Genomic DNA, 42535 nt, shown 5'->3' on the forward strand with positions numbered 1-42535 from the left:
CGGACCTCGCGATGTCGGCGGGCAACGGTGCGCCGCCTGTGTCGACGAGCACGGGACCGGGCTCTGAGCCGGCGTCGGCGTGCCGCCGGGGCGACGGCGACGACCGCGGGGACCGGCGCGGCGGCGGCCACGACCGTCGGGACCGGCGCGCCGTCACCGCGTCCGGCCTCGTCGGCCGGCAGCGCCGTGGAGGCGAGCCGGGGAGGGCGTCGTGTCCGGGGACCTCGGATCACGTCGGATCCGCCGGGGCGGACCGTCGATCGGCCAGGACGTCGCGGTAGCCCTCCTCCCCGGCGGCGGCGACGGCGTGGTGGACGGTCTCGAGCAGGGCGACGGTGGCATCGGCGTGGGTCGCCGCGGCGCGGTTTCGCGTGCCGGACCGGCCGGGCCGGGAGCGGCCGGGCGCCCTCGGTAGGCTCGCGGTCATGTCCGGAGCGACCGTGAACGACCCCGTCGCCGAGCTCATCGCGTGCCGGGACTGCGGCCAGGACTGCCTGCTGCAGGTCGCGGACCTCTGCGCCGACTGCATCGCCCGGATCGGTACCGCCGCCGACGACGCCGACTACCGCGCCTGGCGGACCGAGAACGAGCGTCGCGTGGTCACCGGGGAGCTGACCGGCGCGATCTGACCGGCGACCCGGCGTCCCAGATCCCGTGGGGCAGGTCGTGAGACTGCCGGAACCCGGTGGCGCGCCGCGCCGAGCGGACCTCGTCGCGCGGTCCGCGCGGCGCCGGGAACCAGCGGGCCCAGCCCGGGCCGGGTCGGCGGTCGCGCGGGCCGGGGTGGCCGCTCCGCGGGATCCTCGCCGGTGCCGCCGGTGCCGCCGGTGCCGCCGGGCCGGACGGGGCCGGGTCAGCCCCGGCTGAGGACGTCGAACCCGGTCGTGACGACGCCGTCTCCGACGCAGCGCTGGATGTGCGGCCGGGCGACGCCGATCGCGGCGACCCCGGGCACCGAGCCGCCCGCGCCGAGCAGTGCCCGCCCGGCGGCGCGCAGGACCGCCGCGCCGCGGTGCCGGTGCCCGTCGCGGGACGGGACCACCGACAGACACACGCGCTGGCACACCGTGCCGTCGGCCGCGGCGCGCGGCGGCGACCAGGTCAGGGCCAGCACGTCCTCGGTCGGGCGGGCGGGCACGGCGTGCGACCCGGCGATCCCCGGCAGCGCGACGACGGTCGCGAAGGTGACACCGAGCCGGGTGAGGGCCGGGTCGCCGGCGAGCAGCAGCAGGGTCTGGTCGCGGGCGAACTCGGCGGGTCCGACGAGCTGCAGATCCGGCTGGATCATCGGGCCTCCGGGGACGGTCGTCACTGTGTCCCCGACGCTAGTTCGTCCCACCTCAGCCCGCGGACAGCCCTGGGAAAGCCGACGGTAAAAACCGGGCCGGGCTCAGCCGAGCAGGTGCTCTCCGAACCGGTCCCGACGCCGTGCACCGTCACCTCGTCGCGCCGGTTCGGGGCGTGCGGCTCGTGGGTGCGGGTGAACCAGGTCCACGAGGGGTGAGGTGCGCGTCCCGGACAGGCGGCGTCGGGGCGGGTGGAGCAGCCCTCGTGGCCGCCCGGACAGGGTGACCGGACCACATGGACCGGGACCGCCCGGATCTGGATGCGCCATCATCGTTCTCCTGATGTAGAAAAACGGGGAGCGACCACGAGGAGCGGCCGTGCCGAAGCGGGTGGACCACGAGCAGCGCCGGGGCGAGATCGCCGACACCGCCTGGCGGCTGGTCGCCGAGCACGGTCCGGACGCGGTCACGCTGCGGGACGTCAGCGCGGCACTGGGGGTCGCGCACGGGGTGCCGGGGCACTACTTCGCCGGCCGCGCCGCGATCGTGGAGTGCGCCTTCCGGCGGGCCCTCGACGCCCTCGACGCCCGGGTGGCGCGGCGCGCGGCCGGGCTGTCCGGGCTGGCGGCGCTGACCGTGTTCTGCGACGAGGTCACCGCGCACACCGGGACGCCGTTCGCCCGGGTCGCGGAGTCCGGGCCCGGGCCGGCCGCGGTCCTCGCCGGCGTGACCGCGCGGTGGCGGGCCCGGCTGGCGGCCCGGTTCGACGAGGGCCGGCGGGCGGGCGAGATCGTCGCCCCGGCTCCGGACGGGGTCCTCGTGGAACAGCTGCTGGCCCTGCTCCACGGGGTGCAGGCGCTGGTCGCGCCGGGGTCCGGCGGACCGGGGGCGGCGCCGGGGTCGGGCGGAGCGGGGGTGGCGCCGGGGTCGGGCGGAGCGGGGGTGGCGCCGGGGTCGGGCGGAGCGGGGGTGGCGCCGGGCGAGGTGGTCGCCGCGTTCCTCGCGGGGCTCGGCGGCGCGGCCCGGGGCGGGACCGCGGGACAGGGCGGGAACCCGCCGGGAGCCGGGGCGCGGTCGTCGGGCCGGTCGCCGGACCGGCCGTCGGCCACGGAGGACGGAGCCGACGGCCGCGGGGAGAGCACCGGGGACGGCGCGAGGGACGGCGCGAGGGACGGCGCGAGGGACGGCGCGGACGGGTTCCTCGCCTTCACCGACGTCGCGCTCGTCCGCACCGGTGAGCGCCTCCCCGGCACCGACCGCGCGGCCATGGCGCTCGTGCTGAACCTGCACCGGATCGCGAGCTCCCTGGTCTACGACCTCGAGTCGACCGTGCACCGCCCCGCCGGGTGGAGCTGGTCGGCGTTCCGGCTGCTGTTCACGCTGTGGGTCGCGGGCGGGCAGGAGGCGGGCCGGGCGGCGGAGCTGTGCGGGATGAGCCGGGCCGCGGTGTCCAGCCTGGCCAACACCCTCGCCGCCGGGGAGCTGGTCCGGCGCACGCCCGCCGCCGGGGACCGGCGGACCGTGCACCTGTCGCTGACCGACGCCGGGGCCGACCGGCTGGTCGACGCGTTCGGCACCCACAACCGTCGCGAGTCGGAGTGGGCGGCGCTGCTCGGCGCCGACGACCTCGCCGCCCTGAACACCCTGCTCGTCCGCCTCGCCGGGGCGGCGCACCGGGCGGACTGGATCAACCGGCGGACCTGAACCGCTCGGCGCGCGCCGCCGGATCGGCTCTGGCGCCGGGCCGCGCGGCCCTCTACGGTCCTCCACAAGTGCTTCAACCTTTGATCATCGGGTGTGCCCGGCCGGTCGGAGGTCCCGACGACGGGTCGCCACGGTCGCCGCCCCGCCGCCCGGCTCGCGAGAGGACACCCGCCGTGGCCAAGCCCTTCGCCTCCTCCGCGGACACCGCCGCCAAGGAGCAGACCCTCGAGGTGCTCGCGGACGGCGTCTACGCCCTCACCGCCGAGGGCGACCCCAACATCGGCGCGATCGAGGGGGAGGACTTCGTCGTCTGCTTCGAGGCCCTCGCCACCCCGGTCGCCGCCCGGACGTGGCTCGCGATGCTGCGCGAACACACCGACAAGCCGGTCAGGTACCTCGTGCTGTCGCACTACCACGCGGTCCGGGTACTGGGCGCGAGCGCGTTCGACGCGCAGACCGTCGTCGCGCACGAGACGACCGCGGCCCTGATCGCCGAGCGCGGCATGGAGGACTGGGCCTCGGAGTTCGCGCGGATGCCGCGGCTGGCCGAGGCCGCCGACTCCGTGCCCGTACTCACCTGGCCGACGCTCACCTTCGCCGACCGGCTCACCCTCGATCTGGGCGGTGACCGCGGCGAGCTGGTGCTGCAGTACCACGGCCGCGGCCACACCGAGGGCGACATCACCGCCTGGCTGCCGCGGCACCGGATCCTGTTCGCCGGTGACCTCGTCGAGGCCCGGGCCGCGCTCTACACCGGCGACGCGTTCCACCGCGACTGGGCGGGCGACACCCTCGACCGGCTCGCCGCGCTCGGCGCCGAGCAGCTCGTCGGCGGGCGCGGCGCGGTCAGCCGCGGCCGCGCCGAGGTCGACGCCGCGATCGCCCAGACCCGCGGGTTCCTGCAGGTCATGATCCGGGAGGTCGGCGCGGTGCAGGGGCGCGGCGGCACGCTGAAGGAGGCGTTCGAGGCGACCCACGCCGCACTCGTCGACGACTACGGGCACTGGCCGATCTTCGAGCACTGCCTGCCGTTCGACGTCTCCCGGCTGTGGGACGAGCTGTCCGGTGTGGAGCGTCCGGTGATCTGGACCGCGGAACGCGACCAGGAGGTCTGGGCCCGGCTGCAGGGCTGAGGCGCCGGCGACGGGGGAGGGGAACCCATGACGACGTCCGCCGCGCCGACCTGGCCGTCGCCGCCCGTCCTGGTGCTCGGTGCCGGGCCGGTCGGCCAGACCACCGCGCTGCTGCTGGCCCGCCACGGCGTCCCGACGGTCGTGCTGGACCGCCGCCCGGAACGGGACCGGGTCGGGTCGAAGGCGATCTGCCAGCAGCGCGACGTCCTCGACGTGTGGGAGTCCGTCGGTGCCGGGCGCCGGATCGCCGACGAGGGGGTCACCTGGACCACCGCGCGCACCTTCCATCGCGACGCCGAGCTGTTCGCCCACACCTTCGCCGAGCCGGGGCGGCCCGCGTTCCCGCCGTTCGTGAACCTCTCCCAGGCCCGGACGGAGGAGATCCTCGACGAGCGGATCGCCGACGAGGCACTGGTGGACCTGCGCTGGGGGCACGACGTCGTCGGCGTCGAGCAGGCCGCGGACGGCGCCACGGTGACCGTCGACGGCGGTGGGCGGATCGCGGGGAGCTTCCTGGTCGTCTGCGCCGGTGCCCGCGGCGACGCGCTGCGCTCCCTGCTCGGGGTGACGTTCGAGGGCACCAGCTTCGACGACCGCTTCCTGATCTGCGACGTCCGCGCCGACCTCCCGGGGTGGGCGACCGAGCGCCGCTTCCACTTCGACCCGGCCGCGAACCCGGGCCGCCAGGTGCTCGTCCACCCCTGCCCGGACTCGACGTTCCGGATCGACTGGCAGGTCCCGGCCGGGTACGACCTCGACGCCGAGACCGCGTCCGGCGCGCTGGACGCCCGGATCCGCGCGGTCATCGGCGACGTCGACCACGAGGTGGTCTGGTCCTCGGTCTACCGGTTCCACTCGCGCGTGGTGGACCGGATGCGGTGCGGCCGGGTCCTGCTGGCGGGCGACGCGGCGCATCTGGTGTCGCCGTTCGGTGCCCGCGGGCTGAACTCCGGCGTCGCCGACGCCGAGAACGCCGCCTGGAAGATCGCCTGGGTCGGCCGCGGCTGGGCGCCGGAGGAGCTCCTGGAGAGCTACCACGCCGAGCGGCACGCGGCCGCCCGGGAGAACGTCGCCGTCACCACCGCGACGATGGACTTCCTGGTCCCGCGCGACGCGGAGCAGGTGCGGGCCCGCGCCGAGGTCCTCGCCGCGGCGGCCACCGACCCCGGGGCCCGGGCGCGGGTCGACTCGGGCCGGCCGGCCGAGCCGTTCTGGTACGTCGACTCCGCCCTGACCACCGCCGACGCACGTCGGCCGTTCGCCGGGCGTCCCGCCCGCGGCGCGGTCCCGCCCGCGGGACCGGGGGTGCTCGTCCCGGACGCGCCGGTGCGCACCCCGGCCGGTGCGGGACGGCTGCGTGCGCTCGCCCGTGACGGGTTCCTGCTGCTCACCGGGCCGCTGGCCGACGCGGACGCGGTCGCCGCGGCGGCGGCCGGTGCGCCCGGCCCGGTCCGGGTGCTCGCCCTCGCCGAGTTGGACGGCCGTTCGGGCACCGTCACCGCAGCCCTCGCCGGAGCCGGAGACGGGGCCGGAGCCGGAGACGGGGCCGGAGCCGGAGACGGGGCCGGAGCCGGAGACGGGGCCGGGGTCGGAGCCGGAGCGGGGGACCGAGCCGGTCCGACGGTGACGGCCGCCCTGGCCGCCCGGCCCGACGAGGTGTGGCTGCTCCGCCCGGACGCCCACGTCGCCGCCGTGCTCGCCGCCCCGTCCCGCGACGACGTCGCGGCCGCCCTGGCCCGCGCGACCGCCCGCGGCACGACCGTGCCACCGACACCGACACCGACACCGACCGGACCGCAGGAGGGCCATGATGGCGTACTACAGGCGAGCCGGTGACGTCCCGCCGAAGCGGCACACCCAGCACCGACGCCCCGACGGGACGCTCTACCACGAGGAGCTGATGGGTGAGGAGGGCTTCTCCTCGGACTCCTCGCTGCTCTACCACGCGGGTGTCCCGTCGGCGATCGTCGACGCCACCCCCTGGGACCCGGGCGACCAGTCGCTGACCGACAACCGGCCGCTCCTCCCGCGCCACCTGCGGCTGCACGAGCTCGGCACTCCGGACTGGAAGTCGGTCGACGTCGTCACCGGGCGCCGGCTGGTGCTCGGCAACGCCGACGTGCGGATCTCCTACGTCGTCGCAGGGGAGACCAGCCCGCTCTACCGCAACGCCGTCGGCGACGAGGTCGTCTACCTGGAGTCCGGGTCGGCGGTCGTCGAGACCGTGTTCGGCGCGCTCGACGTGGTCCGGGGCGACTACGTCGTCCTCCCGCGGGCGACGACCCACCGCTGGGTCCCCACCGGGTCCGAGCCGCTGCGCGCCTACGCGATCGAGGCGTCGTCGCACATCGCCCCGCCCGAGCGGTACCTGTCGCGCTACGGCCAGCTGCTCGAGCACGCCCCGTACTGCGAGCGCGACCTGCACGGACCCGGGGCGCCGCTGCTCGTCGAGCAGACCGACGTCGAGGTGCTGGTGAAGCACCGCGGCGGGCCCGACGGGATCACCGGCACCCGCTACGTGGTGCCCACCCACCCGTTCGACGTCGTCGGCTGGGACGGCTGCCTGTACCCTTACACGTTCAACGTCGCCGACTTCGAGCCGATCACCGGCCGCGTGCACCAGCCACCGCCGGTGCATCAGGTCTTCGCGGGCTCCGGCTTCGTGATCTGCAACTTCGTGCCCCGCAAGGTCGACTACCACCCGCTCGCCGTGCCGGTGCCCTATTACCACGCCAACGTGGACTCCGACGAGGTCATGTTCTACTGCGGCGGCGACTACGAGGCCCGCAGGGGCTCCGGGATCGGGCAGGGGTCGATCTCGCTGCACCCGGGCGGGCACAGCCACGGCCCGCAGCCCGGCGCGGTCGAGCGGGCGCTCGGCGCGGAGTCCTTCGACGAGCTCGCGGTCATGGTCGACACGTTCCGGCCGCTGGCCCTCGGTGAGGGCGGGCGGGCCTGTGAGGACCCGTCGTACGCGTGGAGCTGGGCGGGGCGCGGCCCGGCCCGGTGACCGGGTCGCCCGCTCACCGGGCGGGGACGAGCACCGGCACCAGCCGTACCAGCACGACCAGGGCGACGAGCTCGACCAGGGTCTGGGTGACGACGGCGAGCGGGGCGAGGGCGAGCGCGCCCGGCAGCGCCAGCGCGAGCGGCAGCACGACCAGCGAGTTGCGGGTCGTCACCGAGAACACCACCGCCGCGACGACGAACGCCACGTAGAGCGGCACCAGCCGCACCAGGGTGAGCGCCTGCGCCCCGACGGCGGCGATCTGCGAGCCCACGACCGCGGCCAGGGTCGCCACCATCAGCGGCACCATCGCCCCGGCGACGGCGCCCTCGACACGGGCCGCGCGGCCGCCCGGGCGCCGTCGTCGCAGGCCCTGGACCAGGGCCGCCGCGGCCAGCGGGGCCAGGACCAGCACCAGGAACGCGTGCAGGAACGGCCCGGCCTCGACCACGGCGAGGACCTCCGGTCCGGCCGCGAGCCACAGGTAGCCGGGCAGCAGCAGCATCTGCGCGACCATCAGCACCGGTGTCGCGGCGAGCATCTGCGCGCGGGCGCCGCCGGCGAGCCCGGTGAACACGACGACGTAGTCGATGCACGGTGTCAGCAGCACCAGCAGGACGCCCACGAGCAGGCCGCGGTCGTCGGCGACCCACCGCGACAGTCCGATCGCGACCGGCGGGACCACCACGGCGTTCGCCACCAGCACGACGACCGGGAAACGGGTGCCGGTCAGGGCCCGCGCGACGTCGACGAGCGGGACCGCGAGGAACGTCGCGAACAGCAGCAGCGCGAGCAGCGGGGTGACCGACGCGGCGAGCGCGGGCGCGACCCGCGGGGCGAGGAGACCGAGGAGCGCCCCGGCGAGGATCGCGGCCAGGTACAGCGGGACCTGGTGGCGGTCCCACCAGGCGACGAGCCGGCTCAACCGGTGCCCCCGGCCGAGCGGTACGCCGACTGCGCGGCCGGGCCGAGGTCGGCGCCGTGGGAGACGTCGGGGGAGTCCCCGCCCTGCTGGTAGCCACCGGTGACGCCCAGCATCTCCGAGTCGTCCGGGCCGGTCAGCCGCGGGCCGCCGCTGGAACCCTGGTCGAGGCCGGGCCGGTCGAGCTGCCACTGGTCCGCATCGGGCGTCCCGGCGGCGGCGGACGCCGCGAGCGCGGCGCCCAGGAGCCCGGGGACGTGCCACCGCGGACGGGAGGGGCTGTCGCCGGGCCGGGTGTCGGTCCGCACGTCCACCTCCCACGCTCACCTCGCTGACCGGATCAACGGTAGAGGGCACCCCGGTGGTCCCACGATCGGTCCTCCCGCGTCCGCTGGCGTGTCGTCGTTGCGCCGACGGTGGGAGCCGACCGTGCCCCGACCGGCTCACCTGGTGATACTCCGAGTGGTTCATCAGCTCTGATGAGGCCGTGTAGCGACCGTGACCGTCGCCACGACACACGGGCCGTCGGGACCACAGAGGTCCCGGCGACGGCGGCCCGGGGACGGGCGGAGCGGTGGAGGCAGTCATGGCACGTCGGGTCGGGGAGCGCGGAGCACGGGTGGGCGGACGACGCCTGCTGGCGGCCGCGCTGGTGGCGGCGGTCGGGTTCGTCCCGCTCGTCGCCGGGACCGCCGCCGCCGCCGACGGCGTCCGGGTCGGCAACGACCAGATCCCGGCGTGCGGCGCGACGGTGAGCCCGACCGGGTACTGCGCGGCCGTCCGCAACGCCGGCACGGCCGCCGTCGTCGACGACGCCCGGGCCCGTACCGGACGCGGCTACCTGCGCCTGGACACCCCCGGCGGCGGCGACAAGGTCACCGTGTACGCCCAGGGCTTCAACGGGCGCAAGCTCTCGGAGATCACCGACCTCGAGTACTCGACCCTCGTCGAGCAGGGCAACGACACCCGGCAGGTCCCCGCCCTGAACATCCCGCTCAACCCGAACAAGGCCGGGTCCACGTTCACGACGCTGGTGTTCGAGCCCGTCTACACCGCCACCACGCCGCTGCAGGACGGGACCTGGCAGACGTGGCCGGTGTCGAGCGCCGGCGGCGGGTGGTGGGCCAGCGGGACGGACCCCGTCACCACCGGCGTGCCCAACAAGTACGGCTTCGCCAGCTACACCGCCGACTTCGCCGCGGTGAAGGCCGCGCTGCCCGACGCCGTCGTCGTCGGCGGGATCGCGGTCAACCAGGGCAGCGGCAACCCGGGGCTGCGCTCGGGCGTCGACGACCTGCGGATCAACGGCACCACGGTCGACTTCGACGACCCGGTCGTCCCGAGCGCGCTCGCCGCGACCGGCGGCAACGGGCAGAGCGCCCGGGTCCGCACCGCCTTCGCCCAGCCGCTGTCGGCCACCCTCACCGGAGCGGGCAACGCCCCGGTGGCGGGCCAGGACGTCACCTTCACCGTGACCGGCGGCAGCGCCGCCTTCCCCGGCGGGGCCACCGCCACCGCCACCACCGGCGCCGACGGCGTCGCCACCGGCCCGGCGCTGTCCGCCGGCGACACCGCAGGCCCGGTGACGGTCACCGCCACCGCCGGCACGCTGAGCACCACGTTCGCCCTCACCGTGACCCCGGCGCCGGTGATCCCGCGCGAGGCCGACCTGTCGGTCGCGCTCGGTGTGCCCGCCACGCTGAAGGCGGGCACCACCACCCCCGTCACCGTGACCGTCCGCAACGCCGGCCCGGCCGCGGCGACCCGGGTCACCGGTGCCGTCACCCTGCCGCAGGGCCTCAAGGTCACCGCCGCCCCGGGCGGGATCGTCGGCGGCGACGGCCGCTCGGTCGCCTACCTGGTCCCGAACGTCGCCGCGGGTACCGCGTCGACCTTCACGATCACCGTGACCGCCGACCGCACGGTGGCCGGGCCGCGGACCCTCGCGGGAGCCGTCGCCCCCTCCCAGGTCCGTGACCCGAAGCTCACGAACAACGCGACCCGGGTGACCACGACGGTCGTGCGCTGACCCCAGGGGTCCCCGGCGGGCGGGTCGCGGCGCAGGAGCGCCGCGGCCCGCCCGTCACCCGTTCCCGGGCCCGGATCTGATACGTCTGTGCGTACCGGCCGCCCCTGCCGGGGTGCGGTGGGCCGGCGACGAACGGGAGTGGCATGGACGCGGACGTGATCGTCGTCGGGGCCGGACTGGCCGGTCTGGTCGCCACCCACGAGCTGACCCGGCGGGGCCGCCGGGTCGCCGTCGTCGACCAGGAGGGGCCGGTCGACCTCGGCGGGCAGGCGTGGTGGTCCTTCGGCGGCATCTTCCTCGTCGACAGCCCCGAGCAGCGCCGCATGCGGGTGCACGACTCGGTCGAGCTGGCCTGGAGCGACTGGCAGGGCAGCGCCGGGTTCGACCGCCTCGACGACGAGGACACCCACGCCGCGCGCTGGGCCCGCGCCTACGTCGAGTTCGCCGCGGGGGAGAAGCGCCCCTACCTCACGGAGCTGGGCATCTCCTTCCTCCCCACGGTCGGCTGGGCCGAGCGCGGCGACCTCACCGCGACCGGCCACGGGAACTCCGTGCCCCGCTTCCACGTGAGCTGGGGGACCGGCACCGGCGTCGTCGGACCGTTCGTCGACTCCGCGCTGCGCGCCGCCGAGGCCGGGCTCGTGACCTTCCACCACCGGCACCGTGTCGACGGGCTGGTCCGCACCGACGGCGCCGTCACCGGTGTCCGCGGCGCCGTCCTCGCCCCGGACGACTCGCCGCGCGGCGCCCCCAGCAACCGCGACGTGACCGGGGAGTTCACCCTCTCCGCGCCCGCGGTCGTCCTGGCCACCGGCGGGATCGGCGCGAACCACGAGATGGTCCGCCGGTACTGGCCCGAGCGGATGGGCACCCCGCCGTCGTCGATGATCACCGGGGTGCCGGCCTACGTGGACGGGCGGATGCTCGACATCGCCGCCGACGCGGGTGTGCGGCTGGTCAACCGCGACCGCATGTGGCACTACACCGAGGGTGTCGTGAACTGGGACCCGGTCTGGCCCGGCCACGCCATCCGCATCCTGCCCGGGCCGTCCTCGATGTGGTTCGACGCGCTGGGGCGGCGGCTGCCCGCGCCGTACCTTCCCGGCTACGACACCCTCGGCACCCTGCGCCACCTGCGCACCACCCCGGACATCGCGCCCTACGACCACTCCTGGTTCGTGCTCACCCAGAAGATCGTCGAGAAGGAGTTCGCGCTGTCGGGTTCCGAGCAGAACCCCGACATCACCTCCGGGCGCCGCAGCGCCTTCCTCCGCGAGCGGCTGCTCAGCCGGGGTGCGCCCGGCCCGGTCGAGGCGTTCACGACCCACGGGGAGGACTTCGTCGTCGCCGACACCCTCGACGAGCTGGTGGGTCGGATGAACGCCCTCACCGACGCCCCGCCGCTCGACCCGGCCCTGATCCGCGGCCAGATCGAGGCCCGCGACCGGCAGCTGGCCAATCCCTACAGCAAGGACGCGCAGGTCCAGGGCATCCACAACGCCCGCCGCTCGCTCGGGGACCGGATCGGGCGGGTCGCGGCGCCGCACCGGATCCTCGACCCCGCCGCCGGTCCGCTGATCGCGGTGAAGCTGCACGTGCTGACCCGCAAGACCCTCGGCGGGATCCAGACCGACCTCGGCTCCCGCGCCCTCGACGCCCACGGCGAACCGATCCCCGGGCTCTACGCGGCGGGGGAGGCCGCCGGGTTCGGCGGGGGCGGGGTGCACGGGTACAACGCGCTGGAGGGCACGTTCCTCGGTGGCTGTGTCTTCTCCGGCCGGGCCGCCGGTCGGAGCCTCGCCGGAACCGTCTGAACCCGGTCTCCCACCGAGCGGGAGTCGCCTGCCCGCGACGGCCACGTCCTCGCCGACGGCCGCGTGCACCCCGGCGCGATCGGCGGCCACGGCATCGCCCGGGCACACGGCGCAGAGGACCCCGCGCCGGGCTGGGCGCCGCCCTCAGGTCCCGGTGCCCGCCCCGACCGGCACCGGGCGCAGGGTCAGCGGCAGCAGGTCGCGGACCTCGGCGCGCAGGGTGTCCAGCGCGTGCGGGTCGTCGCAGTAGACGATCAGCTCCAGCTCGTCGGCGAAGTGGTAGTGCACGACGCCGTGGCTGTACGGGGAGTGCTGGGCGATCTCGCGCAGCGACGCCCGGGCGTAGCCGAGCTCGCCGAGGGTCTGCAGGGCCGAGTCCGCCAGCGCGCGACGGCGCGCGTCGTGCTTGTCGACCGGGTTCGCCCGTGCCACGCAGCCCCTGCGAGCAGCACGGGTTCGTGCGTCTGGACGTCACCGAGGACGCCTCGTGGACCGCCGCCGTCGCCGAGACCGTGGAGCGGTTCGGCGGCCGCGGTCGGCGCGGTGGTCGAGCTGACCCCGTCGGGCCGGCTCGGCGAGGTCACCGACATCGCCGACGCGGTCGCCTTCCTGGCCTCCGACGCCGCCCGGTTCGTCAACGGCGCCGGTCTGCCGGTCGACGGCGGCATGGGCATGTGACCCGACGGGCCCGCCGCCCCGGGATCACCGGTCCCGGGCGGCGAGGACCTCGTCGAGCACCACGGTGGCGCGGAACCCGCACAGCACCAGGATGTGCAGCAGGTAGAGCCACAGCGCCAGCGCCGAGACCGAGCCGATCACCGGCATCCCGGCGAACGGCGCCGACCACTCGATCGGGATGGCCAGGAACAGCAGGAAGCCCTGCAGGAACCCGGCGAGCACCGACCCGGTGCCGAACGCGCCGAGCACCAGCGCGCGCCGCCGCAGGTGCCCGGGCCCGACCAGCCCGAACACCGCCAGCAGCGCCGTCGACAGGGTCACCCACACCACGTGGAACGCGACCACGACACCCCACACCAGCGACCAGCCGCCCTCGTCGTAGAGGGGGCCGACGTAGGGCGCCGCCCCCAGCACGACCAGCACCAGGAACGGCGCGACCGCCGCGACCCCGAGCAGCCCGGCGCGGCCGCGCCACCCGGTGAGCCGGTCCCGCGCCGCGGTCATCTGCACGAACGCGCGGCGCAGCCCCTCGCCGTAGAGGCTGGCCGGGAACAGCACGACCAGCGCCTGCCACCACGCCATCGACAGCGACACCGCGGCCAGCGTGCGCAACGCCTCGGGCGTGCCGTGCCCGCCGGGCAGCCCGACGATCGCGGCCTCCATCGCCGCGGTCACCGCCTCCGGCCCGGCCAGCGCGCCGACCCCCCACAGCGCGACCATCGCCAGCGGCACCAGCCCGATCACCCCGAAGTAGGTGGCGCCGGCGGCCCACAGCGCGATGTCGCTGCCGGGGAAGGTGTTGCCGAGCCGCTGCGCGATCGCGCGCGCCCGGTTCACGGCGCGCCGCCGGTGCGGCGCTGGCACGCTGGTCCGATGACGACCGGGGACGACGACGGCTGGTCGGCCCTGCACGGCGGTATCCGGCCCTCCCCCGTGGTACGCGGCTGGCTCCGGATGGTGCGGGTCCTCTCCGCGGGCCCGGTGGCCCGGGTCCCGCCGGACGTGCTGTCGCTGTCCGGGGTGGCCGTGCTGGCCGGGGCGTGGGGGCTGGCGCTCGCCGGGGCGCCGTGGACCGCGGTGACCGCGGTGCTCGTCGTCGCGGCGGGGGTGCTCGACGGCCTCGACGGCGCCGTCGCGCTGCGCACCGGGCGGGCCCGGCCGCTGGGCGCGGTCGTCGACGCCGTCGCCGACCGCCTCGGTGACCTGCTGCTCGGCGCGGTGCTGGTCGCGCTCGGCGCCCCGGCCGGCTGGGTCGTCGCGGCGCTCGCGCTGGTGTTCGTGCACGAGTTCCTGCGCGCCCGCGCGCAGTCGGTCGGCATGCCGGGGGTGGGCGCGGTGACGGTCGCCGAGCGGCCCACCCGGCTGGTCGTGGTCGCCCTGCCCGCGCTCGGCGCCGCGGTGCTCCCGGCCGGCCCGCCGCTGGTCGGCATGTCGTGGGGGACCGTCTTCGCCCTCACCTGGACGGTCCTGGGTGCGGTCGGGCTGGTGCAGCTGGCGGCCGGGGTGGCGCGGACGATCCCGGCCCGGTTCCCCGAGCCGCCGCCGGGCCCGCCGCCGGGCCGATGAGACCGGCGACGATCTCGGCCGACATCAGCACCAGCGGGATGCCGCCGCCCGGGTGCGCGGACCCGCCGACCAGGTAGAGGCCCGGCACCGGGCCGCGGTTGGCGGGCCGGCGCAGCGCGGCCCGGGGACCGTGCGAGGCGGTGCCGTAGATCGCGCCGCCCGGCGAACCGGTGCGCCGCTCCAGCTCGGCCGGGGTCAGGACCTCGGCGAACCGCAGGCGGTCGCGCACGTCGGCGCCGCGGGCGGCGAGCACGCCGAGCACCCGGTCGCGGTAGCGCTCCGCGAGCCCCGGCGCGTCCCAGTCGACACCGCGGCCCGGGTCGTGCAGGGGCGCGTTGACCAGCACGAACCAGCCCTCGGAGGCGTCGTCGGGGCGCAGCGCCGGGTCGTCGGGGGCGTGCACGTACACGGTCGGGTCGGGCACCGGACGCGGCTCGCGACCGAAGATCGCGTCGAACTCGGCGTGCTGGTCGCGCGGGAACCACACCCGGTGCGCGGGTCCGGGCTCCCGGCCGGACAGCCCGAGCAGCAGCACGAACCCGGCGGTCGACCGGGGGATGCGGCGCAGCCGCCTGCGGGCCCGGCGCGCGACCTCGCGGGGGAGCAGCCGCTCGTGCAGCACCTGCGCGTCGACCCCGGAGACGACGACGTCGGCGCGCACCTCGCGACCCCCGGCCCGGACCCCGGCGGCCCGGCCGCGTTCCACGAGGACCTCGTCGACGGCCGTGCCCGGGTGCAGCGTGACGCCGAGGGCGACGCAGCGGTCCACGAGGGCGTCGACGATGCGGCGCAGCCCGCCCGGCACCCACCACGCGCCGAACTCCTGCTCGACGAACGCGGTCACCGCCAGCACCGCCGGTGTGCGGCGCGGGTCGGAACCGGAGTAGGTGGCGTAGCGGTTCAGCCACGTCCGCAGCCGCGGGTCGGGCAGCAGCCGCCCGCCCAGCCCGTCGAGGGTCCGCCACGGTGCGACCGCGCGCAGGTCGGCCGGCCGAGCGCTCATCCGGGCGAGCGCGGCCGGGGTGAGCGGGCGGCGCAGGACCGGCTCCCCGACGAGGTCCCACAGCCGTCGCGAGCGCTCGTGCAGCGCAGACCAGGACGCGCCGGCGCCGGTGCCCAGGGCGGCGTCGAGGGCGGCCGGGACCGCGGCCGCGGCGTGCGGGAGGTTCAGTCGGGTGCCGTCGGCGAAGACGTAGCCGCAGGCCGGGTCGACCGGCGTGACCGGCAGGTCCGCGGGGCCGCCGGTCGCGGCGAACAGGTCGTCGAGCAGGTCCGGCATCGTGAGCAGCGACGGGCCGGTGTCGAAGGTGAACCCGTCCCGGGTGACGACGCCGAGCTTCCCGCCCGGGGTGGCGGCCCGCTCGAACACGGTGACCGCGTGCCCGGCGGCGGCCAGCCGCGCCGCCGCCGCGAGCCCGCCCAGCCCGGCGCCGACCACCACGACCCGGCTCACAGCGCACGCCCCTTCCAGCTCAGCGTGCCGCGCAGCCTGCCCGCCCACGAGGACACGAGCAGCCCGAGCAGGGCCAGCACCGACACCGGGTGGGCGAGCGCGTCGACCGCGCCGCCGCCGCCCGACGGCCCCACGACCCACCGCGCGGCGGGCACCCGCCCGGCGACGGCGGCGGCGTACCCGAGCAGCCCGGCACGCGACCCGGTCAGCGCGGCGAGCGCGGGCAGCACGTAGACCAGCACCAGCCCGGCGCCGACCGCGAGCGCCCCGGCGGGCGAGCCGAACGCCGCCCACAGCGACTTGCGGTAGCCCGCCCGCAGCTCCGCGCCGGTCGCGTACATCCGGCAGGACGCGACCTGCGACCCGTCGGCGACGCCGGTCCGGCCCCCGGTGGCGCGGACCGCCCGGGCCAGCCCGATGTCGTCGAGCACGGCGCCCGACACCGCGGCCCAGCCGCCCGCCCGGGCCAGTGCGGCCGCCTCGACCAGCAGGAACTGCCCGTTCGCGACGGCCATCGACCCCCGTCCGGACCGTTCGGCGACGGCCAGCGGCAGCGTCGTCAGCCAGGACCAGGCCAGCAGCGGCTGCACCAGCCGGCCGAGCGGGCCGGAGGCGACCTGCCGCGGCCACGGGCACAGCAGGTCCAGCGGCCGGTCCCGGTCGCGCAGCAGCGCCACCGCGGCGGCGACGGCGTGCGGGACGAGGACGACGTCGGCGTCGACGAAGACGAGGATCTCGCCGCGGGCGGCGGCGGACAGCGCGGCGCAGGCGTGCGGCTTGCCGAGCACCCCGGGCGGGGGCGGGGTGCCGGTGAGCACCCGCAGCCGGGGGTCGCCGCCGGCCGCGGCACGGACGACGTCGGCGGTCCCGTCGGTGGAGCCGTCGTCGAGGACGAGGATCTCGACGTCGGCCAGCCCGCGCTGCCCGGTCAGCGCCCGCACCGTCGGCGCGATCCGGTGTGCCTCGTCGCGGGCGGGGACCAGCACCGACACCGGCACGGTCACCGTCGGCGGCGCGGCGGGCGGGCGACGCAGCCCGGCCCGGTTCACCCAGGCCTGCACCGTCCCGGCGGCGGCGAGGACGGACCCGGCGGCCACGAGCGGACGGACGGCGCGCAGCGGCCGGCGGAGGAGCACGCAGGCGACCCTACGGAGGGGGCGGCCCGGCCGCGCGACGTCGTCCGCGGCCGCGGACGACGCGCGGGCGCGCCCGGGTGGTGGCACCGTGGGACCACCCCCCGACCGGACCGTACGGAGGTTCCCGCGTGGCGTTGGCCGCTGCCCCCCGGGCACTGCGTACGACCCTGCCCGCCTGGGTGCTGGTCGCCGGAGCGGTGACCGTGCAGATCCTCTACCCGCTCACCCCCACCGCGCTGCGGACGCCGGTGACGGTGCTCAGCGTGGCGGTGTTCTTCCTGGCCGCGGTGGCCGACGTCGTCCGGGTGCACGGCACCCGCGGCGGGCTGGTGCTGCTCGGCGTCGCCGGCGGCGGGGGACTGGTCGCGGAGTCCGTCGGGCTGGCCACGGGGTGGCCGTTCGGCGCCTACTCCTACACCGGGACCCTCGGCGCCGAGGTGGCCGGCGTCCCGCTGGTCGTGCTGATGGCCTGGGCGATGATGGCGTGGCCCGCGCTCGTCGTGGGCAGGGCGCTGGCCCGGAGCGGGCCGGGGACCGTCGCCGTCGGTGCGTTCGCCCTGGCCGCCTGGGACGTGTTCCTCGACCCGCAGATGGTCGACGCGGGCCACTGGGTCTGGACGCACCCCGACCCGGGGCTCCCGCTGGTGCCCGGCATCCCGCTGACCAACTACGCCGGCTGGCTGGTCGTCTCGCTGCTGATCGTCGGGACGCTGCACCGGGCGCTGCCCGGCGGCCCGCGGCGCTCGGGGCCGGCGGCCGCGCTGTACCTGTGGGTCTACGCCTCCTCGGTGCTCGCCCACCTGGTGTTCTTCGGCCTGCCCGGCTCCGCCCTGGTCGGCGGGGTGCTGATGGGGCTGGTCGCGGTCCCGTACGCGCTCGTCCTGCGCCGCGACCGCGCCGCCCCCCGTCCCGCCGTCCCCCGGCCCGGCGCCCGGCGCCCCGGCCGGCACGGTCCGCACGTCCGCCCCGGAGGGACCCCGTGACCGATCCGCTGCGCCACCGCGCCGCGCCGCTGCGCATGCGCCGGCGGCGACTCGTGACCCCCGACCCGCTGCTGCCCCGCGAGGTGCCCGCGGGGTCGGAGGCGGTCGTCGTCGGGGGCGGGATCGCCGGGGTGTCCGCGGCGGTGGTGCTGGCCGAACGCGGGGTGCGGGTCACCCTGCTCGAGGCGGCCGACCACCTGGGCGGACGGCTCGGGGCATGGCCGCACACCCTGCCCGACGGCACCGTCCATCAGGTCGAGCACGGCTTCCACGCCTTCTTCCGGCAGTACTACACCTGGCGGTCGATCCTGCGCCGCGCCGACCCGCGGCTGTCGTTCCTGCGCCCGGTCGGGCACTACCCGGTGATCTCCGCGCGGTGGCCCGACGAGGACCTGTCGGGGCTGCCCGCCGCCCCGCCGTTCAACCTGCTCGCGCTGGCGCTGCGCAGCAGGAGCCTGTCGCGCCGCGAGCTGACCTCCGCCGATCCCGACGCCGGACGCGCCCTGCTCGCCTACGACCGGGCCACCACCACCGCCGAGCTCGACGGCGTCGACGCCGCGTCGTTCCTCGACCGGCTCGGGATGACCGAGCGCACCCGCAGCATGCTGTTCGAGGCGTTCGCGCGGTCGTTCTTCTGCAACCAGGGCGACCTGTCCGCCGCCGAGCTCGTCGCGATGTTCCACTACTACTTCCTCGGCAACCCCGAGGGCATCGCGTTCGACGCCCCGCGCACCGACCACGCCACCGCCGTGTGGCAGCCGCTGTGGCGGTACCTGACCTCCCTCGGGGCGCAGGTCCGCACCGGGGCGCGGGTCACCGCGGTGCACCCCGACGGCACCGGCTGGCGGGTCGAGGGCCCCGGGGCGACCACCACCCGGCACCTCGTGCTCGCCCTCGACCCGGGTGCGCTGCGCGCGGTGGTCACCGGCTCACCCGGGCTGGCGACGACGGCGCCGCGGCTGCACGCGCAGTGCGCGGCGCTGCGCGTCGCGCCCCCGTTCGCGGTCAGCAGGCTGTGGCTGGACCGCGACGTCGACCCGGGACGGGCGGTGTTCAGCGCCGTCAGCGGGCAGCCGACCCTGGACTCGGTCACCGTCTACTCCCGGCTGGAGGAGCCCTCGGCCCGGTGGGCCGCCGCGTCCGGCGGGTCGGTGGTGGAGCTGCACTCCTACTCCTGCGCCGAGCCCGACGCGGCGTCCGCCGCGGCCGCGCTGCGCGCCGAGCTGGCCGTGCTGTGGCCCGAGACCGCCGGCGCGACCGTCCTCGACCGGTACGACCGGCTGGAGGCCACCGCGCCCGCCTTCCCGCCCGGGACCGCGGGCACCCGGCCGGGGGTGCGGACCGACGCGCGCGGCCTGCGGGTGGCCGGTGACTTCGTGGAGACGCCCTACCTCGCCGGGCTGATGGAGCGCTCGTCGATGTCGGGGGTGCTCGCCGCGAACGACGTGCTCGCCGAGCTGGGGGCGGCCGCCGAACCGGTCGACGGGATCCCGCAGCGCGGGCTGCTCGCCGGCGTCCCGGCGCTGCGCGGGGCCCGCGGTCGCCACGCCGCGGCCCGCTGACCGTCGCCGTGCGGGTCGCGTCGCTGAACCTCGCCTCCGGCCGCGGGGCGGGCGGGCGGTACCTGACCGGCCCCGCTCTCGGGGCGGCCGTCGCCGGGGTGGGTGCCGACGTCGTCGCGGTGCAGGAGGTCGACACCGGCCAGTCCCGCTCGGCGGGTGACGACCAGCCGTCGCTGCTCGCGGCCGGGCTCGGTGCCGTGGACTGGCGCACCGCCGCGACCATGCACGGCGAGCCGCGCCCGGACCCGCTGCCGTCGTGGACCCCGCTCGACCCCCCGGTCCTGCGCGGTCCCGGCGACCCCGCGCCCGGGCCGCGCTACGGCGTCGCGCTGTTCTCCCGGCTGCCGGTGCGCCGCTGGCACGTGGTGGGGTTCGGGGCCGGACGGGCGCGGCTGCCGGTGCCGGTGCCCGCCCCGGGCGGGGGGACCCGGGTCTCCTGGTTCCCCGACGAGCCACGCGCCGCCGTCGCCGCCGAGCTGGGGACGCTGACGGTGGTGGCGACCCACCTGTCCTTCGCCCCGGCGACGGCGGTCCGCCAGCTCCGGGCGCTGCGGCGCTGGGCGGCGGGGCTGCCCGGGCCGGTGGTCGTCGCCGGGGACCTGAACCTGCCCGGCTCGCTCCCCGGGATGGTGACCGGCGGCCGGCGGCTCGTCGACGGGCAGACGTTCCCGGCGACGACGCCGCGCGCCCAGCTCGACCACCTGATCGCGTTCGGCCGCCTGACCGGGCGGGACCCGGCCGTGCTGCAGCTCGACGTCGGTGACCACCGCGCGGTCGCCGCGACGGTGGTGCCCGGCTGAGCCCTCAGTCGTCCGCGGGCGGGTCGGCGCGCGAACGGGCCAGTCGGCGCCGGGCCAGGACGGCCCCGGTCAGGCCGACGACCGCGAGCCCGACGACCGACACCAGGGACGGCAGCGACCCGGGGTCGGTGCCGAACGCGCCGACCGCGACCAGCGCCGTCGTGCCCGGGGTGACACCCAGGACGGTGCCGAGGAGGTAGTGCCGGAACCGGACCGCGGTCAGCCCCCACAGCAGGTTCAGCACCGAGTACGGCAGGACCGGCGCGAGGCGGACCCCCACCACGGCCAGGAGACCGCGCCGGCGCACCAGGTCGTCGACCACCGCCATCCGCTCCGCGCCCCGGCCCGAGCGGTCCACCAGCCGCAGCACCGTGTCCCGGCCCAGCCGTCGCGCCAGGGCGAACCCGACCGCCGCACCGACGAACTTCCCGGCCAGCGTGGCCGGGAGCCCCTCGCCGAACCCGAACAGCACCCCGCCGAGCACGGCGAGCAGGCTGACCGGCACCGGGGTGAGCGACAGCCCGGCGTACAGCGCCGCCCACAGCAGCGGGCCCGCCCACCCGGTCCCGGCCAGGCCGTCGCGGAGCCGCCCCACCGAGGGCACCCCGACGGCGACCGCGACGACGACCGCGACACCCACCAGCGCCACGAGCAGGACGGGACGCCAGAGGCGGGCGACGACGGGCCCGGTCACCGGGCTCCGGCGGGCGGTCGGGGCCCGGCGGCCACGGGGATCTCCGGTGCGGTCGGCATCGTCGCGAGTATCCCCGCCGCGGCGCCGGCCCGCCGGGGGAGCGACCCGCACCCTGGACACCCGGTGCCGGCGACGGCTACGGTGGCGGACCGGGTTTCTCGACCGCGACGATCCCGGACCAGCTCGGCGCATCTTCCGGGCGACGCCCTCCTCGGAGCCGTCGCCGTTCGGCCGTCCGGTACAGCTCCGTGCCCCGACGGCGCCACGGGCCGACCGTCCCCGCAGCCGGGACCGGTCCCACCTCCCTCCTGGCGGACCCATGACCGCACCCACGCCATCCCGTCGACTCCTCTCCGTCCCGGCGGCCGACACCGGCACCGGCGACACCGACCCGCAGGTCCACGTCGGACGCGGCAGCGCCGCGACCGTCGTCGTCGGCGTGTCCGGTGAGCTCGACCTCGCGACCGGCCCCTCGGTCGAGGCACGGGTCCTCGCCGCGGTCGACACCGCCCCCGGTGGCCGGGTCGTCCTGGACCTGAACGCGGTGGGCTTCCTCGGCCTGCGTGGGGTGGCGATGCTGCGCGCGGCCGCGGACCGGGCCCGGGCCACGGGCGCCTCCCTCGTGGTCGTGCTGGACCCGGCCGCGCCGGCGGCACGCGCGCTGCGGCTGGTCCGGGGGCCCGGCCTCACGGTGGTCGCCGTCGACGAACCGGTCGCCGACGCGTCCTGACCCGCCCCGGCCGGGCGCTCAGCGGGGCAGCGGCACCACGGCGACGAGCGTCGTCACCGACGGGGACCGAGGCGGCACGGCGTCCCTCCCGGTCGCCCGCGGTCGGCGGGTGCGACGCGGTCACCGGCCGGTGACCCGCGCCGAACCCGGGGACGGGACCGCGGCGACCGGGAGCGGAAGCGATCGAGCGGGTGAACGGGGCGACCCGGTCGGTACCGCCGCGGTCGGCGCACGGCTCCGGTGACGAGAGTCCTCATGGTCGACGACCTCCCGCGGGGGCACCGGAACCGTGGCCGGTCACGGCCCGGGGACCGGGCGGGTCAGCCGCCCAGGCCCGGGATACCCGGCATCTGCGGGAGCACCGGCGTCGAGGCGAACAGGTCGAGGTACATGCCGCCGGAGACCAGCAGCCCCAGGACGCCGAGCACCAGGCCGCCGAGGGCGACCGGCCGGACCCAGGCGCCCACGGCGGGCCGGGCGGCCGGGCCGAGGACCAGAACGAGCCCGACGAGCACCGCGACCAGGGCGACGACGCCGTTGACCACGGCGACGACGTCCCAGGGAGCGCTGTAGAAGGACTCGATGGTGTCGCCCGGGCTGCCGGTCGCGGCCTGGATCTGGCCGACGAGCGACTCGCGCTCGCGCAGCATGTCGCCGACCGAGGTGCCGGTGAGCGAGGCGAGACCGAGCCCCGCGGCGACGACGGCGCCCGCTCCGGCGAGGCCGCCGCCGGACGTCGTGGCGGTGGTCGGGGTGGAGGTCGTGCCGGCCTCGGTGCCGGACCCGGTCCGTACGGGGGCGGCCGCGGCGGCGCCCGAGGTCGTGTCGGTGCCGTTCGTGGCGGCGCTGTTCGTGTCGGTGCCGTTCGTGCCGTTCGTGCCGGTCGTCGCAGGACCCTCGGCGGCGGTCGTCCCGCTGTCGGCCGGGGTCCCGGGGGTGTCGGTGGCGGGGGTGTCGGTGGCGGCGGAGTCGGTTCCGGCGGAGCCGGTCGTGGTCGCCCGGTCCGTCGCGACGGAGCCGGACGCGCCGTCGGTCTCCGGGGTACCGGTCGCCGTGCTGCCGTCCGTGGGCCTGCTCGTGTCGGAAGCCATGGGCCGCACCGTACGCGAGGTCAAGATCGCCGTGACGGCCCCCCACCTGGGCGGATGTGCAGTCGTGTCCGTTCCGCCGGGCCCGTCACCGAATGGGGGCGGTGACCGGTCGCTACCCGACGGTCGCGCTGCGTGCGGTCCGGCCGGCCGGCTCGCCGGTCCCGGCGAGCACGGTGACCCCGTCCGCGGGGGACCCGGCCCCGACCCGTCGCACGGGGCCGCCGCGCAGCCCGGACAGCACGACCTCGACCCGGGCCAGCACCGCCGCCCGGGTGCGTCCGTCGACGCCGACGACGTCGACGACCACCGTGCCGAGCGCGGCCGAACCCGACGCCGCCCACTCCCCGGACCAGCCGAGCACGATGCCCGGCCCCGCGGGCGGGGGCGCGGACCCGACGGTGCGGTGGCCGAACCCCAGGGCCTGCAGGACCGGGTCGGCGATGAGCGCGTCGCGGAGCTGCCGGTCGGGCGTCGTGGTCATGCGGGCCTCCCGGTGCCGGCCGTCGTCGATCACGTCCGGTACCGACGGTAGGGAGCCCCTGTGTCACGGGGGATGAGGTGGAGGTGAGGAGGAGGTAAGCGATCGGCCGTTCCGGACCGGTTCCAGCGGCAGCAGCAGCGTGACCACCGACGGCGACCGGCGTGCGGTGAGCCGTCCGCCCTCGGCCTCCGCGAGCCGACGGGCGAGCGCGACCCCGAGGCCGCGCCGGCCGTCGCTGCCCGACAGGTCCTCCTCGGCCACCCCGGGCCCCTCGTCGGCGACGTCGACGGCCACGGCGTCCGGACCGGCCTCCCGGGCGGTCAGCGTGACCGCGCCGGCCCCGTGCTGGACGGCGTTGTCGAGCAGCGCGGCGACGATCTGGCGGACCGCCGCGGCGGAGGCGGGCGGGTCGGGCAGGGCGCCGTCGCGGGACACCGAGAACGACCGCCCGGCGCGGGACAGCCGGTCGCCCCACTCGGCCTGCGCCTCGTCGAACAGCCGGGCGAGGTCGACCGGTACGGCGTCACGGCTGCGTTCGCGGGCGAGCAGCAGCAGCTCGTCGATGGTGCGTTCCAGCCGGTCGACCGAGGCCAGACCGTCCTCGACGGTCGCGGGCCGCAGCAGCGCCGGGTCGTCGAGCGCGGACTCCAGCCGCAGCCGCAGCCCGGCCAGCGGCGTCCGCAGCTGGTGCGAGGCCTCCGCGGAGAACGCCCGCTCGCGGGCGAGCAGGTCGTCGAGCCGGCCCGCGGTGTGGCCGAGCGCGGACCCGACGCGGTCGAGCTCCCCGATGCCGGTGGGGGCGGGACGCACCCCGAAGTCGCCCTCACCGAGCCGGGCCGCGTCGCGGGCCATCGACTCCAGCGGCGCCGACAGGTGCCCGGCCAGGCGCATCGCGAGCGTCCACACCGCGACCAGCACCAGCCCGGCCAGCGCGACCATGCCGAGGTAGAGCGGCACCAGCGAGGACCACACCGCCGAGGTCGGGCGGGCCGCGCGCACCACCCCGATGACGTCGTCGCCGTCGGTCACCGGGGACACGGCGACGAGCTGGCCTGCCGGGGAGGAGGACAGCCCCCGGTCCAGGACCCGGTCGACGCCCTCGTCGCCCTCCGGCGGGCCGTCGCCGGTGGTGCGGTCGCCGTCCTCGTCGTAGAGGGCGACCGCGGTGTCGTCGTTGCGGCCGTCGGGCAGCCGGGCCGGGACCCGGTCGTGGACGACGTCGTCGTAGACCGAGCGGGCGGCGAAGTCCGCGATGCGCTGCAGCGACTCGCGCTGCTGGGCGACGGTGTAGCGCTCCAGCCCGGCGGCCAGCGGGACCCCGAACAGCACCAGCGTCACCCCGACCGCGACGAGGGTGAGTCGCACGATGCGGCGTCTCACCGGACGTCCCCGGGCAGCTCCAGGCGGTACCCGTGCCCGCGCAGCGTGGTGATCACCGGGACCCGGGGGCCGTCGTGCGCGGCGAGGTGACGGCGCACCGCGGCCACGTGCACGTCGAGGGTCTTGGTGGAGCCGAACCAGTGCGCGTCCCACACGTCGGTCATCAGCACCTCGCGGCTCAGCGCCGTGTCCGGGTCGCTCGCGAGCCGGGCGAGCAGGTCGAACTCGCGGGTGCGCAGGCCCAGCTCCCGCCCGGCGACGGTGGCGCGGCGGGCCCCGGTGTCGACGCGCAGGTCGCCGACCTCCAGCACGTCCTCGGTGCGGTCGCCGCCGGCCCGTCGCAGGTGCGCCCGGATGCGGGCGAGCAGCTCGGCCAGGCGCACCGGCTTGGTCAGGTAGTCGTCGGCGCCGGCCTCGAGGCCGAGCACCACGTCCATCTCCGCGGTCCGGGCGGTCAGCGCGACCAGCACCGCGTCGGGGCGCAGCGTGCGCAGCCGCCGGCACACCTCGACGCCGTCGAGGTCGGGCAGCCCGAGGTCGAGCAGGACCAGGTCGAACGGGGTGTGCCCGGCCGCGGCGAGCGCCGGGCCGCCCGCCTGCTCCCACCGGACGTCGTAGCCGTGCCCGGTCAGGCTGCCGCGCAGGACGTCACCGATCGTGCGGTCGTCCTCGACGAGCAGGATGCGGGCGTTCACCGGCCCGATCATCGTCCACCGGGTGGTGGTGGCGCACCCCGTCCCCGGTCGTGCACTCATGGAGCTCAGGACCGGTGCGGCCGGTCCTATGCTCCATGAGTGCCCCCCACCCGTGGGGCTAGGACCCGCCGTAGGGCGGCTCGCCGGTCTCCGGGACCAGTACCGGGGTGTTCTCGTCGAGGGTCTCCCCGCGGAAGAACGGCCGGCGCCGCACCGCGCAGGCCAGCATCAGCGGCACCCCGAGCGCGATCATGCCGACGCCGATGACGAACACCCCGCCGACCGGACCGAAGGAGGTCTCGCCGTAGGCGGGGTCGAGCATGTCGACCGAGCTCTGCACGAACGCCCACACCATCACCACGCCGCCGAGCAGCGGCAGCAGACCGCGCAGCAGCAGGTCGCGCGGCGAGCGGAGCAGGGTGCGCCGGAAGTACCAGACGCAGGCGAAGGCGGTGATGCCGTAGTAGAACGCCACGGCCAGGCCGAGCGAGGCGACGGTGTCGAGCAGCGCGTCGGAGCTGACCAGCCCCAGCACCAGGTAGAACACCACCGCGGACAGCCCCATGACGACGGTGGCGAACCCGGGCGTCGCGTAGCGGGGGTGGACGCCGCCGAAGCGGCGCGGGACCGCCCCGTAGACGGCCATCGCCAGCGCGCCGCGCGCGGTGGGCAGGATCGTGGTCTGGGTCGACGACGCCGCCGACACCGCGACGGTCAGCAGCAGCACCGCGGTGAGCGCCGTGCCGCCCATCGGGGCGCCGAGCAGGGTGAGCACGTCCTCGGAGTGCTCGGGGTTCGCCAGGCCGATCCCGGTCGCGCCGAACCCGGCGTAGGACGCCACCGCGACGGCGACGACGACGTAGATCGCCAGCAGGATCACCGTGGCCAGCAGCGCGGCCCGGCCCGGGGTGCTCGTCGGGCCGCGGGTCTCCTCGCCGACGGCCAGGCAGGCGTCCCAGCCCCAGTAGACGAAGATGCAGAGGATCAGCGCCTGCGCGGCGGCGGAGCCGGAGATCCCGGTCGGGTCGAACCAGCTCCAGCTCGGCAGCACGGCCTGCGGGCCGGCGTCGCCGGAGTACACCAGCCACAGCGCCCCGGCGGCCAGTACGGCGAGCACCACGATCTGGAAGACGATCAGCGCGTTCTGGAACCGCTCGGACAGCACGATCCCGCGGTGGCTGACCCAGGTCATGACCAGGATGAACAGCACCCCGACGCCGACCTTGACCAGCGTGTTCTCCGCGGCGGTGGCGAACCCGAGCGCACGCAGGGTGTAGACGGCGGCGATCTCGGCGACGTTGGCCAGCACGATGATCGCCGACACCGCGACGCCCCAGCCGCCCATCCACCCGACCCAGGGCCCGAAGGCCTTGGTGCCCCAGGTGAACGTCGTCCCGCAGTCGGGGACCGCGCGGTTCAGCTCGCGGTAGGCGACGGCGACGAACAGCATCGGCACGAACGCGACGAGGAACATCGCGGGCGCCTTCTCGCCGACGGCGAGGACGACGTAGCCGAGCGTCGCGGCCAGGCTGTAGGCCGGCGCGGTGGCGCCGAGCCCGATGACGGTGTTGCCCCACAGGCCCAGCGCTCCGGTGCGGAGACCCTTCGGGCCGGCCTCCACGAGGGGAGGCGGTGCGGCGGCGGTCAACCGCCGATCTCGGCGGTGAGGATGGTCAGCACGGTGGTCGTTCCCCGTCTCGTCGGCTCCCGCCCGGGCCGGCGGCGGCACACAGGATGCGGCACGGACGCACCCGAACGGACACAGCGGTGTCGCGTCTCACGCCGCGACCCCGCCGCGGGGTCAGAACTGCCGGTGCGGCGTGCCCCGCACGCTGAACCAGTAGGCGCCCGCCTCGGCGCCGGAGATCTCGGTGCGGACCTCGGCGGTGGCCGGGCGGCCGAAGCGGCGCCGGATGGCCTTGCGGGCCGTCTTCTCGATGCGTGCGGCCAGCCGCTCCGGGTCCGAGTGCCCGGACATGGTCAGCACGGCGACGAAGGCGTACCGGGCCGGTCCGCGCCGCGGCCAGGGCCCCGTGCCGTCGGCCAGGGACAGCTCGACGGTCATCGGACGCTTGCGGTGCGTGTACAGGGCGCGGGTCAACTCGGCCTCCACGACGTCGGCCTCGACGCCCGCGGGCGCCTCGATCCGCACGATCGCCATCACGGCGTTCGCCGCGGCCCCACCTGTCACCACGGTCACGGTCATGGACTCCCTCCGGGTGCGGGCCGCCCCCACGAAGGCGCGCATCACCGACACTCATCCCCGGTTCACCGGGTCCTAAACAAGGACGTGACCGAGACGGTCGTGCCAGGATCACGAGAGTCGCTCATCTCGTCATCCGTTCGAGCACCTCCAGGACATGCTCGTAGTCACGACCGGTCGCGCGGCTCATGCCGAGCTCGCAGGTCCGGTTGCAGGAGGCGTGGGCGTCGGCGTCGATACCGGCGAGCTCCCCCGCCTGCGGGGCGGTGGCCGCCGCGGTCAGCTCCGGGTGCAGCATCCCGCGGTCCCCGGCGAACCCGCAGCAGCTCCACGAGTCGGGGACGACGACGTCGTCGGCGACGGCACCGGCCAGGCGTCGCAGCGGGTCGAGCAGGCCGAGCTGGGTGGCCGAGCAGGTCGGGTGCAGCACGAGCCGGGCCAGCCGGGCGGGCACGGTGAGCGCGGGCAGGATCCGGTCGGCGGTGAACTCGACGGCGTCGAGCACCCGCAGGCCGCGGTAGCGCTCGGGGCCGGACGCGACCGTCACCCGCAGCCCCTCGGTGCACGACGACGCGTCGGACACCACCGGGAGCGCCCCGGCGCGGGTCGTCGTCCACAGCGCGGGCAGGACCCGCTCGGCCATCGCGGCGGCGCCGTCGGCGAGCCCCTTGGACTTCCACGGCGTGCCGCAGCACAGCGACCCCAGGTCGGCGGGCGCGCTCGCCCGCAGCCCCGCCCGAGCGCAGAGCCGGGAGAACGCCTCGCCCGCGCCGGGGCCCGCCGAGCCGAACACGGCGCCGGTGCAGGAGGAGAACAGGACGAGGTCGGCATCGGTGGACACCAGCCCGCCGGGGACCCGGTGCCCGCCGCCGCGGGGCAGGTCGGGGCTCCACTGCGGGACCTGCTCGGGGTCGGCGACCCGGCGCAGCGCCGCCGAGACCGGCGCGGCGCCGGGCACGGCCCGCGCGAGGGTGAGGGCCAGCCCGGCGGCCCGGGTGGTGGCGCCCCAGTGCTTCGCCGCGAGGGTCCAGCCCGCGCCCGCGGCGCCGTGGTCGCGTTCGCCGCGCAGCCGTCGCACCAGGTCACCGGTGTTGATCAGGACCGGGCAGGCGGTGCCGCACATGCCGTCGACGGCGCAGGTGTCGACGCCGTCGTAGGCGTAGTCGGCCTCCAGTTCGGCGAGCAGGGCCTCGTCGCCCGCGGCCCGGGCGGCGGCCATCTCGCGGCGCAGCACGATCCGCTGCCGCGGGGTGGTGGTCAGGTCGCGGCTGGGACAGACCGGCTCGCAGAACCCGCACTCCACGCAGCGGTCCACCTCGGACTCGACGGGCGGGGCGGACTTGAGGCCGGCCAGGTGCGCGGTCGGGTCGTCGTCGAGGACGACGCCGGGGGAGAGGATCCCCTGCGGGTCGCAGAGCCGCTTGATCTCCCGCATGACCTCGTAGAGCTCGTCGCCGTACTGGCGGCGGACGAACGGCGACATCATCCGGCCGGTGCCGTGCTCGGCCTTGAGCGTCCCGCCGTGGGCCAGCACGAGGTCGACCATGTCGTCGGTGAACCGGCCGAAGCGGTCCCGGCCGCCCGCCGTGCCCGAGTCGTCGAGGTCCTCGGTGAGCATGAAGTGGACGTTGCCGTCCTTGGCGTGCCCGAAGATCACGGCGTGGTCGTAGTCGTGCTTCGCGAACAGCGCGATCAGGCCCTCGCAGGTCGCGAGCAGGTCCGGGACGGGTACGGCGACGTCCTCCAGCAGCGCCGCGGTGCCCGGCGGGCGGGCGCCCGCGACCTTGGCGTAGAGCGCCTTGCGCAGCTTCCACAGCCCGGCCTTCGCGACCGGGTCCGCGGACAGCTCCCGCGGGCCCCGCAGCGGCAGCCCGGAGATCAGCCCGGAGGCGTCCCCGGCGAGCTGGGTGACCTCGTCGACGGTGTGCCCGCGGTACTCCACGAGGAACGCGGCGTGCTCGTCGACGGTCAGCGAACCGAGGAAGGGGACGGCGTCGACTGCAGCCCCATCGCCCTGACCGACCCGCAGCGACGTCGCGTCCAGCAGCTCGATCGTCGCCGCGCCCGAGTCCACCAGGCCGGGCAGCGCGCGGTTGGCGGCGGCGAGGTCGTCGAACACCAGCAGCCCGGTGCGGGTGTGGGCGAGCACCGGCACGGTGCGCATGGTGATCGAGGCGAGGAACGCCAGCGTCCCCTCGGAGCCGACGAGCAGCCGGGCCAGGATCTGCACCGGGTCGTGGTGGTCGAGGAAGGAGTTCAGGCCGTAGCCCATGGTGTTCTTCAGCGAGAACTGGCGCTCGATCTCGGTGCGCAGCGCCGCGTCGCCGCGGAGCCGGTCGCGCAGCCGCGCCAGGCCCGCCCACAGCCGGGGCTCGCGGGCGCGCAGCTCGTCGTCGGCGCCGGGCGCCCCGGTGTCCAGGGTGTTGCCCGAGGGCAGGACGAGCTCGACGGAGTCCAGCAGCGCGTAGCTGTTCGCGGCGGTGCCGCAGGCCATGCCGGAGGAGTTGTTCGCGACGACCCCGCCGAGGGTGCAGGCGACCTCGCTGGCCGGGTCCGGACCGAGCATCCGGCCGTACCGGGCCAGGCGGGTGTTGACCGAGCGCACGGTCGCGCCCGGCCCGACCCGCACCCGGGCGCCGTCGCCCTCGATCTCGATGCCGCGGAAGTGGCGGCGGACGTCGACGAGGACGCCGTCGGTGACGGCCTGGCCGGACAGGCTCGTCCCGCCCGAGCGGAAGGTCACCGGCACCCCGCCCGCGGCGCGGAACAGCGCCGCGACCTCGGCGGCGCTCGACGCCGTCACCACCGCGGCCGGGGTGCGGGCGAAGTGCGAGGCGTCGTGCGCCATCCGGAGCCGGTCGATCGCCCGGTTGGCGACGGCGGCGGGCCGGACCGCGGCGGCCAGCCGGTCGTGCAGGGCGTGCAGGGCCGGGCGGCCTGCCGGGTCGGTGGGCGGTGTCTCCGCGGGCGATCCGGTGAGGGTCACGGTGGTGCTCCTGGCGTGTGGTGGGACGCGCGTGCACCCACCCTGCCCCAGGGTCAGCCCCGTGCCGAGGGGAAGTTCGGGGGACGCTTCTCGCGCAGCGCGGCGGCGCCCTCCACCACGTCGGGGCCCATGAAGGTCGACATCTCGTACGCGGCGGACTGCTCGAACGCCGGTCCCGCGCTGCGCAGCCACGAGTTCAGCGCCCGCTTGGTGAGCCGGATGGCCTGCTGGGAGCCGGTGCCCAGGGCGTGCGCGACCCGCAGCGCCTCGTCGAGGACCTGCTCGCGCGGCACCGCCTTGGCGACCATCCCGAGCCGCTCGGCCTCGGCGCCGGTGACCATCTCGCCGGTCAGCAGGTAGTAGCGGGCCTTCGCCATCCCGGCGAGCAGCGGCCAGATGATCGCGGCGTGGTCCCCGGCGGCGACGCCGAGCCGCACGTGACCGTCGCCCAGCTTCGCGTCCTCGGCGGCGATCGCGATGTCGGCGAGCAGCGCGACGACCACCCCGGCCCCGACGGCGACCCCGTTGATCGCCGACACCACCGGCTTCTCGCAGTCGATGATGTTCCAGACCAGGTCGGACATCTCCCGGAGCATGTGTGCGACGCGCTCGTGGTCGCCGGCCATCCGCTCGACCATGCCGAGGTCCCCGCCCGCGGAGAACGCCCGCCCGGCCCCGGTGATCACCGCGACCCGGGTGGCGGCGTCGGACGACACGTCCCGCCAGACCCGGGCGAGCTCGCCGTGCAGGACCTCGTCGGCGGCGTCGTACTTCGCCGGGTTGTCGATGGTGATGAGCAGGACGCCGTCGTCGCGGCGCTCGAACCGCAGCTGGGTGTAGGTGCTCGGGTCGAGGGTCATGGGGTCCTCCCGGGGGCTGCGGTCGGAGCATGGACAGGCCGCCGCCGACGCTGACGGTCCGCCCGGTGAGGTGGTCGGCGTCGGGGGAGACGAGGAAGGCGACGGTGGCGGCGACGTCCTCGGGGCGGGCCGGGCGGCGGAAGGGGATCGCCTTCACCAGGGCGTCACGCAGCCGGTCGTTCCCCGCGACGACGTCGGCGGACAGGGCGGTGTCGGTGGGGCCGGGGCACACGCAGTCGACGTGGACGCCGTGCCGGGCGACCTCGCGGGCGCGGGTCCTGGTGAACGCGACGACCCCGCCCGTGGCGGCGGGGTGGTCCGCCTCGCCGCTGGACCCGACCCGGCCGGCCTCCGGGGCGAGGTTCACCACCGTCCCGGAGCCCTGCGCGATCAGGTGCGGGACGACGGCGTGCGCGGTGTGCAGCACCCCGAACAGGTCGATCCGCACGATCCGGTCCCGGTCGGCCGGGTCGGAGTCGACGAACGCGCCGACCTCGTCCCGGCCGGCGTCGTCGACCAGCACGTCGATCCGGTCGAGGTCGCCGGGGACCCGCTCGACGGTGTCGCGCACCGCGTCCGGGCCGGCGACGTCGAGGGTGTACGCGGTCCCGTCCGCGCCCGGCTCCGCGGCCGTCGCGGCGGCGGTGTCGCCGTCGGGGTCGGTGACCGCGACCCGGGCGCCCTCCCCGGCGAGCCGCAGTGCGGTGGCACGGCCGATGCCGCGCCCGGCCCCGGTGACGAGCACCGTCCGGTCGTCCGTCCTGCCCACGGGCCGGTCCACCTCGTGGTCGCCGACACCGGTGTCGGACCCGCCCACGATGACGACACCGGCCACCCATGGTCGATCCGCACCGGTGGGTCCGTGACGTCGGGCCGGGTCAGCGCACCACGGGCAGCGGGCCGGAGGGCCGGTCGAAGAACAGCGGGAGGGTCTCCTCGCGCGGGTCGGGGGTCCGGGGGAGGACCCCGGTCGCGGGCTCGGCGTCCCGGGGCGGACGGCGCATCACCGGGAGGACGCCGGTCGGGGGCTCGGGCTCCCCGGACGGCGGGCGCATCCGCGGCAGGACGCCCGTGGGCGGCTCGGGACCGTCGGCGGGTTCCCCGTCGGGCCGCTCGGCGGGACCGTCGGCGGGCTCCGCGGCCGGTCGCACGGCGGGCTCCGCGGTCGGTCGCACGGCGGGCTCCGCGGTGGGTGCCGTGGCGCGCCCCGCGGTGTCGGCGGCGGCGCGGCAGTCGGTGAGCAGCTCCCGCACGTCGTCGGTCACCGCGTGCCCGGCGCCGAGCACCCGCTCGGCGACCTCGAGCGTCGCGGCGAGCAGCCCGGCCGCGCCGCGCAGGTCGCCGGTGTCGGCACGGGCGAGCGCCAGCGCGGCCCGGGACGCGATCGTGCAGGGGTGGGTCCCGCCGAGCACCCGCGCCCGCCGGGTGATCACGTCCTCGTGCCGGCGGACCGCCTCCTCGGCGTCGCCGGTCACCCGGTGGGCCGCGGCCAGGGCGTCGGCGGCCGCGAGCGACGCCGGGTGGTCCGGGCCCAGCAGCGCCTCGCGGGCGGCGAGGTTGCGGGTGGCGATCTCCAGCCCGCCGGTGCGGTCGTAGCCCAGCAGCAGCGCGACGGCGAGGCTCCCCTCGGCGACGAGCGTGTCGGCGTCGTCCGGGCCGAGGTCGCGACGGGCGGTGGTGAGGACCTGCTGGACGCGACGGGTCGCGTCCAGCAGCGCGGGCATGTCGCCGCTGCGTCCCGCGACGCGCACGTCGGTCGCGGCGCGGTCGTGACGGGAGCGCAGGGCCTCGCGCAGTGGGTCGGCGGTCGTCGTCGACCGGCCCGCACCGTGGTGCGGGACGGTCACCCTCCGATCGGCCACGGACACCCGACCTCCCCTCCTCACCTCGACGAACAGTCCGGACTCACCCGGACGGCCCACTCAATCGTGACCGAACGTACCTGTAACCAGCGGTATCGCGCGCCCCGGGCGAGCATCCGAGGCGAAGGCCACCCTTACCGATCACCGTGCGTCGCAGAAGGTGAACCGACGGTCCGGGACCGGCGGGCCCGTCCGGACGGAGTCACCCGGCCGTGCGGTCCGCGTCCTCGGACGGGTGCACGTCCGTCGCGGTGCCTGGAGTGCGGGGTCCGGGGGCTCGACAATCGCGCGCACGCCGTGCGGAGAGGGGGCCTCGTGTCGAGGCAGGGGGACGCCGACCACACCGATGGTGAGGGCGCGGACGACGCAGGGGCGGCGAGGCGTCCGGACACCGGCACCGACCCCGCCACCGGTGGCCGGGTGGGGCGACCGGCGCGGCGACCGTCCCGGCCACCGCCACCGCGGCCCCCGCTGCGGCCGACGTCGCCGTTCCTGGGGGTGGCCCCGCCCGCCGCACCGCCCGCGGACGAGCCCGGTCCCCCGGACATCGGGTCCTTCGGGGCCGGAGGGACGCGACGCCGGCCCGCGCCCGGTGGTCCGGTGCCCGGCGGCCCGGCCCCTGCCGCCCCGGTGTCCGCGGGCCCGGGCGCCGCAATCCCGTCGCCGGCAACCCCGTCGCCGGCAACCCCGTCGCCGGCAACCCCGTCCCCGGAAACCCCGTGGCCGGAAACCCCGGCCCCGGCACGTCCGGGCCCCGGGGCACCGGGGTCCGCGACGTCGGACGCCGCTGCGCCGGGGTCCGCCGACCCGGACCCGCAGGCGTCGGATCCGGGCGCGGAGCACCCGGGTGCCCCACCGTCCGGCGCCCTCGTGCCGGACGGTGCGCCCCCGGGCGTCGCGACGCCGGAACCCCCGGTGCCGGACAGCGGTTCCACCTCGCCGGACAGCGGGCAGACCGCGCCGGACAGCGGCTCCACCGGATCGGACGGCGGTTCCACGGGACCGGACAGCGGGACGACGGTGCCCGCCGACCCGGACACGATCCCGTCGACCCCGAGCGAGGCACCGGCGGCCACCGAACCCGACGGCGCGACGCGGTCCACGGCACCCGCGGCCGCCGCGCCGGGCATCACCGGGACGGGCGCGACCGGAGCGACGGCCGTCCCACCGCCCGACGGAGCCCCGCCCCGGCCGCCCACGACCGGCCCCGACCCGACCCTGCACGGTGTCCCCGCGGTCACGCCGCGCCCGATGCCCCGACTCACCGCCGTGGTGCTGGTCGGGTCGCTGCTCGCGGCCGCCGGTGCGGCCGCGGGCGCGGTCGCGCTGGCCTCCCGGCAGAGCGACGGCGCGGGCTGGCCCGGCGCGACCGACCCGACGGCGGTGACCCGCCCGGACGGGGTGACCGCCGGCCTCCCGGGGGCCCCGGCTCCTCTCGTCCCAGTGCCCGAGGGCGCCGCCGGGGCCGGGGAGCGCGACCGGGCCGTGTCGCCGGAGCGGCACCGGTCCGACCCGGACAGCGATGGCGCGTCCCGCCCGGACCCGTCCGCGGGCCCGGGGGAGCGGCGGGCCGACCCCACGGCAGCGCGCCCGGCGCCGGGCGCCGGCCGCGCCCCGGCGGCACCCGCCGCTCCGCCGGCACCGGTTGCACCCGCCCCGGGCGGCCCGGGTAGCCCGGTCGCTCCGGCGCCCGGCGGTTCCGGGACGGTCCCGGCAGCGCCCGGCGCCCCGGCCGGGGGTACGACGCCGGGGACGCCCGGCACCCCGCCGGGTGGTACGGGCCCGGCCGGGCCCGGCACACCCGGTGCGGACACGCCCCCGTCGGACCCCGGCAGTTCCGGCACGGGACAGCCCTCCGACGGCGGAGCCGGACCCGGCACCGCGCCGGTTCCCGAGCCCACGGCGGGATCCGGCCCCACCTCCGGTCCGGGCACCGCACCAGAGGTGGGGCCGGGGTCGGGGTCCGGCACGGGCACCGGGAACGGTGCCCCGGAGGCGACCGGCACCGGACCGGACGGCGGCGCGGGCACCGGCGGTCGCGGCACCACGCCCCCACCCGGCCCCGGTTCCTGACCCCCGGAGGGCCGACGGACGTGCGCGGCGGGCGACTCAGCCCGCCGCCAGCACCTGCTCCCGCAGGATGTCGGCGTGCCCGCAGTGGTGCGCCAGCTCGCGCAGGACCTGCAGGTGCAGCCAGCGCACCGTGATCGGGTAGCCGCGTCCGGACACGGTGTCGTCCGGCCCGAGCCCCACGACGGCGGCCCGGGACCGTTCGCACACCTGCAGGTAGTGCCTGCGGACCGAGTCGACGGTCTCGTCGTCGCCGGGGAGGAAGGACTCCTCGACCGTGTCCGGGATCCCCAGCTCCGCCCGCGACGCGCCGGACACGGCCGTCCCGAACCAGACGGACTCCAGGAACGCGGCGTGCCGCACCAGCCCGAGCAGCGTCGTCGCCGACGGGACCAGCCGCCGTCGCGCCTGCTCCTCGGTCAGGCCGTCGAGGACACCGGCGATCAGCGTCCGGTACTCCTCGACGAACGCGGCCAGCTGGATGCGCTCGTCCTCGACCATCACGGAGAAGGGGTCGCTCACGACGGCGAGCCTACGACCGTGGTCGGACGGCGCAGATCGTTCCCCGCTCCGACGCGCCGGGCCGCCCCGGCCCGCACCGTTGCGGCATGACCACGACAGACCGGCCCCGGCCCACCGTCGGCGCCACCGCCGGACCGGACAGCGGGTCGTGGCCGCGCGACCGGCACCGTCCCGGCCCGCGCCGCTCCGGCCGGCACCGTCCGGGGCCGCGCCCGGACGGACGGTCTCGACGCCGCCCGCGGCCCCGCCGTGCCCGGCATGATCGTCGCGCACGTCGCCGTCGCCGCGGGGTCGTCCTGGCTGCTCCCGCCGGTGCCGTTCGCCCCGGCCCGGGCGCTCGCGGTCGCCGCCGCGGTCCGGGCGGTCGCCGGGCCGCTGCTGTCCCGGGTGTTGCGCGCCCGGTCCGGGTCCACCACCGACGCCGACGGGCAGGCGGTGCTCGGCGCGACCGTGCACCTGTCCGACCTCACCTCGCCCGCCGGGCTCGTGCACGCGCTCGAACGGTGCTGGCGACGGCGCTGGTCGCGGGCCCGGCCGTGGCCTCCGCGTGGGCCTGGCGCGGGCTCGTCGGGCGCGGTCCGCCGGAACCGCTGGTGCACAGCGTCTCCGTGCGCGCGGCCGGTTCTCCGCCCACGGTCGGAGACCGGGATCGGACCCCGCTCCGATGCCCGGCGGGGCCGCCCCGCGCGAGGCTGGGGACATGGACAGCACGACGACGGGCCGGGCGGCCGACACGATCGGGTACCGGGGATCATCGGGGCCGGAGCGGGGGGAGGCGCGATGAGCATCGCGACACGGGTGTGGGACTCCCTGCGGAGCCTGCCCACCCTGCGTTCCACCCCGTCGGAGGCCCCGACCCTCGTCGAGCGCGCGGTGGCGCTCGGCCGCCGCAACCCGGTCGTCGTCGACGCCGTGCTGGCCGCCCTGCTCATCTGGGTCGCGGTCAGCTGGACCCTGGAGGGCAAGGTCCGGTCGGACGTCCGGATCGTGGCCCTCGTCGTGGCCGTGCTCGCGGCCCTGCCCGTCCCGCTGCGCCGGGTCCTCCCGATGCCGGCCGCGTCCGCCACGGCCGCGGTCGCCCTCGTCTGCACCGTCGTCGAGCCGGCCGTCCACCCCGCGTACCTGCTGCCGTCGCTGGTCATGGGCTACTCGGCCGTCGCCTACGGGCCCCGCTGGGCCGGGTGGCTGGCGCCGGTCGTGCTGACCCTGGGGATGTTCGGGCCGTTCCTGCTGCGTCCGCCGACGTCGATACTGCAGCTCCCGGGGGCCACCCCGCTCACCGTGCTGGCCCTGGCCGGGGTGATGGCGATGGTCCCCGTGCTGGTGTGGCTGCTCGGGTCGCTGCGCCGCGCCGCGCACCGCCGCACCCTGGACCTGCGCGAACGCAACCGGCTGCTGGAGGAGAGCCGCCGCCAGGAGGTCCGCCTCGAGCTGCTGGCCGAGCGGTCGCGGATCTCCCGCGAGGTGCACGACGTCGTCGCCCACTCGTTGTCCGGGATCATCGCCCAGGCCGACGGCGGCCAGTTCGCCGCGCAGCGCGACCCGGCGAAGGCCGTCGAGGTGCTCTCCGGCATCGCGACCACCGGCCGCTCCGCGCTGTCCGACGTCCGCGGCCTGCTGTCGATGCTGCGCGACACCGGCCCGGACGGCGACACCGACACCGACCCGGCGCGTCCGCAGCCCGGCGTCGGCGACGTCCCCGCGCTCGTCGAGCAGGTCCGCACCGGCGGGCTGCCGGTCGACCTGCGGACCGTCGGCACCCCGCGGGAGCTCCCGACCGGTCCCGGCCTGACCGTCTACCGGATCGTTCAGGAGTCGCTGACCAACGTCGTCAAGCACGCCGGGCCCGGCGTGCCCACCCACGTCGACCTGCGGTGGACCACCGACGAGCTGACCGTGCGCGTCCACGACGAGGGCGCCCGCGGCCCCGTCCCCACCCCGCCGCGCGGCGGCCACGGCCTGACCGGCATGCGGGAGCGGGCCGCCCTGCACGGCGGCTCGGTCGAGGCCGGCCCGCACGTCGACGGCGGCTGGACGGTCCGGCTGCGCCTGCCCCTCACACCCCCGGCCCGAGGAGAACGGTGAACCCCGTACGACTGATGCTCGTCGACGACCAGGAGCTGGTCCGCACCGGCTTCGCGATGGTGCTCGACTCCTGCGACGACCTCGCCGTCGTCGCCCAGGCCGGCGACGGCGAGGCCGCGCTCGCCGAGCTGGACCGCACCGAGGTCGACGTCGTGCTGATGGACGTGCGGATGCCCCGTCTCGACGGCATCGCCGCCACCCGCCGGGTCGTCGCCGATCACCCCGGGGTGCGGGTCCTGGTGCTCACCACCTTCGACCTCGACGAGTCCGTCACCGAGGCCATCGCCGCCGGTGCCAGCGGTTTCCTGCTCAAGGACGTGTCCCCGCAGGACCTCATCGGGGCCGTCCGCACCGTGCACCGCGGCGACTCGGTCGTCGACCCCGTCTCCACCCGGCGGCTGCTGCGCGCCACCCGGCCGCTGCTCACCGCACCCGAGCCGGCCGCCGCGGAGCCGTCGGCGGACGCACTCGCCGCGCTGGACGAGCTGACCCCGCGGGAGCGGGAGGTGCTCGTCCTCGTCGGCGACGGCCGGTCCAATGCCGAGATCCGGGCCGACCTCGTCGTCTCCGAGGCGACGGTGAAGACCCACATCGGGCACCTGCTCGCCAAGACGCAGTCGCGGGACCGGGTGCAGCTCGTCGCGCTGGCGTTCCGGGCGGGCCTGGTCAGCTGACCCCGGGCCGCCCCGGCGCCCCGTCACCCACCGCGTCCGTGGTGGACGGCCCGGTCACCCGCACCACGATCTTGCCCCGCACCCGGCCCGCGGCCAGCCGCTCGATCGCCGCGCCCGCGTCGTCGAGGCCGACGGTCCGGTCGACCACCGGAGCCAGCTCCCCGGCCTCGACGAGCCCGCGCAGGGCGGCGAGGTCGGCGGCGTTCTCGTCGGCCACCAGCACGGCGAGCCGCCGCCCGCGCAGGAACGGCGAGAGCGCCCCCGCGCGCAGCAGCCGGCCGTAGCCGCCGGTCAGCCGTGCGTCCGGGCGCTCGCCGCCGACGAGCACCGCCGTCCCGCCGGGCGCCAGCACCGAGCACAGCCGGGCCGCGGACGGGTTGCCGCCGATGTCGAGGACGACGTCGAACCGGCGGCCCAGGCCGAACACGTCGGTCGTCGTCCGGTCGACGACGTCGGTCGCACCCAGGGACCGGACGAGCCCGACCGACCCGGAGCGGCACACCGCGGTCACCGTCGCGCCGGCGGCCCGGGCGATCTGCACGGCGAAGGTCCCCACTCCACCGGACGCGCCCAGCACCAGCACCGATGAGGCCGGCGCGACCCGGCCGACCCGGTGCACCGCCTGCCAGGCGGTCTGCCCCGACACCGGCACGGCCGCGGCGAGCTCCGGGCCGCACCCGTCCGGGGCGTGCGCGAGCCGGTCGGCCGGGGCGACGGCGTACTCGGCGAGGCTGCCGGTGGGGGCGGTCCCGAACACGCGGTCCCCGGGGCCGAACCCGTCGACGCCGGGACCGACCGCCACGACATCACCCGCCAGGTCGCGGCCGGGGACCCGGACCCGGGGTGCCCGCAGCCCGACGGCCGGGCGCACCACGAGCGGCAGCCCCGCCATGAGGTGCCACGTGCCGCGGTCCAGCGCCGCCGCGGCGACCCGCACCAGAACCTCACCCGGCCCCGGCTCCGGGACGGGCAGCTCCCGGACGCGCCAGACCCCGCCCGTGCCGTACCGCTCCTGCACCACAGCTCGCATCACGCACTCCTGTACTTAGTACGAAACGTACGTTGTACAGTACGGGTTACCGGGACAGACGCACAAGGGGACGACGTGACGCGGCGACAGCTCAGCAGGGAACGGGTGCTCGCCGCCGCGGCCGAGGTCGCCGACGCCGACGGCATCGCGGCGCTCACCATCCGCGCCGTCGCCGGGCGCCTGGGCAGCGCACCGATGGCCGTCTACCACCACGTGGCGAACAAGGACGAGATCCTCGACGGTCTCGTCGACACGGTCTTCGGCGAGATCGACCCGCCGGTGCCGGGCCGGCCGTGGCGGCCCGAGCTGGCCCGCCGCTGCCGGTCGGCGCGGACGGTGCTGGCCCGCCACCCCTGGGCCACGCCCCTGCTGGACAGCCGTCGCCGCCCCGGCCCGGCGACGCTCGCACATCACGACGCCGTGCTCGGCACGCTGCTGTGCGACGGCTACGACGCCCGTGCCGCCGGGCACGCGTTCGCGCTGGTCGACGCGTTCGTCTACGGATTCGCCCTGCAGGAGGCCGCGATCCCGTTCGCCGGCGACGCCCTGGCCGACAGCGCCCGGCGGATCGTGGACGGGCTCGCCGAGGGCGCCCACCCGCACCTCGCGCGGTTCGCCGCGGAGCGGATCGGCCCGGACTACGACTTCGGCGACGAGTTCGACGTCGGCCTGGACCTGGTGCTCGACGCCGTCGGCACCCTCAGAAGCCCGGGTGGTCGCGCAGGTTGACCTGGTCGCAGGTCAGCGCGAACGCGTCGACCTCCTCCGCCGACGGCGGCGTCGCCCGCGCCGCGAACTCCGCCAGCCCCCGGAAGTAGCGCTCCCGCGGTGCGCCGGGCACGAACAGGATGAGGAACCGCGCGTCGCTGTCCGGGCCGGTGCGGAACGCGTGCACCCCCCGGTGCGGGACGTGCACCAGGTCGCCCGGCCCGGCCTCGGTCCAGGTGTCGCCGGTCATGACCCGCAGCGCGCCGTCGAGGACGTAGAAGCTCTCGGTGAACCCGGTGTGCAGGTGCGGCAGCGCGCCGGGGGAGTCCGCCGGGATCCACGACTCGAACAGCCCGAACCCGCCACCGACCTCCGCGCCGGGTGCGGCGAACCGGGTCCACGAGCCGGTCGGGGAGGTCACGGCGCGCTCGGTGGTCGCGGCGGGGCGCCACACCGCGCCGGGCTCGGGGAAGCTCACGCACCGAACGTAGCGGCCCGGCGACCGGGCGTCCCGGCGCGGCGGCCGGTCACCACCCGCGCGGGGCCGTGGGGGAGCACCGGGCCGGCGAGGGCCCCTCGGTATCGTCGTGGGCGCTGCCGGAGGCGTCCGGCCGTGGTCGGAGCGGAGAGGTGGGTGAGGCACGTGCGCGTCCTCGCCCCGCTGACGTTGCTGGTCCTGGCCCTGGTGCTGTGCGCGGGCCCCGCCGTCGCGACCGCACCGGGCGCCCACGGCGCCACCCCGGCGGTCGTCGTCGGCTCGGACTGCTCGCAGCACCCGCTCACGCTCATGCACGCGGGGGACTGCGAGCAGGCCCCCCGCCGCGACGACGACGTGCCCGTCCCGTCGCTGCTGCCGGTCGCCGTGGTCGCCGTCCTGGCGGCCGGGCACACCGGCACCGCGCCGCCCGCCGCACCGGAACGGACGCTGTGCGCGCCGTCGCCGGTGGAGCACCTCTGCGTGGACCGCAACTGAGGCGTGCGGTCACCCCGCCACCGCGTCCCCGCACCCGTTCCGACCCGGCCACCGCGCCGGGCCCCGTGGAGGAAGACTCCCGATGACCCGCAACGTCAAGATCTCCCTGGCCGTCGTCGGCGCGTTCGCGCTGATCGTGGCCGCGCTGCTGTTCGCGACGCGACCCGGCACCCCGGAGACCGGCGCCGCCGCCGGTGCGCCCGACAGCCTCGTCACCGCCGACGCCGCCCGCCTCAACGACGCCCCGAACGCCTCGGCCACCCTGGTCGAGTTCGCCGACTTCCAGTGCCCCGCCTGCGGCCAGGTCCAGCCGATCATGGACCAGCTGGTGCAGCAGTACGGCGACCGCGTGCAGTTCGTGTTCCGCAACTTCCCGCTGCCGATGCACCAGAACGCCGAGGCCGCCGCGCTCGCCGGTGAGGCCGCCCGCGCCCAGGGCGCGTTCCACCCGATGTACGAGCGCCTGTTCCAGACCCAGCGCGACTGGTCCGAGTCCCCGGACGCGGCGACGGTGTTCCGCGGCTACGCCCAGGACCTCGGCCTCGACCTGAACGCCTACGACGCCGCGGTCGCGGACCCGGCGACCGCCGCGAAGATCCAGGCGGACAAGGACGCCGGGCTCGCCGCCGGCGTCGAGGGCACCCCGACGATCTTCGTCAACGGCGAGAAGGTGCAGCTCCGCTCGGTGCAGGACATCACCGATGCCCTCGACGCCGCGGTGAGCCGGTGAGCGTCCCCGCCGCGGCGCGGACCGAGGAGTTCTCCCGCGTCACCACCGGCGCCCCGGCCGTGCCGGGGCCGGTGCCGCGGTTGCTTCCGTGGCTGCTCGTCGTCGGCGGCGTGCTGGGGCTGGTCTCGGCGTTCACGCTGACCGTCGAGCGCATCGAGCTGCTGATCGACCCGGCCTACACGCCGTCGTGCAGCATCAACCCGGTGCTGTCCTGCGGGTCGGTCATGACGACCCCGCAGGCGGCGTTCTTCGGGTTCCCGAACCCGCTGCTCGGGATCGGGGCGTTCGCGGTCGTGGTGACGACGGGTGCGGCCCTGCTGGCCGGGGCCCGCTTCCCGCGCTGGTGGTGGGCGGGGCTGACGGCCGGGTCCGCGCTCGGCGTCGTCTTCGTGCACTACCTCATCGTCGCGAGCCTGTACCGGATCGGCGCGCTCTGCCCGTACTGCATGGTCGTGTGGGCCGTGACGATCCCGATCTTCTGGTACACGCTGCTCGCGACCCTGGACGCCCTCGGCGGCGGCGCGCGAGCGCTGCACGCCCGGATCGCCGGCTACCACGCGGTGCCGGTGGTGCTGTGGTTCCTGGTGGTCGTCGGGCTGATCCTGCAGCGCTTCTGGACCTACTGGTCCTCGCTGCTCTGAACCGGCCCGCGGGGGCCGGGGCGGGGGGGCACCGGCCCCCCCCGGGG

General features: G+C 76.9%; 39 protein-coding genes and 2 pseudogenes. 19 read left to right on the forward strand and 22 right to left on the reverse strand.

Going from position 1 to position 42535, the window contains the following annotated elements; all coding sequences use genetic code 11:
- Positions 1–229: 229 nt before the first annotated feature.
- Positions 230–427, reverse strand: coding sequence for a hypothetical protein (locus tag WHI96_RS23640; protein ID WP_345647401.1), 198 nt, complete (start codon positions 425–427; stop codon positions 230–232).
- Here WHI96_RS23640 and WHI96_RS23645 point away from each other — a divergent pair.
- On the forward strand, positions 426–629 hold the full coding sequence (locus tag WHI96_RS23645) for a hypothetical protein (RefSeq protein WP_345647404.1): 204 nt from the start codon (positions 426–428) through the stop codon (positions 627–629). The genes WHI96_RS23640 and WHI96_RS23645 overlap by 2 nt on opposite strands.
- Positions 630–853: 224 nt before the next feature.
- Here the strand turns inward: WHI96_RS23645 and WHI96_RS23650 are convergent, their stop codons facing one another.
- Positions 854–1288, reverse strand: a complete 435-nt coding sequence (locus WHI96_RS23650) for a hypothetical protein (protein WP_345647407.1) — start codon at positions 1286–1288, stop codon at positions 854–856.
- 376 nt (positions 1289–1664) lie between these two features.
- Between WHI96_RS23650 and WHI96_RS23655 the strand changes: the two genes are divergently transcribed.
- From WHI96_RS23655 to WHI96_RS23670, 4 genes are all read left to right on the forward strand, one after another.
- Positions 1665–2990 carry a MarR family transcriptional regulator gene (locus tag WHI96_RS23655; protein ID WP_345647410.1) on the forward strand — a complete coding sequence of 442 codons (1326 nt, stop codon included), beginning with the start codon at positions 1665–1667 and terminating at the stop codon, positions 2988–2990.
- Between the two features lie 173 nt (positions 2991–3163).
- The gene (locus tag WHI96_RS23660) at positions 3164–4123 is read left to right on the forward strand and encodes an MBL fold metallo-hydrolase (protein WP_345647413.1); all 960 of its coding nucleotides are present in this window, start codon (positions 3164–3166) and stop codon (positions 4121–4123) included.
- 27 nt (positions 4124–4150) lie between these two features.
- Positions 4151–5959, forward strand: a complete 1809-nt coding sequence (locus WHI96_RS23665) for an FAD-dependent monooxygenase (RefSeq protein WP_345647416.1) — start codon at positions 4151–4153, stop codon at positions 5957–5959.
- Positions 5934–7133, forward strand: a complete 1200-nt coding sequence (locus tag WHI96_RS23670) for a homogentisate 1,2-dioxygenase (RefSeq protein ID WP_345647500.1) — start codon at positions 5934–5936, stop codon at positions 7131–7133. Before WHI96_RS23665 ends, WHI96_RS23670 begins: the two co-directional genes overlap by 26 nt.
- 13 nt (positions 7134–7146) lie before the next feature.
- Here WHI96_RS23670 and WHI96_RS23675 read toward each other — a convergent pair whose 3' ends face one another.
- Positions 7147–8055 (reverse strand): arsenic resistance protein, encoded by a 909-nt coding sequence (locus WHI96_RS23675; protein WP_349302444.1) that lies wholly within the window; start codon positions 8053–8055, stop codon positions 7147–7149.
- Positions 8052–8366: a hypothetical protein gene (locus WHI96_RS23680; protein ID WP_345647422.1), complete on the reverse strand. Its 315-nt coding sequence runs from the start codon at positions 8364–8366 to the stop codon at positions 8052–8054. Before WHI96_RS23680 ends, WHI96_RS23675 begins: the two co-directional genes overlap by 4 nt.
- Positions 8367–8638: 272 nt before the next feature.
- On the opposite strand from WHI96_RS23680, the gene WHI96_RS23685 reads away from it, so the two are divergent.
- Positions 8639–10081 (forward strand): hypothetical protein, encoded by a 1443-nt coding sequence (locus tag WHI96_RS23685; RefSeq protein ID WP_345647425.1) that lies wholly within the window; start codon positions 8639–8641, stop codon positions 10079–10081.
- A gap of 143 nt (positions 10082–10224) precedes the next feature.
- The gene (locus WHI96_RS23690; RefSeq protein ID WP_345647428.1) at positions 10225–11895 is read left to right on the forward strand and encodes an FAD-binding dehydrogenase; all 1671 of its coding nucleotides are present in this window, start codon (positions 10225–10227) and stop codon (positions 11893–11895) included.
- A 144-nt stretch (positions 11896–12039) separates the two neighbouring features.
- On the opposite strand, the gene WHI96_RS23695 is transcribed toward WHI96_RS23690, so the two are convergent.
- Positions 12040–12327, reverse strand: coding sequence for a TetR/AcrR family transcriptional regulator (locus WHI96_RS23695; RefSeq protein WP_425571634.1), 288 nt, complete (start codon positions 12325–12327; stop codon positions 12040–12042).
- Between the two features lie 99 nt (positions 12328–12426).
- Between WHI96_RS23695 and WHI96_RS23700 the strand changes: the two are divergent.
- Positions 12427–12573 (forward strand): annotated as a pseudogene (locus tag WHI96_RS23700) (SDR family oxidoreductase); the annotation flags it as partial.
- Positions 12574–12597: 24 nt separating this feature from the next.
- Here the strand turns inward: WHI96_RS23700 and WHI96_RS23705 are convergent.
- Positions 12598–13410: a YhjD/YihY/BrkB family envelope integrity protein gene (locus WHI96_RS23705; RefSeq protein ID WP_345647431.1), complete on the reverse strand. Its 813-nt coding sequence runs from the start codon at positions 13408–13410 to the stop codon at positions 12598–12600.
- A gap of 36 nt (positions 13411–13446) precedes the next feature.
- Here WHI96_RS23705 and WHI96_RS23710 point away from each other — a divergent pair, with 36 nt between their 5' ends.
- Positions 13447–14139, forward strand: a complete 693-nt coding sequence (locus tag WHI96_RS23710; RefSeq protein ID WP_345647434.1) for a CDP-alcohol phosphatidyltransferase family protein — start codon at positions 13447–13449, stop codon at positions 14137–14139.
- Here WHI96_RS23710 and WHI96_RS23715 read toward each other — a convergent pair.
- Together WHI96_RS23715 and WHI96_RS23720 are read right to left on the reverse strand one after the other, a co-directional pair.
- Positions 14027–15592, reverse strand: coding sequence for a phytoene desaturase family protein (locus WHI96_RS23715; protein ID WP_345647437.1), 1566 nt, complete (start codon positions 15590–15592; stop codon positions 14027–14029). The genes WHI96_RS23710 and WHI96_RS23715 overlap by 113 nt on opposite strands.
- Positions 15589–16728, reverse strand: coding sequence for a glycosyltransferase family 2 protein (locus tag WHI96_RS23720; protein WP_345647440.1), 1140 nt, complete (start codon positions 16726–16728; stop codon positions 15589–15591). The genes WHI96_RS23715 and WHI96_RS23720 overlap by 4 nt, the downstream gene beginning before the upstream one ends.
- Before the next feature lie 128 nt (positions 16729–16856).
- Between WHI96_RS23720 and WHI96_RS23725 the strand changes: the two genes are divergently transcribed.
- The 3 genes from WHI96_RS23725 to WHI96_RS23735 are packed head-to-tail and all read left to right on the forward strand — an operon-like array spanning position 16857 to position 20073.
- A complete protein-coding gene (locus tag WHI96_RS23725; protein WP_345647443.1) occupies positions 16857–17711 on the forward strand; it encodes a carotenoid biosynthesis protein in 855 nt (284 codons plus the stop codon).
- Positions 17708–19273 carry an FAD-dependent oxidoreductase gene (locus WHI96_RS23730; RefSeq protein ID WP_345647446.1) on the forward strand — a complete coding sequence of 522 codons (1566 nt, stop codon included), beginning with the start codon at positions 17708–17710 and terminating at the stop codon, positions 19271–19273. The genes WHI96_RS23725 and WHI96_RS23730 overlap by 4 nt, the downstream gene beginning before the upstream one ends.
- 8 nt (positions 19274–19281) lie before the next feature.
- Positions 19282–20073, forward strand: coding sequence for an endonuclease/exonuclease/phosphatase family protein (locus WHI96_RS23735; RefSeq protein ID WP_345647449.1), 792 nt, complete (start codon positions 19282–19284; stop codon positions 20071–20073).
- Between the two features lie 4 nt (positions 20074–20077).
- On the opposite strand, the gene WHI96_RS23740 is transcribed toward WHI96_RS23735, so the two are convergent.
- Entirely contained in the window at positions 20078–20767 is a 690-nt protein-coding gene (locus WHI96_RS23740) for a TVP38/TMEM64 family protein (protein ID WP_345647452.1), read from the reverse strand.
- Between the two features lie 319 nt (positions 20768–21086).
- On the opposite strand from WHI96_RS23740, the gene WHI96_RS23745 reads away from it, so the two are divergent.
- Positions 21087–21497, forward strand: coding sequence for an STAS domain-containing protein (locus WHI96_RS23745; protein ID WP_345647454.1), 411 nt, complete (start codon positions 21087–21089; stop codon positions 21495–21497).
- A gap of 320 nt (positions 21498–21817) precedes the next feature.
- Here the strand turns inward: WHI96_RS23745 and WHI96_RS23750 are convergent, their stop codons facing one another.
- From WHI96_RS23750 to WHI96_RS23800, 11 genes and pseudogenes are all read right to left on the reverse strand, one after another.
- Positions 21818–22588, reverse strand: a complete 771-nt coding sequence (locus WHI96_RS23750) for a hypothetical protein (protein WP_345647456.1) — start codon at positions 22586–22588, stop codon at positions 21818–21820.
- A 112-nt stretch (positions 22589–22700) separates the two neighbouring features.
- Positions 22701–23069, reverse strand: a complete 369-nt coding sequence (locus WHI96_RS23755) for a hypothetical protein (protein ID WP_345647459.1) — start codon at positions 23067–23069, stop codon at positions 22701–22703.
- A 63-nt stretch (positions 23070–23132) separates the two neighbouring features.
- Positions 23133–24449, reverse strand: a complete 1317-nt coding sequence (locus WHI96_RS23760) for a sensor histidine kinase (RefSeq protein WP_345647462.1) — start codon at positions 24447–24449, stop codon at positions 23133–23135.
- Positions 24446–25156: a response regulator transcription factor gene (locus WHI96_RS23765; RefSeq protein ID WP_345647503.1), complete on the reverse strand. Its 711-nt coding sequence runs from the start codon at positions 25154–25156 to the stop codon at positions 24446–24448. The genes WHI96_RS23760 and WHI96_RS23765 overlap by 4 nt, the downstream gene beginning before the upstream one ends.
- 106 nt (positions 25157–25262) lie before the next feature.
- Positions 25263–26765: an APC family permease gene (locus WHI96_RS23770; RefSeq protein ID WP_345647464.1), complete on the reverse strand. Its 1503-nt coding sequence runs from the start codon at positions 26763–26765 to the stop codon at positions 25263–25265.
- Positions 26766–26945: 180 nt separating this feature from the next.
- A complete protein-coding gene (locus WHI96_RS23775) occupies positions 26946–27350 on the reverse strand; it encodes a hypothetical protein (protein ID WP_345647466.1) in 405 nt (134 codons plus the stop codon).
- A 121-nt stretch (positions 27351–27471) separates the two neighbouring features.
- Positions 27472–30333, reverse strand: a complete 2862-nt coding sequence (locus WHI96_RS23780; protein ID WP_345647506.1) for an FAD-binding and (Fe-S)-binding domain-containing protein — start codon at positions 30331–30333, stop codon at positions 27472–27474.
- Positions 30334–30386: 53 nt separating this feature from the next.
- Complete coding sequence (locus WHI96_RS23785) at positions 30387–31193, reverse strand: enoyl-CoA hydratase/isomerase family protein (RefSeq protein ID WP_345647509.1); 807 nt, start codon at positions 31191–31193, stop codon at positions 30387–30389.
- A gap of 43 nt (positions 31194–31236) precedes the next feature.
- A pseudogene (locus WHI96_RS23790) lies at positions 31237–32028 on the reverse strand (SDR family NAD(P)-dependent oxidoreductase); the annotation flags it as partial.
- Positions 32029–32071: 43 nt separating this feature from the next.
- Positions 32072–33055 (reverse strand): tetratricopeptide repeat protein, encoded by a 984-nt coding sequence (locus tag WHI96_RS23795; protein WP_345647468.1) that lies wholly within the window; start codon positions 33053–33055, stop codon positions 32072–32074.
- A gap of 2109 nt (positions 33056–35164) precedes the next feature.
- A complete protein-coding gene (locus WHI96_RS23800) occupies positions 35165–35647 on the reverse strand; it encodes a DinB family protein (RefSeq protein ID WP_345647472.1) in 483 nt (160 codons plus the stop codon).
- A 780-nt stretch (positions 35648–36427) separates the two neighbouring features.
- On the opposite strand from WHI96_RS23800, the gene WHI96_RS23805 reads away from it, so the two are divergent.
- A complete protein-coding gene (locus WHI96_RS23805; protein ID WP_349302445.1) occupies positions 36428–37732 on the forward strand; it encodes a sensor histidine kinase in 1305 nt (434 codons plus the stop codon).
- A 14-nt stretch (positions 37733–37746) separates the two neighbouring features.
- Positions 37747–38406: a response regulator transcription factor gene (locus WHI96_RS23810; protein WP_345647512.1), complete on the forward strand. Its 660-nt coding sequence runs from the start codon at positions 37747–37749 to the stop codon at positions 38404–38406.
- Here the strand turns inward: WHI96_RS23810 and WHI96_RS23815 are convergent.
- Positions 38399–39436, reverse strand: coding sequence for an NAD(P)-dependent alcohol dehydrogenase (locus WHI96_RS23815; RefSeq protein ID WP_345647478.1), 1038 nt, complete (start codon positions 39434–39436; stop codon positions 38399–38401). The two genes, WHI96_RS23810 and WHI96_RS23815, sit on opposite strands and share 8 nt — an antisense overlap.
- A gap of 75 nt (positions 39437–39511) precedes the next feature.
- Here WHI96_RS23815 and WHI96_RS23820 point away from each other — a divergent pair, with 75 nt between their 5' ends.
- Positions 39512–40165, forward strand: coding sequence for a TetR/AcrR family transcriptional regulator C-terminal domain-containing protein (locus WHI96_RS23820; RefSeq protein ID WP_345647481.1), 654 nt, complete (start codon positions 39512–39514; stop codon positions 40163–40165).
- Here the strand turns inward: WHI96_RS23820 and WHI96_RS23825 are convergent.
- Positions 40137–40622 carry a cupin domain-containing protein gene (locus tag WHI96_RS23825; RefSeq protein WP_178375298.1) on the reverse strand — a complete coding sequence of 162 codons (486 nt, stop codon included), beginning with the start codon at positions 40620–40622 and terminating at the stop codon, positions 40137–40139. The two genes, WHI96_RS23820 and WHI96_RS23825, sit on opposite strands and share 29 nt — an antisense overlap.
- Positions 40623–40778: 156 nt before the next feature.
- On the opposite strand from WHI96_RS23825, the gene WHI96_RS23830 reads away from it, so the two are divergent.
- The 3 genes from WHI96_RS23830 to WHI96_RS23840 all read left to right on the forward strand — a co-directional run bounded on the left by WHI96_RS23830 (position 40779) and on the right by WHI96_RS23840 (position 42488).
- Positions 40779–41117, forward strand: a complete 339-nt coding sequence (locus WHI96_RS23830) for a hypothetical protein (protein ID WP_345647487.1) — start codon at positions 40779–40781, stop codon at positions 41115–41117.
- A gap of 82 nt (positions 41118–41199) precedes the next feature.
- A complete protein-coding gene (locus WHI96_RS23835) occupies positions 41200–41847 on the forward strand; it encodes a DsbA family protein (protein WP_345647490.1) in 648 nt (215 codons plus the stop codon).
- Positions 41844–42488, forward strand: coding sequence for a vitamin K epoxide reductase family protein (locus WHI96_RS23840; RefSeq protein ID WP_425571636.1), 645 nt, complete (start codon positions 41844–41846; stop codon positions 42486–42488). The genes WHI96_RS23835 and WHI96_RS23840 overlap by 4 nt, the downstream gene beginning before the upstream one ends.
- Positions 42489–42535: the final 47 nt, after the last annotated feature.

It is taken from the genome of Pseudonocardia tropica (assembly GCF_040105315.1).
Classification (GTDB): Bacteria; Actinomycetota; Actinomycetes; order Mycobacteriales; family Pseudonocardiaceae; genus Pseudonocardia; species Pseudonocardia alni.

Bases quoted from the DNA above. Each gene is read 5' to 3' on its own strand.
- WHI96_RS23755 (WP_345647459.1), bottom strand. From the start codon at position 23,069: ATGACCACGACGCCCGACCGGCAGCTCCGCGACGCGCTCATCGCCGAC.
- WHI96_RS23805 (WP_349302445.1), top strand. From the start codon at position 36,428: ATGAGCATCGCGACACGGGTGTGGGACTCCCTGCGGAGCCTGCCCACC.
- WHI96_RS23710 (WP_345647434.1), top strand. From the start codon at position 13,447: ATGACGACCGGGGACGACGACGGCTGGTCGGCCCTGCACGGCGGTATC.
- WHI96_RS23745 (WP_345647454.1), top strand. From the start codon at position 21,087: ATGACCGCACCCACGCCATCCCGTCGACTCCTCTCCGTCCCGGCGGCC.
- WHI96_RS23640 (WP_345647401.1), bottom strand. From the start codon at position 427: ATGACCGCGAGCCTACCGAGGGCGCCCGGCCGCTCCCGGCCCGGCCGG.
- WHI96_RS23815 (WP_345647478.1), bottom strand. From the start codon at position 39,436: ATGCGAGCTGTGGTGCAGGAGCGGTACGGCACGGGCGGGGTCTGGCGC.
- WHI96_RS23775 (WP_345647466.1), bottom strand. From the start codon at position 27,350: ATGACCGTGACCGTGGTGACAGGTGGGGCCGCGGCGAACGCCGTGATG.
- WHI96_RS23670 (WP_345647500.1), top strand. From the start codon at position 5,934: ATGGCGTACTACAGGCGAGCCGGTGACGTCCCGCCGAAGCGGCACACC.
- WHI96_RS23785 (WP_345647509.1), bottom strand. From the start codon at position 31,193: ATGACCCTCGACCCGAGCACCTACACCCAGCTGCGGTTCGAGCGCCGC.
- WHI96_RS23665 (WP_345647416.1), top strand. From the start codon at position 4,151: ATGACGACGTCCGCCGCGCCGACCTGGCCGTCGCCGCCCGTCCTGGTG.
- WHI96_RS23750 (WP_345647456.1), bottom strand. From the start codon at position 22,588: ATGGCTTCCGACACGAGCAGGCCCACGGACGGCAGCACGGCGACCGGT.
- WHI96_RS23645 (WP_345647404.1), top strand. From the start codon at position 426: ATGTCCGGAGCGACCGTGAACGACCCCGTCGCCGAGCTCATCGCGTGC.
- WHI96_RS23650 (WP_345647407.1), bottom strand. From the start codon at position 1,288: ATGATCCAGCCGGATCTGCAGCTCGTCGGACCCGCCGAGTTCGCCCGC.
- WHI96_RS23765 (WP_345647503.1), bottom strand. From the start codon at position 25,156: ATGATCGGGCCGGTGAACGCCCGCATCCTGCTCGTCGAGGACGACCGC.
- WHI96_RS23835 (WP_345647490.1), top strand. From the start codon at position 41,200: ATGACCCGCAACGTCAAGATCTCCCTGGCCGTCGTCGGCGCGTTCGCG.
- WHI96_RS23690 (WP_345647428.1), top strand. From the start codon at position 10,225: ATGGACGCGGACGTGATCGTCGTCGGGGCCGGACTGGCCGGTCTGGTC.
- WHI96_RS23810 (WP_345647512.1), top strand. From the start codon at position 37,747: ATGCTCGTCGACGACCAGGAGCTGGTCCGCACCGGCTTCGCGATGGTG.
- WHI96_RS23685 (WP_345647425.1), top strand. From the start codon at position 8,639: ATGGCACGTCGGGTCGGGGAGCGCGGAGCACGGGTGGGCGGACGACGC.